At 50.2% G+C, this 47,327-nt stretch carries 43 protein-coding genes and 1 pseudogene (1 of these 44 cut by a window edge); 41 read left to right on the top strand and 3 right to left on the bottom strand.

The window, feature by feature from the left end:
* The 5 genes and pseudogenes from EKM73_RS00760 to EKM73_RS13000 all read left to right on the top strand — a co-directional run.
* Positions 1 to 2,217 (top strand): annotated as a pseudogene (locus EKM73_RS00760) (serine-rich repeat glycoprotein adhesin); the annotation flags it as partial.
* A 144-nt stretch (positions 2,218 to 2,361) separates the two neighbouring features.
* On the top strand, positions 2,362 to 4,002 hold the full coding sequence (locus EKM73_RS00755) for a glycosyl transferase family 1 (protein WP_125700100.1): 1,641 nt from the start codon (positions 2,362 to 2,364) through the stop codon (positions 4,000 to 4,002).
* A 13-nt stretch (positions 4,003 to 4,015) separates the two neighbouring features.
* Entirely contained in the window at positions 4,016 to 4,219 is a 204-nt protein-coding gene (locus EKM73_RS00750; RefSeq protein WP_020088831.1) for a hypothetical protein, read from the top strand.
* Positions 4,220 to 4,246: 27 nt separating this feature from the next.
* Positions 4,247 to 5,752: a glycosyltransferase gene (locus tag EKM73_RS00745; RefSeq protein ID WP_125700099.1), complete on the top strand. Its 1,506-nt coding sequence runs from the start codon at positions 4,247 to 4,249 to the stop codon at positions 5,750 to 5,752.
* Positions 5,753 to 5,810: 58 nt separating this feature from the next.
* The gene (locus EKM73_RS13000) at positions 5,811 to 6,629 is read left to right on the top strand and encodes a CatB-related O-acetyltransferase (RefSeq protein WP_125700098.1); all 819 of its coding nucleotides are present in this window, start codon (positions 5,811 to 5,813) and stop codon (positions 6,627 to 6,629) included.
* A gap of 171 nt (positions 6,630 to 6,800) precedes the next feature.
* Here the strand turns inward: EKM73_RS13000 and EKM73_RS00735 are convergent, their stop codons facing one another.
* A complete protein-coding gene (locus EKM73_RS00735; protein ID WP_125700097.1) occupies positions 6,801 to 7,427 on the bottom strand; it encodes a copper homeostasis protein CutC in 627 nt (208 codons plus the stop codon).
* 89 nt (positions 7,428 to 7,516) lie between these two features.
* Here EKM73_RS00735 and EKM73_RS00730 point away from each other — a divergent pair, with 89 nt between their 5' ends.
* A complete protein-coding gene (locus tag EKM73_RS00730) occupies positions 7,517 to 8,713 on the top strand; it encodes an AI-2E family transporter (protein ID WP_125700096.1) in 1,197 nt (398 codons plus the stop codon).
* Complete coding sequence (locus tag EKM73_RS00725) at positions 8,700 to 9,551, top strand: methyltransferase domain-containing protein (RefSeq protein WP_125700095.1); 852 nt, start codon at positions 8,700 to 8,702, stop codon at positions 9,549 to 9,551. Before EKM73_RS00730 ends, EKM73_RS00725 begins: the two co-directional genes overlap by 14 nt.
* A 103-nt stretch (positions 9,552 to 9,654) precedes the next feature.
* Here the strand turns inward: EKM73_RS00725 and EKM73_RS00720 are convergent, their stop codons facing one another.
* Entirely contained in the window at positions 9,655 to 9,927 is a 273-nt protein-coding gene (locus EKM73_RS00720; protein WP_191988603.1) for a hypothetical protein, read from the bottom strand.
* 268 nt (positions 9,928 to 10,195) lie between these two features.
* On the opposite strand from EKM73_RS00720, the gene EKM73_RS00715 reads away from it, so the two are divergent.
* From EKM73_RS00715 to EKM73_RS00705, 3 genes are all read left to right on the top strand, one after another.
* A complete protein-coding gene (locus tag EKM73_RS00715) occupies positions 10,196 to 10,708 on the top strand; it encodes a tRNA (cytidine(34)-2'-O)-methyltransferase (protein ID WP_125700094.1) in 513 nt (170 codons plus the stop codon).
* Positions 10,709 to 10,735: 27 nt separating this feature from the next.
* Positions 10,736 to 13,090, top strand: coding sequence for a DNA translocase FtsK (locus tag EKM73_RS00710; protein ID WP_125700093.1), 2,355 nt, complete (start codon positions 10,736 to 10,738; stop codon positions 13,088 to 13,090).
* Positions 13,091 to 13,200: 110 nt separating this feature from the next.
* Complete coding sequence (locus tag EKM73_RS00705; protein ID WP_125700092.1) at positions 13,201 to 13,563, top strand: hypothetical protein; 363 nt, start codon at positions 13,201 to 13,203, stop codon at positions 13,561 to 13,563.
* A gap of 348 nt (positions 13,564 to 13,911) precedes the next feature.
* Here EKM73_RS00705 and EKM73_RS00700 read toward each other — a convergent pair whose 3' ends face one another.
* Positions 13,912 to 14,028, bottom strand: a complete 117-nt coding sequence (locus tag EKM73_RS00700; RefSeq protein ID WP_020088822.1) for a DUF4044 domain-containing protein — start codon at positions 14,026 to 14,028, stop codon at positions 13,912 to 13,914.
* A gap of 170 nt (positions 14,029 to 14,198) precedes the next feature.
* On the opposite strand from EKM73_RS00700, the gene EKM73_RS00695 reads away from it, so the two are divergent.
* The 31 genes from EKM73_RS00695 to EKM73_RS00545 all read left to right on the top strand — a co-directional run.
* Positions 14,199 to 14,552 carry a DUF3397 family protein gene (locus tag EKM73_RS00695; protein ID WP_125700091.1) on the top strand — a complete coding sequence of 118 codons (354 nt, stop codon included), beginning with the start codon at positions 14,199 to 14,201 and terminating at the stop codon, positions 14,550 to 14,552.
* Positions 14,553 to 14,752: 200 nt separating this feature from the next.
* A complete protein-coding gene (gene mraZ, locus EKM73_RS00690) occupies positions 14,753 to 15,184 on the top strand; it encodes a division/cell wall cluster transcriptional repressor MraZ (RefSeq protein WP_020088820.1) in 432 nt (143 codons plus the stop codon).
* 20 nt (positions 15,185 to 15,204) lie between these two features.
* Positions 15,205 to 16,149: a 16S rRNA (cytosine(1402)-N(4))-methyltransferase RsmH gene (gene rsmH, locus EKM73_RS00685; protein ID WP_125700090.1), complete on the top strand. Its 945-nt coding sequence runs from the start codon at positions 15,205 to 15,207 to the stop codon at positions 16,147 to 16,149.
* A 42-nt stretch (positions 16,150 to 16,191) separates the two neighbouring features.
* The gene (ftsL, locus tag EKM73_RS00680; protein WP_125700089.1) at positions 16,192 to 16,593 is read left to right on the top strand and encodes a cell division protein FtsL; all 402 of its coding nucleotides are present in this window, start codon (positions 16,192 to 16,194) and stop codon (positions 16,591 to 16,593) included.
* A complete protein-coding gene (locus EKM73_RS00675; protein ID WP_125700088.1) occupies positions 16,593 to 18,752 on the top strand; it encodes a penicillin-binding transpeptidase domain-containing protein in 2,160 nt (719 codons plus the stop codon). Before ftsL ends, EKM73_RS00675 begins: the two co-directional genes overlap by 1 nt.
* Positions 18,753 to 18,773: 21 nt before the next feature.
* Entirely contained in the window at positions 18,774 to 19,745 is a 972-nt protein-coding gene (mraY, locus tag EKM73_RS00670) for a phospho-N-acetylmuramoyl-pentapeptide-transferase (protein ID WP_164508807.1), read from the top strand.
* Between the two features lie 942 nt (positions 19,746 to 20,687).
* On the top strand, positions 20,688 to 22,067 hold the full coding sequence (gene murD, locus EKM73_RS00665; protein WP_125700087.1) for a UDP-N-acetylmuramoyl-L-alanine--D-glutamate ligase: 1,380 nt from the start codon (positions 20,688 to 20,690) through the stop codon (positions 22,065 to 22,067).
* Positions 22,068 to 23,162 (top strand): undecaprenyldiphospho-muramoylpentapeptide beta-N-acetylglucosaminyltransferase, encoded by a 1,095-nt coding sequence (murG, locus tag EKM73_RS00660; protein ID WP_125700086.1) that lies wholly within the window; start codon positions 22,068 to 22,070, stop codon positions 23,160 to 23,162.
* A 33-nt stretch (positions 23,163 to 23,195) separates the two neighbouring features.
* Positions 23,196 to 24,053, top strand: a complete 858-nt coding sequence (locus tag EKM73_RS00655; RefSeq protein ID WP_125700085.1) for a cell division protein FtsQ/DivIB — start codon at positions 23,196 to 23,198, stop codon at positions 24,051 to 24,053.
* 141 nt (positions 24,054 to 24,194) lie between these two features.
* Positions 24,195 to 25,526, top strand: coding sequence for a cell division protein FtsA (ftsA, locus tag EKM73_RS00650; protein ID WP_125700084.1), 1,332 nt, complete (start codon positions 24,195 to 24,197; stop codon positions 25,524 to 25,526).
* A 23-nt stretch (positions 25,527 to 25,549) separates the two neighbouring features.
* A complete protein-coding gene (gene ftsZ / locus EKM73_RS00645) occupies positions 25,550 to 26,821 on the top strand; it encodes a cell division protein FtsZ (protein WP_125700083.1) in 1,272 nt (423 codons plus the stop codon).
* A 43-nt stretch (positions 26,822 to 26,864) separates the two neighbouring features.
* Complete coding sequence (locus tag EKM73_RS00640; protein ID WP_125700082.1) at positions 26,865 to 27,299, top strand: cell division protein SepF; 435 nt, start codon at positions 26,865 to 26,867, stop codon at positions 27,297 to 27,299.
* Between the two features lie 12 nt (positions 27,300 to 27,311).
* The gene (locus tag EKM73_RS00635; protein WP_125700081.1) at positions 27,312 to 27,596 is read left to right on the top strand and encodes a YggT family protein; all 285 of its coding nucleotides are present in this window, start codon (positions 27,312 to 27,314) and stop codon (positions 27,594 to 27,596) included.
* Between the two features lie 20 nt (positions 27,597 to 27,616).
* A complete protein-coding gene (locus tag EKM73_RS00630; protein WP_125700080.1) occupies positions 27,617 to 28,396 on the top strand; it encodes a YlmH family RNA-binding protein in 780 nt (259 codons plus the stop codon).
* Positions 28,397 to 28,412: 16 nt separating this feature from the next.
* Complete coding sequence (locus EKM73_RS00625) at positions 28,413 to 29,138, top strand: DivIVA domain-containing protein (RefSeq protein ID WP_125700079.1); 726 nt, start codon at positions 28,413 to 28,415, stop codon at positions 29,136 to 29,138.
* A 951-nt stretch (positions 29,139 to 30,089) separates the two neighbouring features.
* Entirely contained in the window at positions 30,090 to 32,903 is a 2,814-nt protein-coding gene (ileS, locus tag EKM73_RS00620) for an isoleucine--tRNA ligase (protein ID WP_125700078.1), read from the top strand.
* A gap of 202 nt (positions 32,904 to 33,105) precedes the next feature.
* Complete coding sequence (locus tag EKM73_RS00615; protein ID WP_125700077.1) at positions 33,106 to 34,080, top strand: ABC transporter ATP-binding protein; 975 nt, start codon at positions 33,106 to 33,108, stop codon at positions 34,078 to 34,080.
* The gene (locus EKM73_RS00610) at positions 34,077 to 34,853 is read left to right on the top strand and encodes an ABC-2 family transporter protein (RefSeq protein ID WP_125700076.1); all 777 of its coding nucleotides are present in this window, start codon (positions 34,077 to 34,079) and stop codon (positions 34,851 to 34,853) included. The genes EKM73_RS00615 and EKM73_RS00610 overlap by 4 nt, the downstream gene beginning before the upstream one ends.
* Positions 34,853 to 35,620 (top strand): ABC-2 family transporter protein, encoded by a 768-nt coding sequence (locus EKM73_RS00605; protein WP_125700075.1) that lies wholly within the window; start codon positions 34,853 to 34,855, stop codon positions 35,618 to 35,620. Before EKM73_RS00610 ends, EKM73_RS00605 begins: the two co-directional genes overlap by 1 nt.
* Before the next feature lie 108 nt (positions 35,621 to 35,728).
* The gene (locus EKM73_RS00600) at positions 35,729 to 35,959 is read left to right on the top strand and encodes a cold-shock protein (protein WP_125700074.1); all 231 of its coding nucleotides are present in this window, start codon (positions 35,729 to 35,731) and stop codon (positions 35,957 to 35,959) included.
* A 1-nt stretch (position 35,960) separates the two neighbouring features.
* Entirely contained in the window at positions 35,961 to 36,503 is a 543-nt protein-coding gene (locus tag EKM73_RS00595) for an NUDIX hydrolase (protein ID WP_125700073.1), read from the top strand.
* A 9-nt stretch (positions 36,504 to 36,512) separates the two neighbouring features.
* Complete coding sequence (locus EKM73_RS00590; RefSeq protein ID WP_125700072.1) at positions 36,513 to 36,818, top strand: hypothetical protein; 306 nt, start codon at positions 36,513 to 36,515, stop codon at positions 36,816 to 36,818.
* A 161-nt stretch (positions 36,819 to 36,979) separates the two neighbouring features.
* A complete protein-coding gene (locus EKM73_RS00585) occupies positions 36,980 to 37,672 on the top strand; it encodes a 5'-methylthioadenosine/adenosylhomocysteine nucleosidase (RefSeq protein WP_020088800.1) in 693 nt (230 codons plus the stop codon).
* A 25-nt stretch (positions 37,673 to 37,697) separates the two neighbouring features.
* On the top strand, positions 37,698 to 38,906 hold the full coding sequence (locus tag EKM73_RS00580) for a cysteine desulfurase family protein (protein WP_125700071.1): 1,209 nt from the start codon (positions 37,698 to 37,700) through the stop codon (positions 38,904 to 38,906).
* A 1-nt stretch (position 38,907) separates the two neighbouring features.
* Positions 38,908 to 39,249, top strand: a complete 342-nt coding sequence (locus EKM73_RS00575; RefSeq protein WP_125700070.1) for a DUF1831 domain-containing protein — start codon at positions 38,908 to 38,910, stop codon at positions 39,247 to 39,249.
* Between the two features lie 240 nt (positions 39,250 to 39,489).
* Positions 39,490 to 40,617, top strand: a complete 1,128-nt coding sequence (gene mnmA, locus EKM73_RS00570) for a tRNA 2-thiouridine(34) synthase MnmA (protein WP_020088797.1) — start codon at positions 39,490 to 39,492, stop codon at positions 40,615 to 40,617.
* A gap of 493 nt (positions 40,618 to 41,110) precedes the next feature.
* Positions 41,111 to 41,770: a histidine phosphatase family protein gene (locus EKM73_RS00565; RefSeq protein WP_125700069.1), complete on the top strand. Its 660-nt coding sequence runs from the start codon at positions 41,111 to 41,113 to the stop codon at positions 41,768 to 41,770.
* 19 nt (positions 41,771 to 41,789) lie between these two features.
* On the top strand, positions 41,790 to 42,476 hold the full coding sequence (locus tag EKM73_RS00560) for a tetratricopeptide repeat protein (RefSeq protein ID WP_125700068.1): 687 nt from the start codon (positions 41,790 to 41,792) through the stop codon (positions 42,474 to 42,476).
* Positions 42,477 to 42,494: 18 nt separating this feature from the next.
* Positions 42,495 to 45,044 (top strand): SF1B family DNA helicase RecD2, encoded by a 2,550-nt coding sequence (gene recD2, locus EKM73_RS00555; protein WP_125700067.1) that lies wholly within the window; start codon positions 42,495 to 42,497, stop codon positions 45,042 to 45,044.
* Between the two features lie 159 nt (positions 45,045 to 45,203).
* The gene (locus EKM73_RS00550) at positions 45,204 to 46,190 is read left to right on the top strand and encodes a ribose-phosphate diphosphokinase (RefSeq protein WP_125700066.1); all 987 of its coding nucleotides are present in this window, start codon (positions 45,204 to 45,206) and stop codon (positions 46,188 to 46,190) included.
* 110 nt (positions 46,191 to 46,300) lie between these two features.
* Positions 46,301 to 47,327 carry the 5' portion of a peptide ABC transporter substrate-binding protein gene (locus EKM73_RS00545; protein ID WP_125700065.1) on the top strand. 617 nt of this gene lie beyond the right edge of the window, so only the first 1,027 of its 1,644 coding nucleotides appear in the window; its start codon is at positions 46,301 to 46,303; the stop codon falls past the right edge of the window.

The raw sequence follows: 47,327 nt of genomic DNA, 5'->3' as shown, positions 1-47,327 counted from the left end.
TCTGACTCCGACAGCGACTCAGACTCTGATAGTGATTCCGATAGCGATAGCGACTCCGATTCCGACAGTGATTCTGACTCAGACAGTGATTCAGACTCTGACAGTGATTCCGATAGCGATAGCGACTCGGATAGCGATAGTGACTCTGACAGCGACAGTGACTCCGACTCCGACAGTGACTCAGATAGCGACAGCGACTCAGATAGCGACAGTGATTCTGACTCCGACAGCGATTCGGATTCTGATAGTGACTCAGACTCGGACAGTGACTCCGATTCCGATAGTGACTCGGATTCCGACAGTGATTCTGACTCCGACAGCGATTCCGACTCCGATAGTGACTCCGACTCGGACAGTGACTCGGATTCCGATAGTGACTCGGATTCCGATAGCGACTCCGATTCCGACAGTGATTCTGACAGCGACAGTGACTCCGACAGCGACAGTGATTCAGATTCCGACAGTGATTCGGACTCAGACAGTGATTCCGATAGTGATTCGGACTCAGACAGCGATTCGGACTCCGACAGTGATTCCGATTCTGATAGTGATTCCGATTCTGACAGTGATTCAGACTCCGACAGCGACTCGGACTCCGACAGTGATTCAGACTCCGACAGCGACTCCGATTCCGATAGTGATTCAGACTCCGACAGTGATTCCGATTCTGACAGTGATTCTGACTCCGACAGCGATTCGGACTCCGACAGTGACTCGGATTCTGACAGCGACTCCGATTCCGACAGCGATTCGGACTCAGACAGTGATTCGGACTCCGACAGTGACTCGGATTCTGACAGCGATTCCGACTCCGATAGTGACTCAGACTCGGACAGTGACTCAGACTCGGACAGTGACTCAGACTCCGACAGTGATTCAGACAGCGACAGCGATTCGGATTCCGACAGTGATTCCGATTCCGATAGTGATTCAGATTCTGACAGCGATTCGGATTCCGATAGTGATTCAGATTCTGACAGCGATTCTGACTCCGACAGTGACTCGGATTCCGACAGCGACAGTGACTCAGATTCCGACAGTGATTCTGACTCCGACAGCGACTCTGACTCCGACAGCGATTCGGACTCAGGCAGTGATTCTGACTCCGATAGCGATTCAGATTCCGACAGCGACTCGGACTCCGATAGTGATTCAGACTCCGACAGTGACTCAGATAGCGACAGTGATTCTGACTCAGACAGTGATTCCGATTCCGATAGTGATTCAGACTCCGACAGCGACTCCGATTCCGACAGTGATTCTGACAGCGACAGTGACTCAGATTCTGATAGTGACTCCGACTCCGATAGTGATTCAGACTCCGATAGTGACTCCGATTCAGACAGCGATTCGGATTCCGATAGCGACTCAGACTCAGACAGCGATTCGGATTCCGACAGTGATTCCGATTCAGATAGTGACTCGGATTCAGATAGTGACTCGGACTCTGACAGCGATTCAGATTCCGATAGTGATTCAGATAGCGACAGTGACTCCGACTCAGACAGTGATTCAGACTCAGACAGCGATTCAGATTCTGATAGTGACTCCGATAGCGATAGTGATTCCGACTCTGACAGCGACAGCGATTCGGATTCCGACAGTGATTCCGATTCCGACAGCGATTCGGATTCCGATAGCGATAGTGATTCAGATTCCGACGGCGATTCTGACTCTGAAGGCGGATCAGACTCTGACAGCGATTCAGATGCTGATGGCGGTTCTGGTTCAAATGGTGGCAACGGCTCTGGTTCAAACGGCGGTGGCTCTGGCACCGGTAGCGGAAGCAATGGTGGTGCTGGTTCAACTACTGGCTCAACTGGTAGCACAGGTACTGGGACGACTGGTACCGGGACGACTACTGGAACGATCGGTGCTACGGCAACCCCCATGGGTTACGCAGCAAGTGCAACACCAACGACTGCTAACGGTTCCCAACCAGCTGTAACGAATTTGACCAGTCCAACTTCTGACACTAATGACAAGGCTTCGGCCAACGATTCATCAGACAAGAAGACAACTGACAAGTCCAATGCTTCGAAGAGTGGAGCTGCTGCTAGTCCATCAACTGGTGACAGTGCTGATTCCAGTCAAGATTCGCAAAACGACGGGAACAACCTGACACTTTGGGGCTCCATCCTGGCAGCTATTGCAGCTGTAACTGGAGGCTCATGGTGGTACTTCGGGGGCAAAGGTGGGAAGCATGGTGACAATTAACAATCGTTCTCACAAAAGTAGTAAATAGTAACAAAGTGGTTTAAAAGTGGATATACTTGATATATCCAGACGGGTCCCCTTTGGGTCAAACTGGGGGGACTCTTATATTAGAAAAAATAATTAAGGTGAGGGGCGGTTCTATCCATGAAAAAGGCAGTGATTAAGGAACTTCGTGAGGCGCTTATGGCGCAGGGAACAACTAAAGATCAAGCAACGGGTAAGGTATCACTGGCACTGTCTGTCTCCGATAAACGGCACCGAGCGAAGACGACATTTATTCGGGCAACTAGTATGGATCTTGCGTGGAAGACAGTCACTGAAATCCTGGCGCCGGCACCACAAGACTCTTGGATCCGGGTTGAAACAATCAACAGTCTTCAACGACGGCCATTAGCAGACTTGCAACAAGATTTAAAAGTCATGACCCGTATGAACTTCTGGCGGCGTGGGGTCAGCTTCGATCCGGACTTAAAAACGGCGTTGCTTGAGATGGAAATCAACGGCCACGAATTCTTTCATCCAGGTAAGGATCATCAAGTTGGTAAGAATGCTTCTGATATGTGGATTGATTTTAAGGCGATTACTGACTACCTGCAGGAACGAGATGGGCAAGATGTCCCAGATATGGCAGCCAGTCAGTACATTTGGAGCTTCAACACGGTAGGTATCTTCACTGATGGCCAACAGATTTGGCCATTGTCTACACGTGAAGACGGGACAACTGGGGTCCGTTTGCTACAGAATCCCAAGCAAGAAATTCAGACGTATTTGACGGCCGGGGAAGCCTACCTTGCTCGCCAGATCGATGACGATGGCAAATTTGTTTACGGTTACTTTCCAGCAATACAACGGGTATTGACCAACTACAATAGTGTCCGCCATTTCTCGTCAATCTATGCACTGATGGAAGCAATTGCTGCTACCGGCAGTGATGATGATATTACGAAGGCCCGCACCGCGTTGCAATGGGGCATTGAACATCTGACTGTGGTCAAGGACGACGCTTGTTTTGCCATTGAGCACCCCAAGAATGGGACGCCAGAAATTAAGCTTGGTGCACAAGCGATGCTGATTCTGGCCCTGTGCAAGTACCAGGAGGTCACCAAGGATTCACAGTTTGAAAAGGTGGCGCGCCAAGCCTTTCGCGGGGTAGTTGCTTTCCGCCAGCCAACTGGACGCTTTAATCACGTCTTGAACCCTGATCTGACGGTCAAGGATAGCTTCCGAATTATCTACTATGAGGGAGAGATTGCCTTCGCTCTGATTCGGTTGTTCGAATTAACTGGTGATGCTGAAATCGGTCAACAGGCGCAACAGACGCTGAACTTCATGGTTGAAAATGATTTTGGCAAGTACCATGATCATTGGATCGCCTACGCTTCGAACGAAGCCGTACAGGCGTTTCCTACCAACCGTGATTACATGGCCATGGGCTTACAGAATGCCTTCAGTAATCTAGACTTTATTGAGGCACAAGTCAGCCCACACCCAACGCGTCTGGAGCTGTTGAACGCGACGGTCCGCTTGATCGATGTTATTCGGCGGACGGACAACGAGGACTTGCTGGAAAAATACGATGTCCAGCATTTGCGAGAAGTATGGCAACGCCGGGCAGAGCATGAGCTGGTGACTGGTGCCTTTGAACCAGAAGTGGCGATGTTCTTCTACCGGCCAAGCAAGTTCTACGGGGGCTTCTTCACCCGGAATGATCATTTCCGTACCCGAATCGATGATTGCGAGCATTTCCTGTCAGGCTTGATTAACTATTACAACTACAAATATTAGGAGGCGGCGGCCAGTGATTATCTTAGCGAATATTTTTGCCTATAAGAAAGTTCAAATGTTTATCCGAATGTCCATTTATATCGTGTTGGGGATCGTGGTCTTGGTCGTGCGCCATCATAATAAGAAAAAGACCCGTAAGCGCATGGATGAAAAGACAGAGTACATGATGAAACATACCAAAAAGGATGCAAACGGCAAGTATCCGTGGGAAATTTAACGGTTCACGCGAATTGGGGGTAGTAGGATGAATTACTTTGTGGGTGCGTATTTGAATGCTAAATTAACCGGCATCGAGAAGGCTCAGGTCAATCGAGTCAAGTTATTTGTGGACGCGGGGTGGTCTGCGCGCTGTGTCTATACGACATACAATCCAAAGATTCACGCCAACGCGGCGAAGTTTGGGTTGGATGGTCAGTGCTTCACACTATATGACTACTTTCAAGAGGCTACCGATGATCAGTTAGCACCGGCTAAGAATTGGGTTGACTACTGGGAAACGACCTGTCATTTTCGGCTAGAGTTCGTCGATATCGCCCCGGACGTCCGTGTATATGATGAGCAGGATCGCTATGTAGCTTACGTTCACTTCAGTGATAAGGCTTATCAACATCCGGATTACGTGAACTACTTCGACAGTGATCACCAGAAGGTTAAGCGTGATCTCTACGACTCCCGTGGCTTTTTGAGTCAGACTAAGTATTTGAAAGAACAGCAGCGGGTGCAAGCCGAGATCTTTTACAATCGTGAAGGTCAGGTCAAAATTGAGCGGACTTATCGTGAGGTTAAGGGGCAGACCGTTCTGAAGCGGATTATCCTGAAAGATTTTCAGCAACGCGATTGGTTCTTCGACACCGAGGAGGAACTGCAGACGTTCTTCTTCAATACTTTATACGAGGATGGCGACGTTTATTTCTGCGATAAGAACGGGTATATCGGGCAGGCGATGGCGAACACGGCGGATAACGTTAAGGTGTGTGCCGTTTTTCACAGTACGCATGCTCGCGAACAGACCGATGTCGTGGGTTCCAAACTGAAGAGTTCCTACCGAGTACCGCTGTCACAGCCAGAAAAGTTCGATCGGTTCGTGGTCTCAACGACCTTACAAAAGCAGGATCTATTGGCCAGATTTGATAACTTGCCACCGATCGACGTGATTCCAGTGGGGTATATTCAGGCCAATAAAGTTAGTCTACGAAAAAAGCAACCCCACAGGATCATTGGGGTTGCGCGGTTCTCGCCAGAAAAACAGGTCTTGCATCAGATCCAGGTAGTTGAACGCTTAGTCGATGAATTTCCTGACGTTGAACTTCATCTGTTTGGTTTCGGCGGTCAGGCTGACGAGAAACAATTGCGGGATTACGTGGCCGAACATAATCTGGTGAAACACGTCTTCTTCCGTGGCTTTGTCACGGATCTGTCGGCAGAGTATGCCCAAGCGTCGTTGGAAATGGTGACGAGCAATGAAGAGGGCTTTTCACTGGCAACTCTTGAAGCCTTGAGCTTTGCGGTACCTGTCATTAGTTATGATATTCGCTATGGCCCCACCGAAATGATCGAAGACGGCGTTAACGGTAACCTCGTCGAACGCGATAATGTGGACATTCTTTACTGGAAGGTGCGCTCGTATCTGCGTGATGTCAAGCTGCAGAAGACCTACATGAAGAACAGCTTGCGACTCGCCAAGCGTTACACGGTGGCGGTAACCACGGAAAAGTGGCGGACGTTACTGACTAGTTTGCAAGAACATTAGTCACCAGCCCCTGGGGTGGTGCCCCTTGTTGCGGTGACAGTAAGTTGGGGGGATTTAGATGGCTACTGTGATTCAAGGCGTCACATTTTTTCAGGACAAACTGACCTATCAAGTTACGCATAGACGTCGGCTGGTCCCGTTTACACCAGAAGTAGCGACGTTGCTCCGTGAACGTCAGATTTTTACCTTTCTCAACGGTCAGCACGTGCGTTTTTCGCCGGGAACTATGCTGACAGTAAGTCATAACGTCTCGCTTGAGCCTTACACGACGTTTCCCGTTGGTGAGCGGCTCTATCCCATGGGCGCGTTCAGTTATTCACGGAGTGTGTTGCCGGTAAATACAATCGTGGGGCGGTACACGTCGATTGCGACGGGCGTTAGCCGGATGGGTGCCAATCATCCGCTTCACCGGTTTACGACGTCCAGCGTGACCTATGAGCAGCACAGTACGGCACGTAATGCCTATCTGGCGACTCACCCGACTGAATTTGAAACTGCCGACGAGGTACCCGTGGTCGACTTACCAGTAATCATTGGCAACGATGTGTGGATCGGGCAGGACGTGACTTTTGCTTCATCGGGGATTACGGTCAACGATGGTGCTGTGGTTGCAGCGAATGCAGTGGTTACCAAGGATGTGCCGCCGTATGCGATTGTGGCCGGCAATCCGGCCCGCATCGTTAAATATCGCTTCGACCTCGCCACGATTCAGCGGCTGCTGGCGTTGCGGTGGTGGCAGTATGATTTTGGTCAATTCACCACGGTGAAGTCTGACGATGAGATCAACATCTTTATTGATAAGGTTACAGCGCTACAAGCGGCAGGGCAGTTACAGCCATTTCAGCCGCCAGTTGTGACGCTGACTGATTTTACTTAATAGGAGACAGTGGGCATGCGAGCAAATGGGTTGAGCCAGTCACGAAGAGTTTCTCTCGAGAGATGCGTTTCTCCTGGGGACAATTGCATGCGGCAACTCGTGGCTTGGTGGGTGTTCGTGGATTGTAAAAGGGCTTCATCGCTGGTCAACAGCGGTGAAGCCCTTAGGTGTTTAGAGTGCTAAAACTTTCTTACCATAGAAAAGGTTGGTTCCCAACTGATCAGCAATCCCCTTGATCTCGTTAGCGGTAACGCCAGCGGGAATCATGGTAAGACCCACGGAGTCTGTCAGTCGTTTGGTCATGGTCCAATCTTCCAAGCGGTTCTCATTAGCGAGACCAGTGCTCAGAATGTGCTCGAAGCCTTGATCGGCTAACCAATCTACAGCGGCGCCACGGTCTTGCGGGCGAATCTGGTCGAACGCCGTGCTAAAGGTCATGGTCATCCCGCCAGCAGCGGCAATCAGGGGACGCAGGGCCTCCTGGTCGAGATGATGTTGGCGGTCGAGAGCACCGAAGATGGCACCATCCACACCGAGTTGCTGAGCCTCTAGCAGGTCGGCTTCCATCATCTTCAGCTCAACATCATCGTAAGGGCTGTGACCACCGCGAGGAGCGATCACAACGTCCAGCGTGACTTGGTGTTCGTGGGCGTAACGAACGGCTTCACCCATGACCCCCTTACTAATGGTGGTACCACCGACTGCCAAGTTATCGGCTAAGGCGACGCGTTTGGCACCAGCCTCGACGGCAGCGGGGAGTTGCGGATAATTCTCTAGTAACGGTTCAACTAACAGCAAAATCGTCAATCCTTTCTCAAGTTAGAAATTCGTCAATGGCACTGACGATATGGTACAATGAACGCACTCTATTAACGGGAGTGAAGTTATTGAAATCAGATACACGTAAAACACGTTCCTGGTTCTGGAACTGGGTCGTGAATAATCGTTTAGTTTCGATACTAACAATTACGCTTCTTATTTTACTCATTTTACTAGTCTTAAGTAAAGTCCCATGGCTCGCCACACCGTTTGTTTTGGTCTGGCAGATCGTCGGGTTACCAATTATTCTTGCTGGCGTCGGCTACTATTTACTAAATCCGCTGGTCGACCTTTTGGAAAAACGTCACATTGGCCGAACCTGGTCGACCCTAGGACTCTTCGTGATCATCGCCCTGTTACTGGTCTGGGGAATCGGGAGCCTTATTCCAATGGTTCAGCGACAGCTGACGACCTTGATTGCCGAGTGGCCGCACTATTGGCGAGACGCTACCAATATGGTTTCAACGTGGCTCCAAGATGATCGGTTGAGCGGCTTGAAGTCGCAACTGGACCAATTCAATCAGCAATTGTCCGATAGCTCTTCAGCGGCCGTTTCGAGCTTCGCGCAGAGTACGGTCAGCTCGGTTGGCGGTATCGTCAGCCGGGTCGTCTCGATTGCGGTTGGCGTGATTACCGCGCCGTTTATTCTGTTCTATCTGTTGCGAGACGGCCACCAGCTACCGGATTACCTGGCCAAAGTTTTGCCAATCAAACATCGGCAATCGGCTAAGCATCTTTTAGTGGAAATGAATCGGCAAGTCAGTAACTACGTGCGGGGACAGTTGATCGTGGCGTTTATCGTTGCGATGTTGTTCTACGTTGGTTTCTTAATCGTTGGCTTGCGTTTCGCCTTGCTGCTGGGAATTGTGGCGGGCGTACTGAACCTGGTGCCTTACCTGGGCTCTTTCCTGGCCATGGTACCGGCTGTCGTAGTGGCTGCCTTTGTGTCCCCCTGGATGTTGGTGAAAGTGCTGATCGTATTCATCGTTGAACAAACGCTGGAAGGTCGGCTCATTTCACCCTTCGTTCTGGGAAGCTCACTCAAAATTCATCCATTAACGATTATTTTTATTTTACTGATTTCCGGGAAAGCCTTTGGCGTGCTCGGTGTGATTCTGGGGATTCCAGGATACGCCGTGATTCGCGTCGCTGCGACCGAAAGTTTCCAATGGTACCGCCAGTTTGTGGGCGGCTACGATGAAGCAACGGAAGCACCGGCACCCGTGACTGAACAAGGAGAAACGACACCTGATGAAAAAGATTGATGAAGCGGCCGCGTTCCTAACGGCCCATGTAAACTTATTCCGCTGCCCCGTGTGCTTGGCTCCATACGACCACGTTGACGGGCACAGCTTGGTCTGTCCCAACGGCCACAACGTTGACCTCTCAAAGAAGGGGACCCTGTACTTCATGCAACGGGCAGTCGAGAGTGAATACGACAATGACATGTTAGCCGCTCGGCGACGCATGCTGCAAGCAGGGCTCTTTGCTGGAATCACTGAAGAGTTTGCCGCACAGATGCCGGCTAGCCCCCAAACGATTCTGGACGTGGGATGTGGCGAAGGGACGCCGTTGGCCGATGTGCTACAACGACGCGATAACCGCGACACGGTGATTGGTTTTGACCTCTCCAAACCCGGCATTAATTTGGCAACCCAGCTGGGCGGACCCGCATTCTTCTGCGTGGCCGACTTAGCGCAAATGCCATTTAGCGACGGCGCCTTCACCACGGTGTTAGACCTCTTCTCACCATCGGCTTACAAGGAGTTCAATCGGGTCATTGCCCCAGGTGGTCACTTACTGAAGGTGATTCCAAACTCAGATTACCTGATTGAGTTGCGACAGGCCATTTTCCCAGCGGGGAGTGCCCACGCGACCTATGATAATGGAAATGTCTTAGGCTTGTTCAAGCAACATTATCCAGAGGCAACCGCACAACGGATTCGTTACCAGGTGCCAGTTCCGACCGACTTGTTTGCGGATCTCATGTTGATGACACCGATGCACTGGGGAGCCGATGAGGCCCAACTGGCGCAGGTCAAGGCCAACCCGTTCGCCCACATCACGGTCGACGTGACCTTGTTAAGTACGCAAGTGAATTAGACGAAACGTTAAAGAATCTTACGCAAAAAGCTTGCGAACCTGACAGAGCGGTGTTATATTTACCAATGAGAAATCGTTTGGCGGTCGACATCAGCGCAAGCTGTTAGCGACTGACAAGTAGCACTTCACTAAAGCAGCCCCTCGCCGTGCCCACACCGAGGAACTGCTTTTTTTCTGCGCTGAGGTTAAAAATCGTGGTGTCACAGTCGCCTGCGGCTGCCAGAATTCCGCCTGCTGTGGGGACCGCTTCCAGCCATAAGACGGGCTTCCAGCTTGCCTTAAAGCCACACAAAAGTCGTGTGTCTTCAAGGTCATCCCATGCTGTAAGTCCGGGATAAAGCGCCCGAACTAACACCATCGTCACGGCTGGCTCCATTCTGGCTGCCTCCGTCTTGGATTGAGTTTACCTCAGCACCTCGAAAAGCGGTTCTACTGTGTGACGTACATATAGACACGTGAGCTTTTGTGGTTTCAAGTCGACCTGAAAGCCCGTCTTTTGGCTGGAAGCGGTCCCCATAGCAGGTGGAACCCCTAGCTGCCGTCGGCGATGCCAGCGATAAATTTGGACCCTTGTCAAAAGCCTACCAGAATGGCTATAATGATGGAACAGAACGAATGTTTGATAGACAGAACGGAGAGAGAGTATGACTAACCATATTGCCTTATTTGAACCACTTTTTCCTGCTAACACGGGGAACATTGCCCGGACGTGTGCCGGGACCGATACGATTTTAGATTTGATCAAACCCCTGGGATTCTCAGTGGACGACGCCCATTTGAAGCGGGCCGGCCTGGACTACTGGGATAAAGTTGACGTGCGTTATCACGAAAACTTACCAGAATTTTTGGCGTCGATTCCCGATCCAACCCAGCTATACTTAGTGTCAAAATTTGCGGATCAGGACTATACCGAACCCGATTACAGTCTGAACGATAATGATCATTACTTCCTATTCGGCAAGGAAACGACTGGGTTACCCGAGCCCTTCATGCGGAAAAACGCCGAGAAATGTATTCGGATTCCCCAAGATGACACCCATATTCGGGCACTCAACCTGTCAAATTCGGCCGCAATCGTGATTTACGAAGTCCTGCGGCAACAACAATTTCCAAAGCTGGAACGGGTCCATAAGTATCCACACGATAAATTGAAATAATTTTGAAAAACGAAAGGGGGCCGCTTCTTGGCTACGAAACGAAAGACGTCACGGCGCCGGCCAACTAAACGTAAGCCGACCAAGCGGCGGACAACGAAAAAGCAGCCTTTTCCGTACACCAGCAATGTGGTTGGTTTAGTGTTACTAGCATTAGCGGCACTGGGGCTCTTTAATTTAGGCTTGTTAGGAACGCTATGGGCTAACTTAATTCGTCTATTCATTGGGGATACCTACCAATTTGGGCTGGTTTTGATTGGGGCCGTCGGTGCGGCGTTGACCGTCACCAGCGTCTTGCCGCATTTGAAACGCCACTATTGGATAGGTGGTGGCTTGATCTATGGCGGGTGGCTGCTGTGGATTACCGCCAATCACTTTATTGAAGTCAACCAACACAGTCAATTCTTGGCGACCACCTGGCAATCCGGCTTGGCCGACCTGTGGAGTGGCGGCTTAACCTCACAACTCGGTGGTGGGGCCATCGGGGCCTTTGAGCTGAGTATTGTTGCTTGGCTGATCGCCTTAGTGGGGGCACAGGTTGCCTCTTGGCTGATCATGATCGGTGGGGTCATCGTCTTCTTCCAGATTCCCTTTGCTGATATTCAACGCTGGTTGCAAACCATTTGGCAGACGCTGCATCACGGCGTCCAAGCCAGTAGCGATGCCTTGAAACGTGGTAATGAGAAGGTTCAGCAGCAACGTGAAAAGCGCGCGGCGGTTAAACCTAAACCCGCCAAACCAGCCATTATGACGCCAATGGACCCGGATGCCAAGGATTTGCCGACGCCCCGTGCAGAGGCCAAATCAGCCGCACCGGAGCCGAGTTACCACATTACGGTGGCGAACGAACAACCCAAGGTGCCGGCCAGTGCGGCACCAGCGGATTCAGCTGATGCCGATGATACTGAGGCTAGCCTAGTCAATAGTACGCCGGTCGATCCGAACTACCAGTTGCCCACGGCGGATCTGTTAAAACAGGTGCCACCAACTGATCAGACGGAAGAAGTTAACGCTATCGATGCCAACACCAAGATTTTAAAGCAGACGCTGGATAGCTTTGGGGTGGACGCCGAAGTGAAGAACGTCAGTCTGGGACCGTCCGTGACCGAGTATGAATTGCATCCGGCCATTGGAGTCAAGGTTTCACGGATCGTTAATTTGGCGGATGATCTCGCATTGGCGCTGGCAGCCAAAGGTATTCGGATTCAGGCGCCGATTCCAGGGAAATCTCTGATTGGTATCGAAGTGCCTAACAAGGAAGTTTCGACCGTAGCCTTTAGGGACGTGGTCGAGGCCCAACCGGCACATCCGAATAAGCCGTTACAGGTCCCACTGGGGCGTAACGTTACCGGTCAGGTCGTCAGTATGGATCTCACCAAGATGCCCCATCTTCTGATTGCTGGGGCAACTGGGAGTGGGAAATCCGTGGCCATCAACGGCATCATTACCAGTATTTTAATGAACGCTCGGCCGGATCAAGTTAAGCTAATGTTGATCGACCCCAAGAAGGTTGAACTCAGTGTGTACAATGGCATTCCCCACCTCCTGACACCGGTGGTTTCTGAACCGAAGAAGGCGGCGCGGGCGCTACACAAGGTTGTGGCAGAAATGGAACGCCGCTACGAACTCTTTTCACAGTTCGGGCAGCGGAAAATTTCAAGCTATAATGCCTTTGTCCAGAAGGCAAATGCGGAGGATGATCAGGCGCGGCCGACCTTGCCTTACATCGTCGTTGTCGTCGATGAATTGGCCGACTTGATGATGACCGTTTCCAGCGAAGTGGAAGACGCCATTATTCGGCTGGCACAGATGGGGCGGGCTGCCGGGGTCCATATGATTCTAGCCACGCAACGGCCCTCGGTTGACGTTATTACCGGTCTGATCAAGGCCAACGTGCCATCTCGGATTGCCTTTGCTGTGTCCAGCGGAATTGATTCACGGACAATCCTCGACACCAACGGTGCGGAAAAACTACTCGGTCGGGGGGATATGCTCTATCAGCCAGTTGACGCCAATTCGCCAGTCCGGGTGCAGGGGGCGTTTATTCCCGACGAGGACGTATCGAACGTGGTCGACTTCATCAAGCAGCAACAGACTGCGGACTACGATGAAGACATGATGGTCACTGACGAGGAGATTCAGCAGGAAGACGCTGGTGACAGTGATGACGAGCTTTTCGATGACGCGTTAAAATTTGTAGTCGATCAGCAGAAGGCCAGCACGTCACTCCTGCAACGACGCTTCCGGATTGGTTACAACCGGGCGGCACGGATCATGGACGATCTGGAACAGCGTGGCTATATTGGCCCACAGGAGGGGAGTAAACCCCGCCAGGTCTACAAGCAACCCGACAGTTCGGCTGACCAGCCGGATTCGTCCGAGTAGCCTTGTAACTTAACTAAATAACTTTACCAAGTCTCCTTCTAGCCGTCGCAATCGTTGGTCGGCACAGTTAATGGGCGTATCCTATTAACTAAATGGGGGAGGCTTTTTCTATGGATTTGGGGACGAGGTCTAACTGGGCTGAAGATGTCGGCGAACGATTCTTCACGGTGATAGCGGTCTTCTTGCCGGGTGGTCAAACAAAGAAAAAAGAGCGGGCGACTCGGCAATGCGCCGATCAGAATATCCGGCGACTGACAGAGAATCTATTGAACAATCCACAGCGAGACATGCAGTGGCAGGCAGACTTTTGTAGCCTACAAGCGTTACTACGACTATATGGCACGTTGGTGACGGACGAATTGGGTGAGGCAGTCGACGCAATTGCTGGTAAGCTCTTAACGGCCATTGAACGGCCGGTGCCTGATCGGCAAGTCATTGCGCAACAATTGGGGGCACTGGTCGATTGTCGATAGCGTGGATGGAACTTTCAAAAATTAAGAGCACTGACTAAATGGGCCTGAGTAAGCGGCAAGTTTAGTCAGTGCTTTTTAGGTAAAAATCGGAGAGGGATGCTTAGATTAGTCCTTCAGAAAAATAGTGGAAATGACGTGATCCCTATAAAAAAAGATGTCAACGCAGGGCGGTCAATTTAGTTAATTCATTTAGTTAACATAATCACAAGCAAAAATAACCGGATTTTCGGTTAAACCTGACGGTGTGTGACGCGTCGTCAGTCCAACCACGTATTTTGGATATTATGCAAAAATAAAAAGGCATCCCACCACAGTATTTTTACCGTGCAGGATGCCTCGTAGCATTAATTAGTTCATGAATGCGGTAATGGCACCGAAAACAAGTGACCCAATTGTTGCAATGATCATGATCCAAACAAAAACGTTGAGAATCTTTTGGAATGTTGATTTCTTTTTCTTTTCCATACGTGAATAGCCACCTCTTTACGTCCCATTTTACTCAACTAGTTTACCGTGGCACCGCTCGAATTGCAACAGCTACAGCGAACTTGTCAAGGAGTTGTTACAAATCTGAATTGCATGTGGTCGCCGAAATCTCTATAATATAACGAAGACTAGCAGTGGGGGGAAGTAAAATGAAGTTTTGGACATCACCGGGAGGCCAACTCGCGATTCTGGCGATTGGGTTTTTGTTAATTCGGGGTGTAAAGACCTTGTTGCGGAAACGCTGGCCCAAGGGCCTCAGTACCTGGGACCTGATGGCACCGCTCTTCTTGTTGGGCGCTCTGAACCTGATTCCCGCCGGCTCAGGGGTCATCATGCCCTGGTTGGTCATCGGCTGGATGGCTATCGGCATCATTGTTGCTGTGCTGCAGGCTGTCCGCAATCATGAAATCCTATACAGCAGCTTCTTCAAGACTTTTTGGCGGTTGACCGACCTGTATTGGTTGTTAGGATTCATTGTATGCTTTTTACTTGTAATTAGTTAGCTAATGCATAAATATTAATAATTTTGATTATGGAACCAGTTTTTTGGTGAAATATGAAGGGCTTTCAGCCGCGGTGAACAAATGTTCGCCGCGGCTTTTTTAAGCTTTGTGGGGAAATTTATAAAAATTCGGAAACGTTGTGGTAGAAAGTGGGGGCATGTGGTAAACTTGACAATAGTTACAAATAGGGGGTAATGGCCATGTTCATGGGCGAATTTGAACATTCAATCGATACCAAAGGCCGACTCATTATCCCCGCGAAATTTCGGGAGCAGCTTGGTGAACAATTTGTGGTGACCCGAGGCATGGATGGTTGTTTATTCGGCTACCCAATGTCCGAGTGGGCAGCGCTGCAAGAAAAATTGAAAGCCTTGCCAGTAAATCGTAAGGATGCTCGGGCCTTTGTCCGTTTTTTCTACTCCGCTGCGACGGAGTGTGAATTGGATAAGCAAGGGCGTATTAATCTACCGAAGTCTTTACAGGACCACGCCGCGTTGTCTAAACAATGTGTCATCGTCGGTGTGGCCAATCGCTTTGAAATTTGGAGTCAAGAACGGTGGGACAAGTTCTCCACCGCCGCCGAAGAAGATTTCGACGATATCGCCGAAAATTTAATCGACTTCGGGATGTAGCTCGGGAAGGGAGAGTGTTCATGGAAGACTTTCATCATGTAACGGTTTTGTTAAATGAAGCAGTGGCGGGGTTAGACATCAAGCCAACGGGCACCTACGTTGACTGCACTCTCGGTGGCGGCGGTCATAGCCAACACATTCTGGAGCAGTTAACAACAGGTCATCTCTATGCATTTGACCAAGATCAGACAGCCATTACTTACAATCAAGAACATTTAAAGCAGTATGTTGAAGCCGGAAAGTTAACTTTTATCAAGAGCAATTTCCGCCAAATCAAAGAGGAACTGAACGCCCGGAACATCACCGAGGTCGATGGGATTCTTTACGACCTTGGTGTTTCTTCGCCACAATTTGACGAAGCCGACCGTGGGTTCAGCTACCAGCATGATGCGCCATTGGATATGCGGATGGATCAGAGTGCGAAGCTGACCGCGTGGATTGTGGTCAATGAATGGGAATTCAACGACCTGATGCGGATCTTCCATCGCTATGGCGAAGAAAAATTCGCTAAGCCAATCGCCAGAGCTATTGAGCGTCACCGGGCCACCGCGCCTATCGATACGACCGGGCAATTGGTTGAAATTATTAAAGAAGGGATTCCCGCGGCCGCTCGTCGGCACGGGGGACATCCTGCTAAGAAGGTCTTTCAGGCGATTCGAATCGCCGTCAACGATGAATTGGGAGCCCTTGAGGATTCCCTGGAACAGGCAATTGGTTTGTTGGCCCTGAACGGACGGGTCAGCGTTATTACCTTCCAGTCGTTGGAAGACCGACTCGTTAAGACTATGTTTCGTGAAAACTCTTCATTGCCAGAACTCCCCCACGGTATTCCGGTAATCCCTGATAATTTGCAGCCCAACTACAAGTTGGTTAACCGCAAACCAATCACGCCTTCCGAGGAAGAATTGGCAGCAAACCATCGCGCGCACAGTGCCAAATTAAGAATTTTAGAAAAAGTTAAATAGTTAAATCAATCACTAAATATTGACATAGGATGATGATCAATTATGGCGCAAAATAATTTAGCTGAAGCTGTTCCCCTAACTCCGGAACCTCAACAACGCCCAAACATAGAACAACCGCAACGCCAGGCACAGCCTCAGGTTCAGCCCCAAGGCAACCCGAATAGCCAAAAGTTACCGGTTTCGAAATTTGAAAAATGTTTGATGACCGTGTGCGGCATTGTTTTGGCCGTGCTCATGGTCTGTGTCGTTTCTGCCAAGATCTCGATGAGCAACGCCCAGCATGAATTGCAAAGCGTCAACAATGCTGTGACGACCTATACCAATCGCAACACCAACAAGCAACAGCAAATAAATGAGTTGCAGAGTCGGAGTCGACTTGATAAAATTGCCAAAAAGCAAGGTCTGTCTCTCCAAAATGACCGCATAAGGAATGTAAACAAATAATGAAAGATCCAAATAAGCGACAAATGATGAATAAGCAACCCCGCAGGAACCGGAAGTACGTTGGCCAGTTTCTGTTTTTCCTTTTCATTGCTGTATTTATACTCATCGTTGGTCGCTTTTCGTATATCTCCATTGGTAAGAAGGTTCAAAACGTTAACCTGAGTGCTTCCGCCCAGAAGCTCTACACGGCCAATGAGACCCTCAAGGCCAAACGGGGCACTATTTACGACGCCAACGGCCAGGCGATTGCCGAGGATACCAGTGTGTACTCACTTTACGTGGTGCTGGACAAGCGGCAGAAGAGCGTGGACGGGCAGAAACTGTATGCCACTAACAAGGAAAAGATTGCGACCGTTTTGGCCAAAAATTTACCAATCAGTCGCGATAAGGCCTTGAAGATCCTGAATCCCAGTTCCGGACATCCTTTCCAGGTGGAATTCGGGACGGCCGGGCAGAATATTTCATTGACCACCAAGCAGAAGATTCAAAAGGAGCATCTGAGCGGAGTCAATTTCATTCAACAGGAATCCCGGCTCTATCCTAACGGGACGTTTGCCTCTCATCTGGTTGGCCTAGCACAGGCGAAGACCAACGATAAGGGTCAGACGACGTTGACGGGGTCGATGGGCATCGAACAAGCCTTTAACAAGCAATTGACTGGAACGAATGGGTCGCAGAAGATTAAGAAGGATATGTATGGTTACCAGTTACCTGGGACCAAGCAGAAATCCAAGAAAGCTAAGAACGGGGATAACGTGTATACAACGCTAGATACCCGGTTGCAGACGTTATTAGAGACCGAAATGAGTAGCGTTCAGAACCAGGTCAAGGCCAATTCGATGAATGCTGTGTTGATGAATGCCAAGACCGGGGCCATCCTTGCCGCTACGCAACGGCCGACGTTTAACGCCAGCACGAAGCAGGGACTAGGCGACATCTGGCGGGACACGCTGGTTCAGGACGCCTACGAACCGGGGTCAACGATGAAGGTCTTCACGTTGGCTTCCTCCATTGATAGTGGGAATTACAATGGGAACGCTACTTATCAATCTGGGAAATATGCCATTGGCAATCAGACGGTTCCTGACTGGAATACGGCTGGTTGGGGGACCATCACCTATAACAAGGGGTTTGCCCTCTCCAGTAACGTTGCCATGGCCCACTTGGAACAGCAGATGGGTGCCAAGACCTGGAAGAAGTACATCGATCGTTTCCACTTCTTGAAGAGCACCAACTCTGGGTTACCCGGTGAAATGAGTGGGAGCATTGCCTTCCAGCGGCCGATTGAGCAGGCCGATACCGCCTTTGGTCAAGGGATTCAGGTCACCGCCTTCCAGATGCTACAAGGGTTGACCGCCGTCAGCAATGATGGGAAGATGATGAAACCTTACGTGATCAGCAAGGTAACGGACCCTAACACCAACAAGACTGTCAAGAAGTATTCCCCAACAGTTGTGGGTAACCCCATTTCGGCCAAAACGGCGAAAACTGTTCGGAAACATATGGAAGATGTCGTCTATAAGAGTTATGGTATTGGGAGTGACTATAAGATGAGTGGAGAACGGGTCGCCGTTAAAACCGGTACCGCTCAGGTCAGCAACGGGAAAGGGTACCTGTCAGGCGATGACAACTACCTGTATTCCGTGGCGGCCATGGTCCCTGCAAGCAATCCGAAGTACGTGATGTATATCACCATGAAACAACCTCACTTAGGGAGTAAGACCGCAACGCAATTGCTGGCTTCCATTATGAAGCCGGTCATGGCGCGGGCCTTACAAGAGGATACCGAAGCCAAGATGACCAAAGTCTCCAAGATGCCATTAGTTGCCGGTCGGACCGTGACAGCCGCAACGAGTGCGCTGACCAAGGCCGGTGCGACGATCACTTTGCTCGGAAATGGGAACAAAGTCACGAAGCAATCCGTTTCGGCGGGAACCACGCTGTATAAGAATCAGCGGGTCTTCCTGAATACGGGTGGTACCGTGGCTCTGCCGAGTCTGAAGGGTTGGTCGAAGGGCGATGTGGTAAAATTAGCTCAGATTGAAGGATTGAAGTTGAATACTACCGGGGATGGCTACGTCACGAAGCAGAGTATCAAGGCGGGAACCACTGTCGCTTCTGGCGCAACGTTAACGGTAACTTTGAAACAAAATAAATAAGAATGAGGATTGAGAAAGAGAATGATGAATGTAGTAGTGCCCTTGTTGGGTGGATTTATAATTACCGTGGCATTTATGCCATCACTGATTCGGTACTTCCGAGCCCGACATGAGGGGCAAATGATTCGTGAAGAGGGACCAACCTGGCACGAGAAAAAGTCAGGGACACCAACGATGGGTGGTTTGCTGTACATCATCGCCATTGTCGTGATGACGCTGGTTACCAGTTGGGCGTTGGCCCCACACCACGTGCTCTCCACGACCTGGATCTTACTCTTTATCCTGGTCCTGTACGGGGCATTGGGTGCTTGGGATGACAGCATCAAGCTGTTTCATCGCCAAAATGAAGGCCTCAAGGCGTGGCAAAAACTGCTTGGCCAAATCGTGGGGGCCTTGATCCTATTCTGGGTCTACACTCACGAACAATTACCAATGGCTCTGCACGTACCGGGCTTGGGTGACTGGCACATGAGTGGCTGGTACGCCATCTTCATTATTATTTGGTTGGTGGGTTTCTCCAATGCCGTGAACTTAACGGATGGGTTGGACGGCCTGGTCAGTGGGTTGGCTAGCATTTCCTTTGCCGCCTACGGGATCGTGGCTTACCAACAGCATCAAATTAACATTGCTATTTTCTGTTTTGCCATAGTCGGCAGTCTTCTCGGTTTTCTCATCTTTAATCACAAGCCAGCCAAGATTTTTATGGGTGATACCGGTTCGTTAGCCCTTGGTGGGGCCTTAGCGGCAGTTTCTATTCTGTTGCATCACGAACTGTCCCTGCTGTGGATCGGTTTGATTTTTGTGATTGAGACGGCGAGTGTTATGTTGCAAGTTGCCTCATTCAAGTTGACGGGCAAGCGAATTTTCCTGATGAGTCCGATTCACCACCACTTCGAAATGAAGGGCTGGAGTGAATGGAAGATTGATTTGACTTTCTGGGGAATTGGCTTGATTACCGCGTTAACGGGTGTCTGGGCCATCTTAGCCAACTAACGACTGGACGACTAATGGGCTAGCTTGCTCGTTAGGGCCAAGCTAGCCTTTTTTCGTCCACTGCCGGTTTAGCTGGGTTAAGATAAGTGTGACCCGCGCCTACTGGACGGTGAAAATCGGCCGGTAAGCGTTGGTGGACGTTCCGAGCCATAGAACGGTCTCGGGACTTGGTTTCAAGCCGAATACCGCGTCTTGAAACTACCAATTACCTTGGCGACAAGGCCGCCAAGGTAATTCCAACAGCTGGGCCGATTTTCACCGTCCTCACGGCTGACGTTAGTCGTTGACTTGGTAGAACGGTAGTGATCGATAATGGTGCTAATGGCGATAGTGTGCCCTATAGTGGCCCGCTACGGCTACTTGGTGGGAGATGGTGAGTTGGCCATGAATTTCCGGAAGCGGGCTCAGCAGTCCATCTAAGGACTATTCACAGGGAACTAACTGCTGACCATCGGTAATCGAGCGATATTGACCCCAAAAATCACTGAATATCGAAGATTTCTTGCAGATTTTGGCAGATTTAGTGAGATAAGTCGGCGAACCTGATAAACTAGAGATAGTGCCAAATTTGGGGTACTCATCTTTTATAGGTGTTTCGATAAAAGTGTCGGCTGCTGGGTTACACATTGTCTTCTGGCAAGAGTCGCTGGATGAACATTGGTTAAGCTTAATTTGGACACAGTTAGCTTAGCCGGAGGAGGCCGGAGATGTAGCCAGCTGTGACGGCGGTGTTGTTTGGCGTTTTTTGCCAGACTACAGCGCGGGACGAGCTTTGAGACGGGTGAACTTCGCGGCTCAAAGTCGAGGTAAAAGACCGCTTCACAGGCTTTTGCCGGTCCCCACAGCAGGCGGAATCTCTGGCGGCCGCAGGTGACAATGTGCCCGAATTTAAACGATATCAAAATAAGTAACACTAAAAATGAATGGAGAGCGAACGGCGTTATGAAGCAGATCACGACATATGCAGGGAAAAAGGTTCTCGTCTTGGGATTGGCCAAGAGTGGGACCAATGCAGCAAAATTATTAAAACGTTTGGGGGCTACGGTCACCGTCAGTGATGTCCAACCACTGGCAGAAAATCAGAATGCTCAGGAACTTAAGGCGGCTGGTTTTGATGTGATTCTTGGTGAACAAACGCCGGATCTGCTAGATGCCGGGTACGACTTGATCGTGAAAAATCCCGGGATTCCGTACGATGTGCCGGTTGTAAAGCGGGCACTGGACTTAAAGTTACCGATCATTTCAGAAATGGAATTGACTGGGGAAGTCGCTGAAGCCGAATTGGTCGCTGTCACTGGCAGCAATGGGAAGACCACGACGACAACGATGATTCAAAAGATGTTGGATCACGACCGTCAGGCGGGCCACGCGGTTTACGCTGGGAACATTGGTGTCCCAGCCAGCATGGTTGCCCAAGAGGTTACAGCCGATGACACGCTGGTCTTGGAAGTCTCCAGCTTCATGTTGGTGGGAACGACCGAATTTCATCCCCACATCGCTGTCTTGACGAATATCTTCTCCAATCACTTGGATTATCACAAGACGCGGGCTAATTATGTCGCAGCTAAAATGAAGATTACCGCCAATCAAACGGCGGACGATTACTTCGTGGTTAACTTCGACAATCCAGAGTGGCGTGAACTGAGCAAGCAATCCGCCGCCAAGGTCGTCCCATTCTCCCGGGCCGATAACTCACAGGATGGCGCTTACGAGGCCGATGGCGACCTTTACTTCCGTGGTGAAAAAATTATGGCCGCCAGTGATGTCAAGGTTCCTGGGGACCACAACATCGAAAATGCCTTGGCCGCGATTGCTGTAGCCAAGATCAAAGGTGTCAGCACGGCGGCAATCGTCAGTGTTCTGAAGACCTTTGGCGGTGTGCGGCACCGGACCCAATATGTGCTGGAAGCCGAGGGTCGTCAATACTACAACGACTCCAAGGCAACCGACATGGAAGCAACCGAGATGGCATTGAAGGGCTTCAAGGCGCCAGTCGTCTTACTTGCTGGTGGTCTGGACCGGGGCTACACCTTTGAAAAGATGGTGCCAGCCTTCAAGGAACACGTCAAGGCCATCGTGCTCTTCGGTCAAACAGCCAAGCTGCTGGAAGATGCAGCGAAGCAGGCTGGTATCAAGACCATCAAGTTCGCTGAGAATGCCGAAGCCGGCGTGCCAGTGGCTTACCAACTGAGTGATCCTGGTGACATCATTCTCCTGTCGCCGGCTAATGCCAGCTGGGATCAATACCCAAACTTTGAGGTTCGCGGCGACCGCTTTATCAAGGCCGTTGAAGATCTGACGGGTAAGCAGGAGGAAAAGTAAATGCGACTAATCGTATCGGGTGGTGGTACCGGTGGACATATTTATCCGGGACTGGCCCTTATCAAAGCTTTAAAGAAACGCGATCCTGACGCCGAGGTCCTCTACGTGGGGTCCGAACGGGGATTGGAAAGTAGTATCGTTCCGGCCAAGGGGATTCCCTTCAAATCAACGAAAATTCAGGGCTTCAAGCGGTCTCTGTCACTGGAAAATTTCAAGACGCTCTATCTGTTCTTGAAGAGTGTCCACGAGACCAAGAAGATGATCAAGGAATTTAAGCCGGACGTCGTGGTCGGTACCGGGGGCTACGTTTCCGGGGCCGTCGTGTACGCCGCTAGCCGGTTGAACGTTCCCACGATGATCCACGAGCAGAACAGTGTGGTTGGGATTACCAACCGGTTCTTGAGTCGCTACGTGGACCGGATCGCCTACGTCTTTGACGCCGCGTTGGACCAACTACCAGCCAGTAAAATGGTGAAGACGGGGAATCCGCGGGCGCAGGAAGCCGCCGAGGTCGTCAGTAACTTTAGTTGGCAAGAATACAATTTAAAAGATGACGTGCCAACGTTGCTGATCTTCGGGGGATCCCAGGGGGCCTTGAAAATCAATGCGGCCACGGTCGCTGCGATTCCTGCCTTTAATCAGCGGGATTACCAAGTGGTCTTTGTGACTGGGCAGAAACGCTATGATGGCGTGATGGAACAGCTCAAGTCGACGACCCTGGGCGACAATGTCGTGGTGAAGCCGTACATTCCCAACATGCCAGAAGTTCTGCCCAAGGTGGCCGCAATCGTCGGTCGGGCTGGGGCAACGAGTATTGCGGAAATCACGGCCGATGGGATTCCATCCATCCTGATTCCAAGTCCCTATGTGACCGCTGATCATCAGACCAAGAATGCACAATCCCTGGCCAACGTAGGTGCCGCCGAAATCATCAAGGAAGCTGACCTGAACGGGGAGAGCCTCGTTGCCAAGGCCGACCAATTGATGACCGATGACGGTTTACGGCAAGATATGGCAGCAGCTTCCAAGCAGTTAGGTGTCCCAGATGCTGCGGACCGGGTCTTGGATGTGGTTCTGTCTCTCAAGCGTGACTAGCACGCTAATCCAGCAAGTGGGAGGTGTGCGGCTGTGAAGTTTCGTTTGAACCGCAACGATAAGAAGCAACAAGAAACGTTGACCCCCTGGGAAAGTTACCAGCGTAAGGCGGCGGCTCAGCGAAAGCAAGCCAAGGCCCCCAAGTGGGTTCATCAGGCTAAACGTATCGGGGACAAGTTACCGCGGTTGAAGCATCAGCGCAACCGGAAGTTGGTCCGCCGGTTAACGATACTGTTGACCAGCTTTACGGTAGTGATTCTCGCCATGGTCTACCTAATCTCACCACTGAGTCATTTTAAGACGGTGACGGTCACTGGGGCTGATGTGCTGAGTGCCAAACGCGTGCAACGTGCGGTGCAGATTCAACCGGGTGATTCGATCTTCAAGCTGTGGGGGCATACCAAGCAATTTGAGCGGCAGGCTCCCCGGCGGAATTCACGCCTCAAGCAAGTAACCATTCATTTTCAGCGGCCCAACCTGGCGACGGTCCACGTGACCGAGTACGCCACGGCGGGGTATGTCATGAAGCAAAATCGTTACTATGAAGTCTTGGAAAATGGTATTGTTAGTGAACAATCGGTGACTCAGCCTAAAAGTGGGACACCAGTTTACGGTAATTTCAAGAACACCAAGAGCCTTCATCGGATGATCTTGCAATATGCCAAGCTCGATTCGGAAATTAAACGAAGTATCAGTGAAATTCATGATGCCCCGAATAAGGACAATCCGAACCGGGTCCACCTGTTCATGAATGATGGTAATGAGGTCTACGCTAGCATCCCGACTTTCGCCCAGAAAATGGCGTATTACCCGGGGATCGCGGCGAAAATGAAGCAAAAAGGTGTGGTCAATTTGGAGGTTGGGGCGTACTCGTACCCCTTTACAAAATAATTCATTTTGATTGCAACGGCGAAAAAGCGTCAATTAGGCTTTTTCAACCCCTAGTAAATGTGGTAAACTGAAAAATAATTAGGGGAAAAAGCGAATTCATGCAGTGTTGATATTAGATTAACTTAGGAGGTTCCTTTTTCTATGGATAATTCAGGGATGTACGTTGGTCTCGATATAGGAACCACCTCAATAAAAGTCATTGTTGCTGAGAATGTTAAAGGGCAAATGAACGTTATTGGTGTGGGAAATGAACGTTCGAATGGTGTCAGTCGCGGAGTTATCGTGGACATTGACAAGGCAGCTGAAGCGATTCAGCGCGCCGTTCGACAAGCCGAAGAGAAGGCCAGCATCGAAATTCACGATGTAATTGTGGGGATTCCCGCAAATATGTTAAAGATTGAACCATGTAGCGGCATGATTGCCATTGACGATCAGTCCCGTGAGATCACGGGGCGTGACGTCCGGACAGTTGCAAATGCAGCATTGATTCAGAGTTTACCACCGGAGCGCGAGGTCGTTGACATTTTAGCCGACGAATTTGTGGTCGATGGTTTTGACGGGATCAAGGATCCTCGAGGGATGGTTGGGGTACGTCTTGAAATTCACGGGACGTTGTTTACCGGACCTAAGACGATCATGCACAATACCCGCAAAGCTGTGGAACAAGCCGGCCTTAACCTGCGTGGGACAGTTATCAACCCGATGGCGCAAGGCATGATGGTCATGAATGATGGTGAGCAAGACTTTGGGACCATCTTGATTGATCTCGGTGGCGGACAAGCTACGGCGGCCGTGATTCACGACCACCAATTAAAATACATTGATGTCGATCAGGAAGGTGGACAATTTATCACCAAAGATATTTCGGTGGTCTTGAACACTTCCCTGGATAGCGCGGAAAAACTCAAGCGCGATTATGGTTACGCTGATGCAACGCAAGCTAGCGACGAGGATGAATTCCCAGTTGATGTGGTTGGCCAAAGCCAACCCACACCAATTTCGGAAAAATACTTAGCTGAAATCATTGAAGCCAGACTCGACCAAATTTTCCAACGTCTACGGTCTAATCTAGACGAGGTCCAAGCCTTAGAATTACCGGGGGGTATTGTGTTGACCGGTGGGGTAGCTGCTCTACCAGGCATCACTGACTTGGCCACGGATGAATTTGGGACCAACGTTCGGGTCTACGTGCCCGATCAGATGGGGCTTCGGCACCCATCGTTCACGTTGGCTCTGGCCTTAGTGAAATACTTTGGGGGATTGAGCGAGATTGATCTGCTCATCAAGAGTGCTTTGACTGGCTCCACCCAATTAGCCGATGAGACTGACGAGATTCGTTCTAGAGAGGCCGCTCAAGAGGCTGCTGACAATGCTCCGGCACAATCTAGCCAGACTTCGAAGGCCAAACAACCAAAAGAAAAGAAAAAGCGAACTGAAGGGTTCCGGAAGTTCTTTAGCGACTTCTTCGACTAATGCGAGATGGAGGAAATACAAATATGGAATACTCACTAGATTCAGCGCAAAATCACGGCGCGAATATCAAAGTCATCGGTGTCGGAGGCGGGGGTAACAACGCCGTCAATCGGATGATCGCCGAAGATGTTAAGGGTGTCGAATTTATCGTTGCCAACACTGACGTCCAAGCCTTGGAAGCCTCTAAGGCTGAAACCAAGATTCAACTTGGCCCGAAACTGACCAAGGGTCTCGGTGCCGGTGCGAACCCTGAAATTGGGGCAAAAGCTGCCGAAGAAAGCGAAGAACAGATCACGGAAGCCTTAGATGGTGCTGACATGGTTTTTGTTACCGCCGGAATGGGCGGGGGTACCGGTAACGGTGCTGCCCCAATTGTGGCTAAAATCGCCAAGGACAGTGGTGCTCTGACGGTGGGTGTTGTTACCCGGCCGTTTAGTTTTGAAGGCCCACGGCGGGGTCGTTTCGCCGCTGAAGGGGTTGCTGCCATGAAGGAAAGCGTCGATACGCTGATCGTCATTGCCAACAACCGTTTGTTAGAAATCGTCGACAAGAAGACGCCGATGATGGAAGCCTTCCAAGAAGCCGACAACGTATTACGTCAAGGGGTTCAAGGGATCTCTGACTTAATCACGAGTCCTGGTTATGTTAACTTGGACTTTGCCGATGTGAAGACGGTCATGAAGGACCAAGGGGCTGCCTTGATGGGTATCGGTTCCGCTAACGGTGAAAACCGGACGGAGGATGCTACCAAGAAGGCTATCTCCTCACCATTGCTGGAAGTTTCTATCGATGGTGCCGAACAAGTGCTGTTGAACATCACCGGTGGGCCAGACCTGTCCCTGTTTGAAGCCCAAGCCGCTTCGCAAATCGTGTCTGACGCCGCAACCAGCGATGTCAACATCATCTTCGGGACTTCCATCGACGAAGAACTCGGTGATGAAGTTCGGGTCACGGTGATTGCCACTGGGATCGACAAGAAGAAGGAAGAACGCGAAGCTGCCCAACACAGTCGGGTTGCTCGGCGTGAAGCCAACCAACAAGGTCACAACACTGAATCACAAAATAACCAAGCAAGTAAGAATGAAGCAGACCAAGATCCATTTGGTAACTGGGACATCCGCGAACCTGCCCATCGGCCAGAACCCAAGGCTAGTTCATCTCATGATGAATTTGCTGGGGTCGACAAGCCGGACTTTAACATCTTCAACCCTAGCTCTAGCAACGATAGTGCACCGGCTGATGATAGCAACAAGGGCGAGGACACGCCACCGTTCTTCAAGCGTCGGCGCAAGTAAGGGCGTCTCAGGTAAGAGTCGTTATTGAGAGGAGTGGCCAACCATGGCGGATAAGTTTAGTCTTAGCAGATTTTTCGGTGTAAACGATGATTATGACGAAGACTATCAGGAACCCGAATCAGCCCCGGTAGCGAACCCAACGCCAGCTACCCCTAATCGGCCGGTCGATAGTCGAAAGGTGGTTGCCATGCGCAATGCAAAACCCAATGCCAGTCATATTGCCATTTGTGAGCCCCGGATTTATTCTGATGCGAAGTCGATTGCCAAGCAACTCACGAGCGGGGATGCCGTCATCGTGAACTTTGCTCGGGTCGATGAGCCACAAGCCCAACGTATCGTGGATTTCCTCAATGGGACCGCATTTGCCGTGGGTGGCGAGATCAAGCGGATCGGTGAGCAGATTTTTCTGTGCACCCCGCATAACTTTGAAGTTAGCGGCGACGTCGCAGCAAATCTAGGCACACAGTTTACGAAGTAAAGGAGCGACGCCTTGTTAACGATTGTGAATTTGATTTTCCAGGTTTTAGGCTGGGTCGTTAGTGCCTATATCATGTTGATCGTGGTATATGCGCTGATGAGTTGGTTGCCTGGGGCTTACCAGTCAAAGTTAGGCCAATTCATTGGTCGGCTGGTCGAGCCGTTTCTAGGCTACTTTAATTTCATTTCGGTTGGACCACTAGGATTTGGCCCAGTCGTGGCCATCATCGTCCTATCGGTGGTTCAATACGGTTTGCAGTACCTGCATATCATTGTACTGAATTTACTCATTCGATGAGTCGAGGGGAGGTTTGAGACATGGATGAGAACGTCACACAACATTTTCGACCGGATGAAGCACCGTTTATCGATGCAGTCGGTGGTTGGCTTCAACAGGTGGCGGACGAATACCGCCCCGTCCTCACGCATTTCTTGAACCCACGGCAAGTCTATATTGCCACCACGTTAGCCCATCGTGCCGACGTGAAGGTTCAATTTAGCGGCGGTCACAAGATGGCTGAGATGCAACGGGCCCTGTTCTTCCCGGATTATTACGAACCTGAAGAGAAAGACTTCGAGTTGACCCTATTACGGGTGGATTATCCGGTAAAATTCGCCACGTTACACCACAGTCAGATTCTGGGAACGTTATTGGGTTCGGGTATCGAACGAGAAATCTTGGGTGATATCCTAACCGATGGCGAAACGTGGCAGGTCGTGACGGAGTCGTCAATGGCCGATTACCTGACGGGACAAGTCGACCACATTGGTCGCGTCAAGGCCCGGCTGGTGGTCAGCGACTTCGATGCGTTGATTCAACCGTTAGATGAGTGGGAAGCGGAGTCCGCAACCCTGTCGTCATTGCGGTTAGACAACATCGTGGGGACCGGCTTCCATTTATCCCGGCACCGCGCGAAGGAATTGATTGAGGGCAACCACGTCCGAATTAACTGGACGGAAACCATCAAGCCGGATTACGAACTGGACGTGGCTGACATTGTGTCGGTCCGTGGGTTCGGTCGGGTACGGTTAGACGAGGTTGCCGGTCGTACGAAGAAGGAAAAAATTCGGGTCACCCTAGCGGTGTTGAAGAAATAGATGCGGAGGGAACACAATGGTATTAAGTCCATTAGACATTCATAATAAAGAGTTTGGCACGAAGATGCGTGGTTACAACGTTGATGAGGTCAATGATTTCTTGGATCAAGTCATCAAGGATTACCAAATCACGTTGAACCACAACAAGGAATTAGAGGAACAGTTAGATGCAGCGAACGGGAAGCTCAAGTACTTTAACGACTTGAAGGACTCTCTTAACCAATCCATTTTGGTTGCGCAAGAAGCTGCGGATAAGGTTAAGGCTAATTCTCAAAAGGAATCTGAAATCATCATCAGAGAAGCACAAAAGCAGAGCTCCGATATTGTTTCTGAGGCCACGAACAAGGGCAATCAGATTATGGACGAAGCTTCGAAGCGGGCCAAGAAGTTGGCTGTGGAGACTGATGACTTGAAGAAGAGTACCCGGGTCTTCCGTCAACGTCTGCAAGTTATGCTGGAAAGCCAATTGGAAGTGGTTAAGTCCAATGACTGGGACAGCCTGTTAAAGGAAGGGTCCATGTCCAGCTACGAAGAAATCAAGAAGGTCGTTGGCGACCGGCTTGACAATGATGCAGCTCAAGGCGTAAACTCAAACACATCCCAACCAAGTGGTGAGACGGCGGTGGCAGATGATGCTCCAGTCCAAGAAGCCCCGGTGACGGATTCAAATGATGATAATGGCGAGACCGTTGTGATTTTCCCAGACAACGATCAACCGCATTTTGATCAAGACCAACAATAAATATTAAACGACAGAGAAATCAGTCAACTAAAATAGACGACACAAGCGAGTTAGCGATGGTGGAAGGCTAACGTCACCTCTTTTTAGCTGGTATCATTCTCCAAGTCCCGTGGCTGAACTAACAGTAAGCAACGGCGGAAGCGCCCCGATACGGTGCCTTGAGGGAAGGCGGTGACCACCGTCTTCTGAATTTGGGTGGTACCACGAACGACTTCGTCCCTTGCGACGGGTCGTTTTTTGTTTGCAAAGAGTGCAGAAGCAGGCGGTTAGCTGGCGAGCATTAACGTCATCCAGGTGAAAATCCCGGGTTTGGATTTTGGCCTGGATGGGGTTAAGCACAACCAGTTGCCTGCTGGAGCACGTTTCGGCTGTGTGACGGTAGGGGAGCACTAGTGCAATCCTGCCAGAAAATGGTCAACAGAGCATTAACGTCAATAAGGGCAAAATCCCGGGTCTGGATTTTTCCTTAGTGGGGTTAAGCGCAGGGACCTGCCTTGTGGCGCACGTTTCGGCTGAGTGATGGTAGAGGTAGCACTAGCAATCCTGTCAGAAAATAGTCGACAGCGAAGCCCCAATTACCAGTTAGTCAGAGTCAACCTGGTATACTAAGCGAGGCAAACTTAGTTCTAGCCAATCTGCTATGCCAGCCGCAGGAGTAGTGAAAATGGACCCAGTTGTGGGAATCCACTTAGCGGCGATTGCCGGTTAGTGGATTGGTGGATTTGAGCCGCGGGTTGTTGCGGCTTAAATCCAAGGTCAAAGACCGCTCTGTGGCTTTGACCGTCCGCCCTCAGCGTCACGGTTCGTTTTCACTGCTCCGGAGGCACTGCGGAGCACAATAAAAAAGATACAATCGGTCCGGTAGACCGGTGAGCTGAGGCTAGCTACACTAGCTTGAGCTCACCGGTTCACCAACCGTGAAGGACTTAAACATAAGGAGGAAATGACGGTATGCGAGTGAAAGACACGTTGAACCTGGGTAAAACCAAATTCAAAATGCGTGGCAATTTGCCAGTTAAAGAAGTTGAACGGCAAAAAGTCTGGGCTGAAAACAAGATTTATGAAGCCCGCCAAAAATTAAATGAGGGGAAGCCATCGTTTATTTTACACGATGGCCCACCATACGCTAACGGTCCCATCCATATGGGGCACGCGTTGAACAAGGTTTCCAAGGATATTATTGTTCGTTACAAGTCAATGAGTGGCTACCGGGCACCTTACGTTCCTGGTTGGGATACTCATGGTCTGCCAATCGAACAACAGTTGACGAAGGCCGGTTACGATCGGAAGAAGATGTCGACTGCCGACTTCCGTGACCTCTGTCGCGAATACGCTTTGAAGCAAGTTGACCAACAACGTGAAGGCTTCAAGCGTTTAGGCGTTTCCGCTGAATGGGACAATCCTTACTTAACGTTAAACCCAGAATTTGAAGCCGCTGAAGTGCGGGTCTTTGGAGAAATGGCTAAACGTGGATTGATCTACAAGGGGAAGAAGCCAGTCTACTGGTCATGGTCTTCCGAATCAGCCATGGCTGAAGCCGAAGTTGAATACCACGATGTGACCTCACCTTCCGCCTTCTTTGGCGAAAAGGTCGTTGATGGGAAGGGCGTCTTAGACGACGACACTTACCTGGTCGTTTGGACCACGACGCCTTGGACCATTCCTGCTTCTGAAGGGATCACCATCGATGCTGGCATCGAGTATGCCGTTGTGCAACCTGCTGGTGAAGACCGCAAGTTCGTCTTAGCTAGCGACTTGGTTGCCGAAAATGCCGAACGCTTTGGTTGGGAAGACGTCAAAGTCTTGAAGACAGTGATGGGCCAAGACATGGACAACATCATTGCCCAACACCCATTCATTGCCGACCGTAAGTTAGTCGTTATGTTAGGCGACTTCGTGACGACCGATTCCGGGACTGGTCTGGTTCATACCGCACCAGGTCTTGGGGAAGATGACTTCAACGTGGGTAAGCTGTACAACTTGCCTGTCCTAGTGCCAGTCAACGACCAAGGGTACATGACCGAAGAAGCTGGTCCCGACTTTGACGGTGTCTTCTACGAAGATGCTAACCAAATCGCGTTGGACAAGCTGAAGGCTAACAATGCCTTGTTGGACTACATGCCATACGAACACAGCTACCCATTTGACTGGCGGACGAAGAAGCCCGTTATCTTCCGGGCAACGCCACAATGGTTCGCTTCCGTGGACAAGGTTCGTGATGAGATCCTAGCAACGTTAAAGGATGTTAAGTTCCAGCCTGACTGGGGCCAACGGCGTTTAGCCAACATGATCAAGGACCGTGGCGACTGGGTTATTTCCCGGCAACGGGTCTGGGGCGTGCCACTGCCAATCTTCTATGGTGAAGACGGCGAAGCCATCATCACGCCAGAAACGGTTGACCACGTTGCTGATCTGTTTGGCCAATATGGCTCAAACATCTGGTTCAAGCGTGAGGCCAAGGACTTACTGCCCGAAGGCTTCACCAGCGAACACTCACCAAATGGTGAATTCACGAAGGAAACCGACATCATGGATGTGTGGTTCGACTCCGGTTCATCACACCAAGGGGTCTTGGCTGAACGCGATTACCTCGACTTCCCAGCCGATCTTTACCTGGAAGGTTCCGATCAATACCGTGGTTGGTTCAACTCTAGTTTAATCACTAGTGTTGCCGCTACTGGCAAGGCGCCTTACAAGCAGGTCGTTTCACAAGGATTCACGTTGGACAAAGACGGTCACAAGATGTCTAAGTCCTTAGGGAACACGATTGCCCCTGACGAAATCATCAAGAAGATGGGGGCCGACATCGTTCGCCTCTGGGTCACTTCCGTTGATTCCTCAGCCGACGTTCGCGTTTCTACGGAAGCCTTCGTCAAGATTTCCGACAGCTACAAGAAGCTGCGGAACACCATGCGTTACTTGCTGGCCAACACCAGCGACTTCGATCCTAAGACCGACGCCGTTGCCTTTGATCAGCTGACCACGGTTGACCGCCATATGCTTTACAAGCTCAACGAATTCACGAAGAGCGTGGAAGGGCATTACGAAAACTTTGACTTCCTGAGCATCTACAAGGAACTCATCAACTTCGTCGTGACCGACCTGTCCGCCTTCTACCTGGACTTTGCCAAGGACATCCTGTACATCGATGCCGCTGACAGCGAGGCTCGTCGTTCGATGCAAACGGTCTTCTACCAGATTGCCGTTAGTTTGACGAAGCTGATCACGCCAATCCTGCCACACACTGCCGAAGAACTCTGGGGATTCCTGCAAGAACCAGAAGACTTCGTGCAATTGGCTGAAATGCCTAAGGTACTGGATATGGATGACGCTAATGAAGTCGAAGACAGCAGTGAAAACTCTGCTTGGGATCACTTCATGAAGCTGCGGAGCCACGTGCTGAAGGCCTTGGAAGAAGCCCGGAATGCCAAGTTGATCGGGAAAGCTGCTGAAGCTCACCTGGACTTGTACATTGACGACCAAACCAAGACGTTACTGGACAAGTTGGACGTTGACGTGCAACAAATCTTACTGGTTTCTGGTTTAGACTTTGCCGACCTGGATCAAGCCCCAGCCGATGCGCTGAGCTTCGATCACGTCGCTGTCAAGGTTACGCCAGCCGCTGGCGAGGTCTGTGACCGTTGTCGTTTGACCAAGGAAGATGTTGGTAGCGACAAAGACTACCCTCACTTCTGTGCCCGCTGTGCCGCTATCGTTCGGGAAAACTATCCTGAAACGGCAACGGAAGGTTTTGAAGAAAAGTAAGCTTTAAGAGCTTGCCTTAACTGAAGATTAAGTTGTGCCGCAAAGATGATTGCCCGCTTGGGTGGTTGGTCTTGGCGGCACTTTTTTTGGTTGGAAAAGAGTTTAGCAGAAACGATTCACCTCGATAGGGTATCTCTAGATTAATGGCATGTTTGGACTATACTTCAAAATAAATTCAGTCGGAGCTTGAGGGGTGAAGAAGATGACCAAAAGCGAAAAAAATTTGCAAGCTAAGCGCATCTCTTTCTCATACATGACTTACGAAAAAAACAGTGGGCTTCTAGGATCTCTGCATGACTTTGTGCACCGCCGTAAGCGTGCCGTCCATGCAATTCATGATATCTCTTTCTCAATAAATTCTGGAGAAATAGTGGGGCTACTTGGGCCGAATGGTGCGGGGAAAACAACACTGATCAAATTAATGACTGGAATTTTACCAGTGAACGAGGGTAAGATTGACGCATTTTCTGGAATAAACCCTTTTGAAAAGTCATCCGCCTACTTGAAAAGAATTGGTGTCATGTTTGGACAGAAGAGCCAATTGATCTGGGATCTTCCGCCAATTGATACCTTGATTATGTTGCGAGAAATTTATCAAATCCCCAAACCGGTCTTTGAAAAGCGACTTTCATTTTTTACCAAGCAGCTGGCGGTCTCTGAACAGCTACAAATTCCTGTCAGGAAACTATCATTAGGGCAGCGCATCAAATTTGAACTTATTTGCGCGATTATCCATTACCCGGAAATCTTATTTCTGGATGAACCCACGATTGGAATCGATGTCAGTAGTCAATCCAATATCTATCGATTTCTCCGGGAGATAAATAAAGAGAGAAAGATGACGATTATATTAACCAGTCACAACACGAAGGATATAGTAGCACTAGCCCAACGCGTGATAATCATAGCTAAGGGTGAAAAGATTTTCGACGGCACACCTAATGCATTAATTTCGGAACATGCTAGTCAGCAAATCATTGAGGTGACAACGGATAGTCCAATTGAGCCGTTGCCGATTGATTTGATAGAATTGGGAGACTGTCATTATCAATTTCTGAGTAACGATTCGGCGCAATTACCGATTGCTCTGGCGCATATTCTTTCTTTGAAACGGAGAGACGGGGATCTAGATGAAATCTTGGTCGGTTTATTTTCAAAATTGGAGGGTAAAAAGTGAAGTATTTGGTTAGCTTTCGAAATGCCTTCTATTCAACAATTGCTTATCGTGGGAATTTTGTATTGCGACTGGTCACAGTGTCTTTGCAAATTGGGGTAGCCGTCTTCATGTGGCAAGCGGTTTTTAGGTTCAGCGGCAAAGGTGATATAGCCGGAATTGACCCGCTACAGATGACCTACTACTTAATAATTGTGAACCTGTTATCTCTGATATTTTCGACGAGCTTGATTTTTAAGTTCAGTCAGCTGGTACGCAGTGGTAATCTGACGATTCTGCTTTTAAGACCCGTTAAATTGCTGGTGCAAGCATTTTTCGAGTATGTGGGACTGTCATTCCCGTATTTAATTATCTATGGCTTTGTACTCGTGGTGTCATCTGAAACATCCAGCCAGTCATTTACTGAAATACTGATGACCTTGGCATTGTTTGCCATTATTTATATCACTTTTTTCTTGCTGATCAGTGCAATGAGTTTGGTGAGTTTTTGGTTAATTCAGGTCTGGCCAATGCGCCCAGTGATTAATGCCTTATTTATGTTGTTGGGCGGGCAGGCGTTTCCTTTACAGGTCTTGCCTCAGACGTTTCGTTGGCTGGAATACACGCCGTTTGCGTTGGCGGGAAATCAACTTGCACTTTTGAGCCTGGGTAAAGTATCGTCCGTTCAAATGTTGCTTGTTTTTTTGGCATCAATTTCATGGAGCCTAGTATTCTTGATTTTAATAAAAGAATTATGGCGCAAAGGAATTCACGCGTATGAGGGAGTCGGTAGTTAATGATCAGGCTATACAGAACACTGATTAAACAGAGTTTTGAGGAAACATTCGCTTATCGCGGAACGACAATTCTTACGATAGTATTTGGCATTTTATTCTACGCAATTGTAATCTTAACCGGAAGTGTTTATTTTTCGTTTGCCAAAGACATATTTGGATGGGACTTCACAGACTATCTCAACCTGGTGACAACGGCCAATGTGATGACTTACCTGTATGAATTCTTATTTGTCCAATCCCAGGAGGCGTTAACTAGTCAGATCTTAGAAGGCACATTGGATTATTCATTAATTAGACCGGTTAATACTTACTGGTTCCATGTCTTATACCGAGTTGACTTTCCTTCACTGATACCACTTATCTTGACCGTGGGTATAGAATGGGTGATCATTGCGAGAATCCGACTATCTTTCAGTCAAATTCTGCTATATGTTCTTATCGTGATGTTGGGGACGCTGTTTATTTTCTGTCTGAATCAAATTGCGGTGACGGCAACGTTTTGGATTGACGGCTTAAGTGCACTGGCCGGATTGCCGGAATACATCATGGACGCTTCAACACGTCCTGCAAAAATTTATCCTAAAGTTATTCAAGTATTGTTTCTTTGGATTTTACCGTCGTTAACTGTGACAAATATTCCGGTTAGCCTTCGCTATCGAACGTCATTCAGGGCGGTCATTTGGCTTGCAGTTGTAGATGCTTGTTTACTAATCGCCTCCAAATTTGAATGGCAAAGGGGACTTGAACAGTATGTATCAGCTAATTAGGGAGGATCTTACCATAACTTCCAATCCTCCAATTCCGCCAATAAGCCCCCGTGTTTGCGGTCTACCGGTCAAGCGAGTATAATTTGGTCTATGTATGGGAGGGATACCATGTTAACCGGAAAAGTAAAAAGTTATAGTGAACAACGCGGTTTTGGTTTTATTACCACGCCAGACGGTGAAGATGTCTTTGTCTATTACACGGGCATTATCGGCGAAGGCGAAGGTTTTCGAAAACTCGAAGCCGGCCAGACCGTGCAATTCGTGATTGTCCAAGGCATCCGTGGGCCACAAGCAGCCAAAGTGATGCCAGTCAAAATGGGCAGCACGGAGGAGGCTTAACATGGATTTAGAAGAACACGTTGAATCCACCGAGGACTTGTATGACGGTGTGATTGTGAAATTGGAACGGCAACGTGTCCGCCTACCTAACGGGGATGCTGCGACCAGAGAGATCGTGCGTCACGCGGGTGCGGTCGGCATTTTAGCGTTGACCGACGATAATAAAATGATTTTGGAACGCCAGTGGCGGGCACCAATCGCCGCTGCAACCTTGGAAATCCCAGCGGGCAAGTTGGACAGCCGTGATGCCGACAACGTTGAACACGCCGTTATTCGGGAATTGAATGAAGAAATTCGATATCAACCTGGTCAGTTAAAACGGATTACTGGTTTTTACTCCAGTGTCGGTTTTTCTGACGAGTACATGACGTTATTCATGGCAACGGATCTCAAGCCCGTGACCACCGAGCTCCCCCGGGATCAGGGGGAAAACTTGGAATTGATGACCGTCACGAAGACGGAAGCACAGGCCATGATTGAGAGTGGCGAGATCAACGACGCCAAGACGATTACGGCCATCTATTACTGGCTATTACAGAAGTAGGTGACAGCGATGCACAATGATTGGCAAGAAGATGACGATCAACCCAAGACCAGAGCCGACTACCGCCGTGAACAGGAACAGGCCGAAAAGGACTTTCAGGAACGCGACCGCAAACGGGTTCAAGTCGAAAAGGACTATGCCAGAAAGCATGGCAATCCCAAGGGAAACGAGCCAACCAACGAACCACCCATTGACCAGCGCGTGAGTCCCGCCGAAATGAAACAAAAACGGTTGGGTCACCGCCTAAACTGGGCGATTTTTTGGTTAGCCGCATTGATCATCATTGTTTATCTAATTATGTTTTTCATGCGTTAATCGTAAAAGAGATGCGCCATGCCTGCCGGACTAGCAGTAGGCGTGCTATAGATTAATTAAAGAGCGGTGGTGGGGCAGTGCCCCATTCGCCGTATGGGCACTCACTAGTGATTACTGGTGACTGTTGAAAAGACGACAATTTTAAGGAGCGAACACGACACATGACATTTGGAATTCTCTGCGCCATGGAAGAAGAAATTAAGGAACTACACGACGCCTTACAGGACGCGAAGACCACGGACATTCACGGTCTTGAATTTTACGAAGGCACCATTAGCGGCCAACAGGTCGTCTTGGTCCGTTCTGGAATTGGTAAAGTTGAAGCCGGCTTAACGACAGCCTTACTGATTACGCAATTCAACGTGGATATCGTCATCAACTCCGGTTCTGCCGGTGCCTTAGCACCTGACTTGAACATTGGTGACGTGGTTGTTTCCACTGAAACGGCGTATCACGATGCCGATGCCCGGGCCTTTGGCTACGAATACGGCCAATTGCCACAACAACCAGCCCGGTTCGAAGCTTCCAAGGAATGGGGCGAAAAGATTGTGGCCGCCGCTGCCGACACCGGTTTGAAGACTAAGCTGGGTCTGATTGTCTCCGGTGACCAGTTCTTAAACAGCCCTGAAACCATCAAAGACATTATGGGACACTTCCCAGATGCCTTGTCCGGTGAAATGGAAGGGGCCGCAGTGGGCCAAGTTGCTCACCAATTTGACGTTCCTTACGTGGTCGTTCGGGCCATGTCCGATAACGCCGACAATGACTCTGGCGTTAATTTTGATGACTTTATTATTGATGCGGGACACCGTTCTGCTCAGATGCTATTAGCCCTGTTAGCCGCACAAGACTAACTCGGCTGTTCAGGAGGTTTTAAGGGTGCAAGAGATTCATATTGATAACAGCAACGCCGTCAAGGAGATTTACCTGGACAACGCTGCCACGACGCCAATGGCCCCAGAGGTCTTGGCTGAGATGATGGATAAGATGGCTAACGTGTACGGAAATGCCTCCACGCTTTACGGCTTGGGCCGGCAAGCCCACACGGTGATGGAAAACAGTCGCCAAGTCATCGCCAACAGCATCAACGCTGCCAGTGACGAAGAGATTATTTTTACCAGTGGTGGTAGTGAAGGTGACAACACCGCCATTACACAGACTGCGCTTGCCCGGCAATCTCTGGGTAAGCACATCATCACCACGGCAATCGAACACGAGGCTGTGTTGAAGCCCCTTCATGCATTGGAGGAACAGGGCTTTGACGTGACCTACCTGCCCGTTGACGAGCATGGGGATATCAGCCTCGATGACTTCAAGGCTGCCTTGCGTGATGATACGATTCTCGTGACCATCATGATGGGTAACAACGAGGTCGGCAGTCGGATGCCAATTCACGAAATCGGTGAGATCTTAAAGGACCACCAAGCGTGGTTCCACACCGATGCCGTGCAGACCTATGGCTTACTCGACATTGACGTTCAGCGTGACCACATCGACATGTTGTCGACGTCGGCTCACAAGATCAACGGGCCTAAGATGATTGGGTTCCTCTACAAGCGTGAAGGGATTAACTTCCCTAGCTTGATCAAGGGGGGCGACCAGGAAGAAAAGCGGCGGGCCGGAACGGAAAATGTTCCCGCTATCGCCGGTTTTGCCAAGGCCGCTGAACTGTTGACGCCGGAAGCTAAGGCCGAAAAGCGCGCCCGTTTCCACGGCTTCAAGGAACAGGTCGTTAAGGGCTTGACCGATAACGGTGTAGACTTTGAAATCAACGGATCGCTGGGCGACGAGGGCGAAAACCTCGATCACGTGTTGAACATTTGGATCAAGGGAATTTCAACCTACGTGATGCAGACAAACCTGGATTTGGCAGGCATTGCCGTGTCCGGTGGGTCCGCATGTACGGCGGGCTCAATCGAACCGTCCCACGTTTTGACAGCAATGTTTGGTGAGAAGAGTCCCCGGATTGCAGAATCGATCCGCTTGTCCTTTGGGCAACAGACGACGAGCGATGAAATCGCCACGTTCGTAGAGAATGTGAGTGCCATCGTGAAGCGGTTAGCCAAAAATCATAGTGAGGTGAAGTAACGTGTTATTTGAAAAGCAAATGCAAGTTGACGGTGACCCCGATACTTATGAGTTGAATCCAAGCGTGAAGCCCTATGCTTTGAAGGATGTCGGGTTCCAACTGTCAAACGCCGGTAATTATACGCTGGAACGGTCGGTCGACCCAACGTCACCCTACAACCGTAATCAGATGTTACGGGTGATTGTGGCCAAAGACCTCAGTGGTTTCAAGATGTCCACGACCAATGCTTCCGGTAACCGGCGCGTCAACATCTTCAAGGGTGCGCACGCCGAGGGTAACGTGGAACAATATCACTTTATCCTGCAGAACCTAATTGATCGCGAGATTATTCAGAAGAAGTAGTTGTTTTATTAATGAAATATTAAGCATAGATGAATTAAGGGTGGGAGGCCGAAGTCGGTCTGTCACCTTTTTTGTGAGTAGGCAAGGTGTTGACCGCAGTGGGCAGATTGCCCCACCTTTTCTGAAAGGAAACGCCAGGCTTGCAAAACTTACGAAAAATAGGTAAACTAAGCAATACTGGATTTATGCGACCTTCAAATCGTAGATTCTCCAGAATCTGAATGAAATGATGGTGATACCATGCAGGACAACAGCCACACGCGAGTTGTCGTTGGTATGAGTGGAGGTGTCGATTCTTCCGTCGTCGCTTTGCGGCTTAAGCAGCAGGGTTATGACGTGATCGGCGTCTTCATGAAGAATTGGGACGATACAGACGAGAACGGTGTTTGTACCGCCACAGAAGACTACAAGGATGTAGCCAAAGTTGCCTCAGAAATCGGCATTCCTTACTACTCCGTTAACTTTGAAAAGGAATACTGGGACCGTGTGTTCACGTACTTCTTGGATGAGTATAAGAAGGGTCGAACGCCTAACCCTGACGTGATCTGTAACAAAGAGATCAAGTTTAAGGCATTCCTCGACTACGCGTTGGAGCTCGGTGCAGATTACATTGCGACCGGTCACTACGCTCAGTTGACCCGCGATGAGAACGGCGACGCACACTTGATGCGTGCCGTGGACCAGAACAAGGACCAGACTTACTTCTTGAGCCAGCTTTCCAAGGAGCAGTTGGACCGCGTGATGTTCCCAATCGGTGACTTGGTTAAGCCACAGGTTCGTGAGATCGCCAAGAACGCGGGCCTGGCAACCGCTGATAAGAAGGACTCCATGGGAATCTGCTTTATCGGTGAAAAGGGTCACTTCAAGGACTTCCTGAACACCTACTTGCCAGCTAAGCCCGGCAAGATGATGACCGTTGATGGTGAGATCAAGGGCGACCACGCCGGCTTGATGTACTACACCATTGGTCAGCGTCGTGGCCTGGGTATCGGTGGTGATGGTGAAGATAACGAGCCATGGTTCGTTATCGGTAAGGATCTGACGAAGAACATTCTTTACGTCGGCAAGGGGTATCACAACGAGCACCTCTACGCGACGCACTTGTCAGCCTCTGACATTCACTGGGTCAACACGATTGACCGCGGCAGTGACTTCCACTGCACGGCCAAGTTCCGGTACCGGCAAAAGGATACTGGCGTGACCGTTCACTTGAGTGAAGATGGCCAGCAGGTCACTGTTGAATTCGACGATCCCGCACGGGCAATCACGCCTGGGCAAGCCGTCGTCTTCTACAATGGCGACGAATGCTTGGGGAGTGCCATTATCGACGCTGCCTACAACAAGGATCGCGAGTTACAGTTGATCTAGTTTTTAGCATTTAAATCAAACACTTAATGGGAACCCGTTAGCGAGAGCAATCTTGCTGGCGGGTTTTTTAAAATTTCCACGGTTGTTTCTTTGAAAATCACCTGAAAACTGGCATAATAAGGTGATGTAACTGCACGGGGTTCTGAAGGGCGTGCCAGCGTAGTATCATTGAAGTTATTGTTATAGAACGATACTGGCATTTCGTAAAAGATTAGCCGATGCGGATGAATAGAAAACGGTAAAATAGAAAAGATTGGTACGGGTTAAGCCAATGTAAGCCGTGAGGGCGACGTAAATGGACCAAGCCGTGGGAATTTTCTTAGCGGTGGATTGTACCGCTTAGAGAATTGGTGTGGTTGAAACTCGATTCTTAGAGGTTCGACCACAAGCCTGGAGACCGTTCTTTGGCTCCGGGCGTCCGCCCACAGCGTCACGGGCCATTTACGTCGCCCGGCAAGTAACCCGTACAGAGATGAGAGGAAGGGACGACACTTTGAAATTATACTTTGTCCGTCATGGTAAGACGCAGTGGAATTTAGAGGGCCGGTTTCAGGGCGCTGGTGGCGATTCTGAGCTACTGACCGAGAGCTACCAACAAATGGTCCAGGTGGGTCGCTTCTTGCGTCATACGAGCTTTCAGCATGCTTATTCGAGTCCTATTCGCCGTGCGCGGGTGACCGCCCAACACGTCGTGAAGGAACTTCACCAACACGTACCATTGACGCTGATGAGTCGACTCGAGGAGTTTCACCTGGGACAACTCGAAGGCATGGCTTTTGATGATGTTAAGGCGCAGTTCCCAGCCGAGTTGGACGCCTTCCGCAACCATCCCGACCAGTACGATACCAGTCGGATCGGCGGGGAAACCTTCCAAGAAGTCATTGACCGGATGACGCCTGGGATTCAGGCAATCGTTGCGGCCAACCCACAACCGAAGGCCAACGTCCTGATTGTGAGCCATGGGGCCGCCCTCAACGCGGAGATCAATGCGTTGTTGGGGACGCCACTACCGGATTTGCGGAAGCGTGGTGGCATTCGAAATACCAGTGTCACGGTGCTTGAGACCACGGATGGTGGCCAAAGCTTTAACTTGTTGGACTGGAATGATACGAGCTTCTTGACGGCGGCAGCATCGCCGACCGATACGATTTAGATATTAGGTGATTAATAAAATGACGGAAAAACAAACGGGTCAGGGGCGCGACCAGGATAAAGAGCGCTCAGAACAGATGGTTCACGAATTGGTTCAACGCATCGATAGTCATCCGGGGGATGCGGATGCGTACTACGAGTTAGCAACGGTTCTGGTCGATCTCAATTCTTTCGCTCAGGCAGAAGAACTCTTGATGAAGGCCTTAGGCTTATTCGCGGCACAACCAGCTGCCGTGGAAAAACTGCACTATGGCTTAGGGAACGTCTACTATGCCGCACAGGATTACACGAAAGCCATTGCTGAATTTGATCAGCTTGGCGCCCAGTTGAAGGGGGCCGGCTACCTGATGATGGCCCAGAGTTACATGGCGAGCGGCGATCATAAGCGGGCACTGGTCTTTGGCTTGACCGCTTTAGGCAGTCAGCCCAAGGACATTGCCACGTTACAGGTGGTCGCTGAAAACTTGCTAGCACTGGGGAACATGGATCAAGCCGCCCAATACTACGATCAAGTCTTAGCATTGGACGACCAAAACGGCCGGGCTAATTTTGATCGCGGGTTAGTCGCTATGGTTCAGGGTGAAGATTATGGCCCATATTTCAAGGCGGCTAAGGCGTTAGATCCCCAATACTTTGAAAAGGGTCAAAAGAAGTTGGCCGATATCGAACGGTTCATTCAAACCCAAAAGAACGAGACCAAAGAGTAGTTAGGAGGAGACGAGCAGATGGCATCCGAATCACTAGACTTATTCGCGGGCGACAGTGGCGATCAGGCCGATTACGTGGTCGGCACTGTCAGCGCGGTCTTCTTTGCCAGCCAGGATAGTTTCTATAAGGTCATGCTGATCAAGGTGTCCGAGACCAGTCTGGATTGGCACGAAGACGAGATTGTTGTGACGGGAAACTTCGCGGACGTGAAGGACGATGTGACCTACCGCTTTAGTGGCAAAAAGGTCGAACATCCCAAGTACGGCGTGCAGTTTCAGGCCGACAATTATCAAAATGAAACACCAACGTCCCGCAGCGGGGTCATCGCCTATCTGAGTGGTGACGACTTCCCTGGACTGGGGAAGAAGACGGCGGAAAAAATCGTCGACGGGCTAGGCACCAATGCCATTGAGCAGATTCTCGATGACAGTAGCGTTTTAACACCGTTGGGGCTGTCCCCCAAGGTCGTGGCGACACTGGTCAGTCAGTTGCAGACCAATAACGGGATGGAACAGATCATCATTGGTCTGAACGGCTACGGTTTTGGAAGTACGCTGGCAGCCGCTATCTACAACCGGTATGAGGCGAAGACGCTGGATGTGATTCATGACAATCCCTATCAGTTAGCCGAAGACATTACCGGGGTCAGCTTTAAACGAGCCGATCAGATTGCGACGCAGTTAGGCTACGAAGCCGACCGTCCGGAACGGTTGCGCGCGGGTCTTTTGCAGACGCTGACGGATCTGTCCGTCGCCAATGGGGACACGTACACTACGGCCAAACCGTTGCTGGCGAACACGCTGAGTCTCTTAGAGAATTCACGTAACGTTCGTTTGAATCCACAGGATATTGCCAATCAACTCCTTGAGTTGGCGAAGCAAGAGAAGGTCGTCGGTGATGAGCAGCGAATCTATTTGAAATCACTCTATGATGCCGAATGGCAAATTGCCGAACATTTTCAACGGCTGTTACAGGGCGGCGATGACGATGACCGCTTCAACGATGAGGCCATTGCCAAGCAAGTCCGCATCGTCGAGAAGCAAGCAGACATCGTGTACGACGACTCACAAACGGCCGCGTTGACCGCCGCCGTGAAGGCAAAGGTCATGTTGCTGACTGGGGGACCCGGAACCGGGAAGACCACGATTATTCGTGGCCTAGTTAACCTGTACGCCCGGTTGCACGAGGTGTCACTCGACATCAACGAATACAAGGAACAACCTTTCCCAATCTTACTGGCTGCACCGACCGGCCGGGCCGCTAAGCGGATGAGTGAGTCGACCGGATTACCGGCCAGCACCATTCACCGGTTGTTGGGACTAACAGGGCGAGAGGATGACCTCGACGCTGCGGCCACTAAGGATTTAGAAGGTGGCTTGCTGATTATTGATGAAACGTCGATGGTCGATGTCTATCTGATGAAGACGTTACTACGGGCGGTTCCCGTGGGGATGCAAGTCATTCTTGTCGGGGATAAGGATCAGCTGCCATCCGTTGGGCCCGGTCAGGTCTTTCACGACTTGTTGGCCAGTGACCAACTGCAGAAGATCCAACTGGACACGATTTATCGACAGGGCGACGGTTCCTCGATTATTCCACTGGCTCACGCGATTAAGAATGGGGAGTTGCCGGCTGACTTTACGAAGAATCAACCGGACCGATCATTCATTCCGTGTCACGCCAATCAGGTCGAGAGCGTGATTGATCAAATCGTTGACAAGGCGCATGCCAAGGACTTTACGGCGAGTGACATTCAAGTCCTGGCACCGATGTATCGGGGTTCTGCTGGAATCGACCGGTTGAACGTGGGCCTGCAAGATATTCTGAATCCTCGAAAGTCCGAACGCACCAAGGAAGTGGAATTCCGTAATCAGAAATTCCGCATCGGCGATAAGGTCCTCCATCTGGTGAACAGTCCCGAAAACAACGTCTTTAACGGCGATATTGGAACGATTACCGGGATCGACCTGAGTGCCAAGAATAAGGAAATCAAAGCCGATCAACTGACGATTGCGTTTGAACAGACTGAGGTCACGTATTCACGAAACGACTGGAACCGTCTGACGCTGGCCTACTGCATGTCGATTCACAAGTCGCAGGGGTCCGAGTTCAAGATGGTTATCCTGCCGATGGTGGGTCAGTATAACCGGATGCTCCAACGGAATCTGCTATACACAGCGGTGACCAGAGCGGCAGACATGCTGATCCTGTTGGGGGAACCCAATGCCTTTGCCACCTGTGTCAATAATCTGTCGGTTAACCGCCACACGACGTTGACCACACGGATTCAGCACGTGCTGGATCCGGATGGGACGACGTCATCGGTGCCAGCAGATGACGCAACCGAGGAATCAGGCGAGGATGCACCAACGGCAGAAATGCCGACCGGAAATGAGAAAACGGTGGCGCCGAGTGAAGAAGTACCGGAAACGCCTTCAACTGAGGCACCAGCATCGGCTGAACCGGCCGATTACCGCTTAACGCCGGAGTTGGTACGCAGTCGTCAGATTGATCCGATGATTGGGATGCAGGGAATCACACCGGCACAATTTATGGCAAAAGCCTAAAAGTGCGGCGCGAATCGTTGCGTTTCCGGGAAAAGATTGCGATAATGTAAACAGTAAATTAGGTGTTGTGCGCATTAGTTTTATAGAGAGTGTTTTGCTCGGTGTGCAACGCAAACTTAAAATATAAACGAATTTGGGGAAACCCACTGGGAGGCTGTTATGGCAGAACATGTCGAAGCTGGCAGAATGAAAGTTTTTGCACTGAATTCAAACCGGCCACTCGCGGAAAAAATTGCGAAGGCTGCTGGCGTTGAGCTAGGTAAGTCAACAATCAAGCACTTTAGTGATGGCGAAATTCAAATTAGTATCGATGAAAGTATTCGTGGGGACGAACTGTTTATCATTCAGTCAGTCTCAGATCCAGTTAACACAAACTTGATGGAACTGTTGATCATGGTGGATGCCGCACGGCGGGCCAGCGCTGAAAAGATCAACGTGGTCATTCCATACTATGGTTACTCACGAGCTGATCGTAAGGCGCGTTCACGGGAACCCATCACTGCAAAGTTAATCGCGTCACTCCTTCAAATGGATGGTGTCAGTCGGGTGATTGCCCTGGACTTGCACGCGGCGCAATTACAAGGGTTCTTCGACATTCCGGTGGATCATTTGCAAAGTGACCGGCTGTTGGCCAGCTACTTTGAAGACAATCCTGAAATGGCGGATGATAACTTCGTTGTGGTCGCTCCCGACCATGCCGGTGTGAGCCGGGCACGGCGGTTAGCCGAATTGCTGGGTGCCCCAATCGCCATTATCGATAATCGGGACGATACGGAGAATTCCGCACATCCTGATGCCGTTATTGGGGATGTGAAGGGTAAGCGCGCTATCCTGGTTGACGATATCATTGATACCGCCTTACGGATTACCGTTTCTGCCCGCGCCTTGAAGGCTGCCGGTGCTGCAGACGTTTACGCCTGTGCCACCCATGCAGTCCTGTCTGGCCAAGCAACGGAACGAATCAACGAATCACCACTCGAAAAAGTGGTCTTCACCGATTCGATTCAGTTGCCAGACGAAAAGAATAGTGATAAATTTGTCGTATTGTCCGTTGGCGAGTTGTTCGGTAAAGCCATGGACCTCATTTACCACCAAGAACCCGTGGATTCCTTGTTCCACAAGGCTTTGAAGCAGCATAAACAATAAAAATGATGAGGGCCGTCACCCTGGTGATGGTTCTTATTTTATGCCACGACGAATCCGCAAAAGGGGTGAACGGGTGGTGCTACAAATATCTAGATTAAGGAGCGAGTAGTTTGAGAGGAAAACATTTTGGCATTTTACTGGGAATCACAGCTTTAGTCGTGGGCGGTCTCGCTGCTTGCGGGAAGACTACGACGTCTAGCAAAGCGGGGCTGGCAGCCGACCAAGAGGTCAAGCTGTCTACAAAGTCGGAAGTCACGACCTTGGACGTCTCCAAGGCGGCGGACTCTACGAGCTTGACCCAGTTGTATCATACGCAAGAGGGATTGTATCGTTTAGGTAAAAATGAAAAATTAGTCAATGCGATGGCAACGAAGACCACGGTCAGCAACAATGGGAAAACCTACGTCTTTAATCTCCGTCACGACAACAAATGGAACGACGGCAAGACGGTCACGGCCAAGGATTACGTTTATTCTTGGCAACGGACGGTCAACCCCAAGACGGCGGCCGAATATGCTTACCTGATGGCTGGTATTCAGAACTACAGTCAGGTTCAAAGCGGTAAGCTAGCACCGAGTCAATTGGGCGTCAAAGCACTGGGTAAATACAAGCTACAGGTAACGTTAAGTAAGCCAGTGGCCTATTTCAAGCTGTTATTGGCCTTCCCAACTTTCTTCCCACAGGAACAGAGTGTCGTGGATAAGTACGGTAAGGACTACGGTCATTCCAGCGACAAGACGGCGTACGATGGACCATTTGTCATGACGAAGTGGCAAGGGACTAACCAGAACTGGCAGTTGCTCAAGAACACCAAATTCTGGGACAAAAAGAAGATTACCTTGAAGAAGATGAACTTCCAAGTCGTTGCCGATCCATCGACTGGTCTCAACCTGTATCAACAAAAGAAGTTGGACGCTACGACCCTGGATGGGACGCAGGTGGCTAACCTGAAGAACAACAAGGACATGAAGACGTTTGTCGGGGGCTCGACCTACTACATGCAGATGAACCAAAAGCGCATCAAGGCTTTGCGGAATCTGAAGGTTCGTCAATCCCTGTCCATGGCCATCAACAAGCAACAACTTGCCAAGAGTGTGTTGCGTGATGGCTCCAAGGCACCGTTAGGATTCGTGTCAC

This window comes from Levilactobacillus fuyuanensis (genome assembly GCF_003946395.1).
Taxonomy (GTDB): Bacteria; Bacillota; Bacilli; order Lactobacillales; family Lactobacillaceae; genus Levilactobacillus; species Levilactobacillus fuyuanensis.
The sequence above is the reverse complement of the archived record's forward strand: the minus strand, read 5'-3'. Positions and strand labels throughout refer to the sequence as shown.

Coding starts and splice junctions, on each gene's coding strand:
- EKM73_RS00755 (WP_125700100.1), top strand. CDS start 2,362: ATGAAAAAGGCAGTGATTAAGGAACTTCGTGAGGCGCTTATGGCGCAG.
- EKM73_RS00745 (WP_125700099.1), top strand. CDS start 4,247: ATGAATTACTTTGTGGGTGCGTATTTGAATGCTAAATTAACCGGCATC.
- EKM73_RS13000 (WP_125700098.1), top strand. CDS start 5,811: ATGGCTACTGTGATTCAAGGCGTCACATTTTTTCAGGACAAACTGACC.
- EKM73_RS00725 (WP_125700095.1), top strand. CDS start 8,700: ATGAAAAAGATTGATGAAGCGGCCGCGTTCCTAACGGCCCATGTAAAC.
- EKM73_RS00720 (WP_191988603.1), bottom strand. CDS start 9,927: ATGGAGCCAGCCGTGACGATGGTGTTAGTTCGGGCGCTTTATCCCGGA.
- EKM73_RS00715 (WP_125700094.1), top strand. CDS start 10,196: ATGACTAACCATATTGCCTTATTTGAACCACTTTTTCCTGCTAACACG.
- EKM73_RS00705 (WP_125700092.1), top strand. CDS start 13,201: ATGGATTTGGGGACGAGGTCTAACTGGGCTGAAGATGTCGGCGAACGA.
- EKM73_RS00700 (WP_020088822.1), bottom strand. CDS start 14,028: ATGGAAAAGAAAAAGAAATCAACATTCCAAAAGATTCTCAACGTTTTT.
- EKM73_RS00695 (WP_125700091.1), top strand. CDS start 14,199: ATGAAGTTTTGGACATCACCGGGAGGCCAACTCGCGATTCTGGCGATT.
- mraZ (WP_020088820.1), top strand. CDS start 14,753: ATGTTCATGGGCGAATTTGAACATTCAATCGATACCAAAGGCCGACTC.
- rsmH (WP_125700090.1), top strand. CDS start 15,205: ATGGAAGACTTTCATCATGTAACGGTTTTGTTAAATGAAGCAGTGGCG.
- ftsL (WP_125700089.1), top strand. CDS start 16,192: ATGGCGCAAAATAATTTAGCTGAAGCTGTTCCCCTAACTCCGGAACCT.
- EKM73_RS00675 (WP_125700088.1), top strand. CDS start 16,593: ATGAAAGATCCAAATAAGCGACAAATGATGAATAAGCAACCCCGCAGG.
- mraY (WP_164508807.1), top strand. CDS start 18,774: ATGATGAATGTAGTAGTGCCCTTGTTGGGTGGATTTATAATTACCGTG.
- murD (WP_125700087.1), top strand. CDS start 20,688: ATGAAGCAGATCACGACATATGCAGGGAAAAAGGTTCTCGTCTTGGGA.
- murG (WP_125700086.1), top strand. CDS start 22,068: ATGCGACTAATCGTATCGGGTGGTGGTACCGGTGGACATATTTATCCG.
- ftsA (WP_125700084.1), top strand. CDS start 24,195: ATGGATAATTCAGGGATGTACGTTGGTCTCGATATAGGAACCACCTCA.
- ftsZ (WP_125700083.1), top strand. CDS start 25,550: ATGGAATACTCACTAGATTCAGCGCAAAATCACGGCGCGAATATCAAA.
- EKM73_RS00640 (WP_125700082.1), top strand. CDS start 26,865: ATGGCGGATAAGTTTAGTCTTAGCAGATTTTTCGGTGTAAACGATGAT.
- EKM73_RS00630 (WP_125700080.1), top strand. CDS start 27,617: ATGGATGAGAACGTCACACAACATTTTCGACCGGATGAAGCACCGTTT.
- EKM73_RS00625 (WP_125700079.1), top strand. CDS start 28,413: ATGGTATTAAGTCCATTAGACATTCATAATAAAGAGTTTGGCACGAAG.
- ileS (WP_125700078.1), top strand. CDS start 30,090: ATGCGAGTGAAAGACACGTTGAACCTGGGTAAAACCAAATTCAAAATG.
- EKM73_RS00615 (WP_125700077.1), top strand. CDS start 33,106: ATGACCAAAAGCGAAAAAAATTTGCAAGCTAAGCGCATCTCTTTCTCA.
- EKM73_RS00605 (WP_125700075.1), top strand. CDS start 34,853: ATGATCAGGCTATACAGAACACTGATTAAACAGAGTTTTGAGGAAACA.
- EKM73_RS00600 (WP_125700074.1), top strand. CDS start 35,729: ATGTTAACCGGAAAAGTAAAAAGTTATAGTGAACAACGCGGTTTTGGT.
- EKM73_RS00595 (WP_125700073.1), top strand. CDS start 35,961: ATGGATTTAGAAGAACACGTTGAATCCACCGAGGACTTGTATGACGGT.
- EKM73_RS00590 (WP_125700072.1), top strand. CDS start 36,513: ATGCACAATGATTGGCAAGAAGATGACGATCAACCCAAGACCAGAGCC.
- EKM73_RS00585 (WP_020088800.1), top strand. CDS start 36,980: ATGACATTTGGAATTCTCTGCGCCATGGAAGAAGAAATTAAGGAACTA.
- mnmA (WP_020088797.1), top strand. CDS start 39,490: ATGCAGGACAACAGCCACACGCGAGTTGTCGTTGGTATGAGTGGAGGT.
- EKM73_RS00560 (WP_125700068.1), top strand. CDS start 41,790: ATGACGGAAAAACAAACGGGTCAGGGGCGCGACCAGGATAAAGAGCGC.
- recD2 (WP_125700067.1), top strand. CDS start 42,495: ATGGCATCCGAATCACTAGACTTATTCGCGGGCGACAGTGGCGATCAG.
- EKM73_RS00550 (WP_125700066.1), top strand. CDS start 45,204: ATGGCAGAACATGTCGAAGCTGGCAGAATGAAAGTTTTTGCACTGAAT.